At 62.1% G+C, this 57,671-nt stretch carries 30 protein-coding genes (2 of these 30 cut by a window edge); 27 read left to right on the forward strand and 3 right to left on the reverse strand.

Annotation, left to right across the window (positions count from 1 at the left end):
* The 3 genes in view from C4J84_RS00725 to C4J84_RS00735 are tightly spaced (at most 12 nt apart) and all read left to right on the forward strand, a layout consistent with a single transcriptional unit that may run on beyond the window.
* On the forward strand, positions 1-1,104 hold the 3' portion of the coding sequence (locus C4J84_RS00725) for an efflux RND transporter periplasmic adaptor subunit (protein ID WP_124369125.1). It extends 216 nt beyond the left edge of the window; only the last 1,104 of its 1,320 coding nucleotides appear in the window; its start codon lies beyond the left edge, outside the window; its stop codon occupies positions 1,102-1,104.
* Positions 1,104-3,200 carry an HlyD family efflux transporter periplasmic adaptor subunit gene (locus C4J84_RS00730; protein ID WP_124369126.1) on the forward strand — a complete coding sequence of 699 codons (2,097 nt, stop codon included), beginning with the start codon at positions 1,104-1,106 and terminating at the stop codon, positions 3,198-3,200. Before C4J84_RS00725 ends, C4J84_RS00730 begins: the two co-directional genes overlap by 1 nt.
* A gap of 12 nt (positions 3,201-3,212) precedes the next feature.
* A complete protein-coding gene (locus C4J84_RS00735; RefSeq protein WP_124369127.1) occupies positions 3,213-3,728 on the forward strand; it encodes a GNAT family N-acetyltransferase in 516 nt (171 codons plus the stop codon).
* On the opposite strand, the gene C4J84_RS00740 is transcribed toward C4J84_RS00735, so the two are convergent.
* Both C4J84_RS00740 and C4J84_RS00745 read right to left on the reverse strand, forming a co-directional pair.
* Complete coding sequence (locus tag C4J84_RS00740) at positions 3,704-4,012, reverse strand: hypothetical protein (RefSeq protein WP_124360698.1); 309 nt, start codon at positions 4,010-4,012, stop codon at positions 3,704-3,706. The two genes, C4J84_RS00735 and C4J84_RS00740, sit on opposite strands and share 25 nt — an antisense overlap.
* A 49-nt stretch (positions 4,013-4,061) precedes the next feature.
* Complete coding sequence (locus C4J84_RS00745; protein ID WP_124360699.1) at positions 4,062-4,652, reverse strand: phage tail protein; 591 nt, start codon at positions 4,650-4,652, stop codon at positions 4,062-4,064.
* Between the two features lie 201 nt (positions 4,653-4,853).
* On the opposite strand from C4J84_RS00745, the gene C4J84_RS00750 reads away from it, so the two are divergent.
* The 21 genes from C4J84_RS00750 to C4J84_RS00850 all read left to right on the forward strand — a co-directional run bounded on the left by C4J84_RS00750 (position 4,854) and on the right by C4J84_RS00850 (position 46,355).
* Positions 4,854-6,467, forward strand: a complete 1,614-nt coding sequence (locus C4J84_RS00750; protein ID WP_124369128.1) for a glycosyltransferase family 39 protein — start codon at positions 4,854-4,856, stop codon at positions 6,465-6,467.
* Between the two features lie 110 nt (positions 6,468-6,577).
* A complete protein-coding gene (locus tag C4J84_RS00755) occupies positions 6,578-7,420 on the forward strand; it encodes a sulfotransferase (RefSeq protein WP_124372365.1) in 843 nt (280 codons plus the stop codon).
* Between the two features lie 49 nt (positions 7,421-7,469).
* On the forward strand, positions 7,470-15,347 hold the full coding sequence (locus C4J84_RS00760; protein WP_124434783.1) for an Ig-like domain-containing protein: 7,878 nt from the start codon (positions 7,470-7,472) through the stop codon (positions 15,345-15,347).
* A gap of 41 nt (positions 15,348-15,388) precedes the next feature.
* Positions 15,389-16,903, forward strand: a complete 1,515-nt coding sequence (locus C4J84_RS00765) for a TolC family protein (RefSeq protein ID WP_124360702.1) — start codon at positions 15,389-15,391, stop codon at positions 16,901-16,903.
* On the forward strand, positions 16,887-17,498 hold the full coding sequence (cysC, locus tag C4J84_RS00770) for an adenylyl-sulfate kinase (RefSeq protein ID WP_124369130.1): 612 nt from the start codon (positions 16,887-16,889) through the stop codon (positions 17,496-17,498). The genes C4J84_RS00765 and cysC overlap by 17 nt, the downstream gene beginning before the upstream one ends.
* Before the next feature lie 9 nt (positions 17,499-17,507).
* Entirely contained in the window at positions 17,508-17,765 is a 258-nt protein-coding gene (locus C4J84_RS00775) for a DUF2789 domain-containing protein (protein ID WP_124360704.1), read from the forward strand.
* Positions 17,766-18,109: 344 nt separating this feature from the next.
* Entirely contained in the window at positions 18,110-18,529 is a 420-nt protein-coding gene (locus C4J84_RS00780; RefSeq protein WP_124372366.1) for a MarR family winged helix-turn-helix transcriptional regulator, read from the forward strand.
* Positions 18,526-20,604 carry an FUSC family protein gene (locus C4J84_RS00785; protein ID WP_124369132.1) on the forward strand — a complete coding sequence of 693 codons (2,079 nt, stop codon included), beginning with the start codon at positions 18,526-18,528 and terminating at the stop codon, positions 20,602-20,604. Before C4J84_RS00780 ends, C4J84_RS00785 begins: the two co-directional genes overlap by 4 nt.
* Positions 20,601-20,810: a DUF1656 domain-containing protein gene (locus tag C4J84_RS00790; RefSeq protein WP_003187469.1), complete on the forward strand. Its 210-nt coding sequence runs from the start codon at positions 20,601-20,603 to the stop codon at positions 20,808-20,810. Before C4J84_RS00785 ends, C4J84_RS00790 begins: the two co-directional genes overlap by 4 nt.
* The gene (locus tag C4J84_RS00795) at positions 20,807-21,697 is read left to right on the forward strand and encodes an HlyD family secretion protein (protein ID WP_124360707.1); all 891 of its coding nucleotides are present in this window, start codon (positions 20,807-20,809) and stop codon (positions 21,695-21,697) included. The genes C4J84_RS00790 and C4J84_RS00795 overlap by 4 nt, the downstream gene beginning before the upstream one ends.
* Complete coding sequence (locus tag C4J84_RS00800; RefSeq protein WP_124369133.1) at positions 21,694-23,136, forward strand: efflux transporter outer membrane subunit; 1,443 nt, start codon at positions 21,694-21,696, stop codon at positions 23,134-23,136. The genes C4J84_RS00795 and C4J84_RS00800 overlap by 4 nt, the downstream gene beginning before the upstream one ends.
* Before the next feature lie 77 nt (positions 23,137-23,213).
* Positions 23,214-23,846 (forward strand): NADH:ubiquinone oxidoreductase subunit N, encoded by a 633-nt coding sequence (locus tag C4J84_RS00805; RefSeq protein WP_124365346.1) that lies wholly within the window; start codon positions 23,214-23,216, stop codon positions 23,844-23,846.
* 238 nt (positions 23,847-24,084) lie between these two features.
* Positions 24,085-25,581 carry a YdgA family protein gene (locus C4J84_RS00810; protein WP_124369134.1) on the forward strand — a complete coding sequence of 499 codons (1,497 nt, stop codon included), beginning with the start codon at positions 24,085-24,087 and terminating at the stop codon, positions 25,579-25,581.
* A 300-nt stretch (positions 25,582-25,881) separates the two neighbouring features.
* Entirely contained in the window at positions 25,882-28,362 is a 2,481-nt protein-coding gene (gene pgaA, locus C4J84_RS00815; RefSeq protein WP_124369135.1) for a poly-beta-1,6 N-acetyl-D-glucosamine export porin PgaA, read from the forward strand.
* A gap of 12 nt (positions 28,363-28,374) precedes the next feature.
* Positions 28,375-30,372 carry a poly-beta-1,6-N-acetyl-D-glucosamine N-deacetylase PgaB gene (pgaB, locus tag C4J84_RS00820; protein WP_124369136.1) on the forward strand — a complete coding sequence of 666 codons (1,998 nt, stop codon included), beginning with the start codon at positions 28,375-28,377 and terminating at the stop codon, positions 30,370-30,372.
* 2 nt (positions 30,373-30,374) lie between these two features.
* The gene (gene pgaC, locus C4J84_RS00825; protein ID WP_124360713.1) at positions 30,375-31,715 is read left to right on the forward strand and encodes a poly-beta-1,6-N-acetyl-D-glucosamine synthase; all 1,341 of its coding nucleotides are present in this window, start codon (positions 30,375-30,377) and stop codon (positions 31,713-31,715) included.
* Positions 31,716-31,717: 2 nt separating this feature from the next.
* Entirely contained in the window at positions 31,718-32,200 is a 483-nt protein-coding gene (gene pgaD / locus C4J84_RS00830; RefSeq protein WP_124360714.1) for a poly-beta-1,6-N-acetyl-D-glucosamine biosynthesis protein PgaD, read from the forward strand.
* A 527-nt stretch (positions 32,201-32,727) separates the two neighbouring features.
* Positions 32,728-34,449, forward strand: coding sequence for a ShlB/FhaC/HecB family hemolysin secretion/activation protein (locus C4J84_RS00835; protein ID WP_124369137.1), 1,722 nt, complete (start codon positions 32,728-32,730; stop codon positions 34,447-34,449).
* A 31-nt stretch (positions 34,450-34,480) separates the two neighbouring features.
* Positions 34,481-45,373, forward strand: coding sequence for a hemagglutinin repeat-containing protein (locus tag C4J84_RS00840; RefSeq protein ID WP_124369138.1), 10,893 nt, complete (start codon positions 34,481-34,483; stop codon positions 45,371-45,373).
* A gap of 2 nt (positions 45,374-45,375) precedes the next feature.
* Positions 45,376-45,774: a hypothetical protein gene (locus C4J84_RS00845; RefSeq protein WP_124369139.1), complete on the forward strand. Its 399-nt coding sequence runs from the start codon at positions 45,376-45,378 to the stop codon at positions 45,772-45,774.
* A gap of 266 nt (positions 45,775-46,040) precedes the next feature.
* The gene (locus C4J84_RS00850) at positions 46,041-46,355 is read left to right on the forward strand and encodes a hypothetical protein (RefSeq protein WP_124369140.1); all 315 of its coding nucleotides are present in this window, start codon (positions 46,041-46,043) and stop codon (positions 46,353-46,355) included.
* 155 nt (positions 46,356-46,510) lie between these two features.
* Here C4J84_RS00850 and C4J84_RS00855 read toward each other — a convergent pair whose 3' ends face one another.
* Complete coding sequence (locus C4J84_RS00855) at positions 46,511-47,704, reverse strand: IS4 family transposase (RefSeq protein ID WP_124369141.1); 1,194 nt, start codon at positions 47,702-47,704, stop codon at positions 46,511-46,513.
* A gap of 318 nt (positions 47,705-48,022) precedes the next feature.
* On the opposite strand from C4J84_RS00855, the gene C4J84_RS00860 reads away from it, so the two are divergent.
* From C4J84_RS00860 to C4J84_RS00870, 3 genes are all read left to right on the forward strand, one after another.
* Positions 48,023-48,481, forward strand: a complete 459-nt coding sequence (locus C4J84_RS00860; protein WP_124369142.1) for an SMI1/KNR4 family protein — start codon at positions 48,023-48,025, stop codon at positions 48,479-48,481.
* 8 nt (positions 48,482-48,489) lie between these two features.
* Positions 48,490-48,792 (forward strand): hypothetical protein, encoded by a 303-nt coding sequence (locus C4J84_RS00865; RefSeq protein WP_124369143.1) that lies wholly within the window; start codon positions 48,490-48,492, stop codon positions 48,790-48,792.
* An 888-nt stretch (positions 48,793-49,680) separates the two neighbouring features.
* Positions 49,681-57,671, forward strand: partial view of a DUF637 domain-containing protein gene (locus C4J84_RS00870; protein ID WP_256681372.1) — the 5' portion only. The gene runs 1,273 nt beyond the window's last position; 7,991 of the gene's 9,264 nt are visible here — the first part of the coding sequence; it begins with the start codon at positions 49,681-49,683; the stop codon falls past the right edge of the window.

Here is a 57,671-nt window from a genome sequence, read left to right on the forward strand (position 1 = left end):
GTGGCCTTTGTCGAGCAGGCGGTGGCGCAGTTGCACAAGCAGGCGCTGGCCCAGACCGCACGCGTAGTGCCGGCGGAGCAGTTGAGCGAGGCGGTGCGGGCGGATTGGCAAAGTCTGTCTGCCGGCCAGGTGTTCTGGTTGCCGTTGATCGACCCCCAGGGCCGAGTGTTCGGTGGCCTGTGGCTGGCGCGAGATACCCCGTGGAATCCGGCCGAGCAAGTGTTGCTGGCGCAATTGGGCGACACCTGCAGCCATGCCTGGCATGCGCTGCAGCCGCAGCGGCCGTGGCGGTTGCGCCTGACCCGCAAACGCCGGCTGATGGTGGTGGTCGCCTTGTTGCTGTTGCTGCTGATTCCGGTGCGCCAATCCGTGCTGGCGCCCGCCGAGGTGGTGCCGCTGGCCGGGCAGGTGGTGGCGGCGCCGCTGGATGGGGTGATTGCACAGTTTTTGGTCAAGCCCAACCAGGCGGTAAAAACCGGTGACCTGTTGCTGCGTTTCGAAAGCACCACTCTCACGGCCCAGGCCGACGTGTCGGCGCGTGCCCTGGGCGTGGCCGAGGCCGAGTTGAAGGCCAGCGCGCAGCGAGCTTTTGCCGATGCCGAATCGAATTCGCGTATCGACCTGCTGGCGGCCCGGGTCGAGCAAAAACGCGCCGAACGCGATTACGCCCGCGAACTGCTCAAGCGCAGCGAAGTGCGCGCCGAGCGCGACGGTATCGCCGTCTTCGCCGACGCTGAGCGCTGGACCGGCAAGCCCGTGCAAACTGGCGAGCGCCTGTTGCAGATTGCCGACCCCGACCAGGCCGAGTTGCGCATTGAGCTGGCGGTAGGCGATGCGATCGCCCTGGAACCGAACGCCCAGGTAGCGCTGTTCCTCGACAGCGACCCTTTGCATCGCCACCTGGCGACCTTGCAACGGGCAGCCTATGAAGCGCAGCCCACACCGGGTGGCCAACTGGCCTATCGCCTGGATGCGCAATTCGACGAAGCACCGCCGCGTATCGGCCTGCGCGGCACGGCGAAGCTGTTTGGCGAGCGCGCGCCGCTGGCGCTGTACCTGTTGCGGCGGCCGCTGGCAGGCCTGCGCCAGAGCGTGGGCCTCTGATGGACTTGCCCAAACTGCGTGAAGACCTGCAACTGTCCAGCGCCGGCGCGGCCCTGGACGGCTCGCCGCGCTGGACCCTGGCCGACCCGGTGCGCGGGCGCTATTTCAAACTGGGCGCCACCGCCATTCGCTTGCTGCGCCACTGGTCCCTGGGGGACCCGGAAAAAGTCCTGCAGGCCGCCAACCGCGAGCCGGGCCTGGCGTTGGGCGGCAGTGAAGTGGATGAGCTGCTGGGTTTTCTGCGCGCCCACGACCTGATCGCCGCCCTCGACCCGCAGCAGCGCGCCAGTTACCTCTACAAATCTGCCGCGCGTAAACAAAGCCTGTGGCAGGTGCTGCTGCATCAATACCTGTTTTTCCGGATTCCGCTGTGGCGACCGGATGCGTTTCTCAACCGTGCCTGGCCGCTGCTGGCGCGCTTTGGCCCTGGGCTGTTGCGCTACGGCTTGCCGATCATTTTGGCGCTTGGGGTGTTTCTGGTCGCGCGCGACTGGCAGCGCTTTGTGGCGACGTTTCCGCATCTGTTCAGCCTGGGCGGCGCCCTGGCGTTTGGCGTGGCGCTGTTCTTTGCCAAGCTGTGCCATGAATTCGGCCATGCCTTTATGGCCAAGCGCGCCGGGTGCAGGGTGCAGAGCATGGGCGTGGCATTCATGGTGTTGCTGCCGATGTTCTACACCGACGTAAGCGACGCCTGGCGGGTCAATGATCGTCGTGCGCGCTTGATGATCGGGGCAGGTGGGGTCATGGCCGAGTTGTTGCTGGCGTGCATCGCCCTGCTGGCCTGGTCGCTGCTGCCGGACGGCCCGGCGCGCACGGCAGCGTTCATGCTGGCAAGCGCCACCTGGCTGACCACCCTGGCGATCAACCTCAACCCGTTCATGCGCTTCGATGGTTACTTTCTGATCAGCGATTGGTGGGAGGTGGATAACCTGCAAGGTCGCGCCTTTGCGCTGTGTCGCTGGCGCTTGCGCGAGCTGCTGTTCGGGTATGGCGAACCGGCACCGGAGCCGTGGTCGCCGAATTTGCAACGCCGGCTATTGTGGTGGGGCTACCTGGCGTGGCTGTGGCGCGCGGCGCTGTTTTTAGGGATCGCCCTGGCGGTGTATCACCTGTTTTTCAAGCTGCTGGGGATCGTCCTGATGGGCGTGGAACTGGTGTGGTTTATCGGCCTGCCGATCTTCAAGGAGTGGCGCCAATGGTGGAGCCGACGCAGCCAGGCCCATGCGCCGCGAGTCATGCTCAGCAGCCTGGGCCTGGTGCTGTTGGTGCTCGCGCTGGTGGTGCCCTGGCGCAGCGCGGTGGAGCTGCCGACCATGCTCGAAGCCGGGCGCGCCAGTGCGCTGCATGCGCCGGTGGCGGCGCGGGTCAAGCACTTGCGGGTGGTGGACGGGCAAGTGGTGACCCAGGGCCAGGTGCTGATGGAGCTGGAATCACCGGACCTGGACGCCCGGCAAAGCATCGTGCGCCGCGAAGTGGAGATTTTGCAGTTGCAGATGCGCCGCCAGGCCGGGCGCAGTGAAACGGCAGTGGACGCCGGCATCAATGATCAGCGCCTGTCCCAGGCCCTCGCCGAATACCGTGGCCTGGCCGCCCAGCGCGAACGCCTGCTGCTGCGCGCGCCTCACGCCGGCACGGTGCGCGATGTGCTGCCGCAATTGAGCGTGGGGCGCTGGCTGTCGCCCAGGGATTCGCTGGCGCGGGTGGTGGAAGAAGGCGCCCGCCTGCGCGGTTACATCGCCGAGGCCGAGCTGTGGCGGGTGGCGCCGGGGGCAACCGGACGGTTTATCGCCGATGACCCGATGCACGCGGCCATCCCGGTGGAATTGACCGATATCGACGCCAACGGTGTGGCCTACCTGGACCAGGAGGCGCTGACCTCAGACCACCACGGGCCGATTGCCGTGCGCCGCGATGAAAACCAGCGCCCGGAGCCGGTGCAGGCGCAATACGGCGCACGCTTGAAAAGTCTGCAAGCGATTGCAACGCCCCGTCAGCCGTTGCGCGGCGTGGTGGTGCTGCAGGGGCGCAGTGAGTCGGTGCTGGGCGTGGCCTGGCGACGGGCGGCGGCGTTGGGTGTACGGGAAAGCGGGTTCTAGGAGTTGAACGCAATGTCGAACAAGCAAGACGCCCTGGCGCAGGGCCTGGCGATGCGCCCCTCACGCAGTACCGACGGGCCGTTTTTGCAGCGCCTTTACCGCTCGGCACGCGCGGATCTGCAGTGGATTGATGGCGAGCAGGCGCTGGTCGAGGAGGTGATCGCCCAGCAATTCCAGGTCCAGGAAAAGGGCCTGGACGAGCATTTCCCCGGTGCGCTGCACTATGTCATCGAAAAGCTCGACACGCCCATCGGCGCCTTGAGTGCCGACTTCGGGCCCCATGAAATCCGTGTGTTGTACCTGGCATTCATCCCCGCCGCGCGTGGCCAGGGTTTTGGCCGCGCGGTATTGCAGGGGGTGCAGCAGGCGGCCACGCAGGTGATGTGCCCGGTGAGCACGGTGGTCTGGGCGAGCAACCCCCATGCGTGCCGGCATTACCTGGCGCTGGGGTTTCGGGTGGAAGAACAGACGCCCGCCGCGCAGCGGTTGGTGTGGTACCCGTCTCAGTTGAACACAATGCAGAAATAACCCCGCTCGCTGTCGCGGCCCATGGCGGGCTCTCGAGACACAAACACCTGTTCGAGGCAGGCGTCCGCCAGCGGTAAACGGCATAAGCCGTCGACGAAATCCGTGGGTACAAGGCTTTCGAGCAGCACCCTGAAGGCCCCGCGCGGGCTGCCTGGCAAGGTGGCTTTGGGGGTTTCGGTGAGGCTTTGGACTTGGATCGGCAGCGCCGAACCGTCGGGCAGGTAAAGCACGGCGGTGCCATCAAGCAACGGTCGAAAGTGTTCCGGGGTGACCAGGTTCAACATGTGAGGCTCCATTTCAGAGATGCCGGGGCCTGCGAGCCCCGGCCAGGGGTTAATCGCGCGACGGAAAAAGCCCGTTCAAGGCAATGCTGAAATTGATCGCAAGGTAAGGGTTCATGGTGGCTAAGGCCTGGCCCTGGCCGGCGACACTGATCGTGCCTCCGGCCACGGCGGTGCTCACGCCCTGCAGAGGGACCGGCGTGGCGCCCTGCTGGTCTGAATAGATTGCGGCGCTGCCTGGCCCACCGCCGGAAGCGCCGATAAACGCGTTGGTAGCGCTGGGTACTGTCAGCGGGTTGCTGGAGGTGTTCGCCAGTTGCACCGAGGTGGTGGCGGTGAGTGGTGTCATGGCGTGGGTGTGGGCAGGCAGGTTGAGCAGGGTGGCGGTGACGGATTCCGTGCCGGAGATTTCGCCAATGACGCGCGCCGACAACCCCGCGCCGCTGCCTTGACCAATGGGCATTCGACCTTGCAGGTTAGGCAGCATGAAGCTGACGCTGCCATTTCCGCCGTAAACGACACCGAGCAGGGCGTACAGCGCCTGGTACTGGTTGACGGCAAGGGTTTGCCCGGCGCACAGGGCCCAGTCTCTGGGGGCGAAATCAAACGCAAAGGGTTGGATGGTGCCGATGAAAACTTCCATGGATCGTTCATCCTTGTGATGGCTAGACAGGGGGGAGGACGCCAATCGGTCCGGCGCCATCGCAGAGCGTAGTCGCCGTTGTTGCTTGCTGCCTGGCGGTTGCGAAACAGCGAGCGAAACCGGGGCTTTTGTCCTAGAGTGGCGCGTGTTTGCGCATGTGCGGAGTTTGCTCGGTAAACGGGCTGTGTCTGGGGAGTTGAGGTGCGACGGTCTGTGGTAGAACAAGACGACAAAGTGGCGGCATTTTCCTTAGTCAATCGCCTTGCGAGCGCCTGGGAAGGCGCCGGTTGGCTCAGCCGTTTGTGGTGGATGCCGATCCTGGCGCTTGCCATGGCCGTGCGGTTTTATGGCCTGACGGCTGCGGCGATCTGGGGCGATGAGGGCTCAAGCCTGCTGCTCAGCGAATACGCCCTGGACGACCTGTGGTTTCACGCCGCCCATGATGTGCACCCGCCGCTGTACTTTTTCATGCTGCGCGGCTGGATCGAACTGTTCGGCGACGGCATCTGGTCGATTCGCGGCATGAGTGCGATCCCCGGCGTGCTGGCGGTGGGCCTGGGCGTCTGGCTCACACGGCAACTGTCTACCCGTCGCGCTGCGGTGCTGGCGGGGGTGCTGCTGGCGCTGTTCCCCTCCGCCGTGCGCTACAGCCAGGAAGTGCGCATGTACTCGCTGCTGGCCGTGTGGTTACTGGGGGCCACGCTGGCGCTGGTGTACTGGGTGCGCCAACCCGCGCGCACGCGTTACCTGGTCGTTTATGCGCTGTTGATGGCCGCCGGTTTTTATACCCATTACTTCACTGCACTGTGCGTGCTGGTGCACTGGGCTTATCTGGGGCTGCTGTGCCCGTCCCAGGCGCCCGGCCAGCGCCTGATCCTGCGTCCGTCGTGGTGGTGCGCCAATGCGCTGGTTGTGGCGTTGTACCTGCCCTGGCTGCCGAATCTGCTTGACCTCGTGCAACACGTCGAACAGCTCAAGGTCGGCGGTGACATTGGCTGGGAAGACCCGGTCACGTTGACCTCCGTGCCGTCGATGATCTGGCAGTTCACGCTTCAGGATGAAGGCGTGGACTTCTGGCGACCGCTGTTCTGGCTGTTCCCGCTGTTGTTGATCGCCGTTGTGATAGCCACCGCCTGGCAGGATCGCGAGCGCCATCACCCGGCCCGCCTGCTGGCGCTGTTCTTCCTGTTGCCGCTACTGCTGGTGTATGCGGTGTCGTTCATCTCGCCGGTGTTTATCGAGCGCTACCTCACGGTATACGCCCTGGGCTTGCCGATCCTTGTGGCCCTGGCCATCGACCGCCTGCCCACGCGCCTGGCATGGCTGGGCGCGGCGTTGTGCGTGGTGTTTGTCGGAGTGGAGCTGCTGGGGCTGAAAAACAATGCCACGGTGGATGTGCATGATCAGTTCAACGTGCCGGTGGAGTTCGTCAACCGCAACTACCAGGAAGGCGACCGCATCGTTCTCAGCGACATGATGTGGTACCTCAGCTACGTGTATTACGACCAGACCGACGCCCAACTGCAGCTTTACACCCCGCCCAGGCCCGACGGCACGCCGACTCGGCCGAATGCCTATGGCTTCGGCACCCTGGTGGATCAGGACGGCGGGCGCATCTACCTTGACCGTCTGTCTGCCTTAGCGCCCGACACCCGCCGTGTCTGGCTGATCAGCAGCAACGAACTGCCGGATGAATTCGCGCCGATTCCGCCAGGCTGGCAAGAACTTTTGCAGCAGGACGGCGGCGGCGCGCGGGCGCGGCTATTCGTGCTGTGTGGCGGGCCAGAGCCTTCGCGGCCCGCCGGTTGCCGCTAATCACGAATTGGTATTAGGTGCATGCCAAAATAGTGGCAAATGATCGCTAGTCGGCACTGTGTTTCTCAACTACGCTCCGGCCCACAAACGGATTTTTGTCCTACAAAGTGGTGAACGGATTGCAGTATCACTTTATCTCGGGCTTGCCGCGCTCCGGCTCGACCCTGCTCTCTGCGATTTTATTGCAGAACCCGCGTTTTCACGCCGGCATGAGCAGCCCTTTAGGCACTTTGTTCAATGGTGTGCTGGCGCAGTGCAGCGCCGGCAGCGAGTTTGGCTCGGTCATCGATGCCAACACCCGTCGTCGCCTGTTGCGCGGCCTGTTTGATTCCTACTACGCCGACAAAGCCTCCATCCCGGTGGTATTCGACACCAACCGCCAGTGGTGTGCGCGCATGCCTGCGCTGCACGACCTGTTTCCCCAGGCCAAGGTCGTCGCCTGTGTGCGCAACGTCGCCTGGATCATGGACAGCCTGGAACGCCTGTATCGCGCCAATCCCTTCGAAAACACCAAGCTGTTTGGCGATGACGTCGAGCGCAACACGGTCTACAGCCGCTGTGAAACCCTGGCCCAGCGCAACCGTCTGGTCGGGTTTGCCTGGGCTGCGCTCAAGGAAGCCTATTACGGTGAGCATGCCGATTCTTTGCTGATCGTCGATTACGACTTGCTCAGCCAAGCCCCGGAGCGGGTCATGCGGCTGGTCTACGATTTTATCGGCGAGCCGTGGTTTGAGCATGACTTCGACAACCTCGCCTACGACGCGCCGGCATTCGACGAGGCGCTGGGCGTTGCCGGCTTGCACAAGGTCCAGCCCAAGGTGCGCTTGCAGTCGCGGCGCACCATCCTGCCGCCGGACTTGTTCCAGCAGTACACCGAGTTGTCGTTTTGGCAGGACGGCTCAGCCAGCGCCGCCAATGTGATTCGTATGAAGGCCAACGCCGCGATCAGTTGATCGCGGCGTTTTCATTTTTCTCAAGAACGTTTGACGCCGGGTGAGCAGCATGTGGTGGAGCAATCGCAAGTCGCGGGAAACCGAAGCAGTACGGGCACGGGTCTCGCCGATGATCATGCACCTGGAGCCGCGTATGCTGTTCGACGGCGCAGTCGCCGCCACCGTGGCTGAAGCGGCGCAACCCGACAGCCATCCCACCGCTGACGCCGCCAAGCCGCCGACGGCTGACCACCCGAGCGTGAGCAAAGACACCCACGGCCAGGCCGACGCGCCAGCCGTTTCCCCCGTAGCCGTGCCCGGTCAAACCGTGGTGTTCGTGGATGCCCGGGTCAGGGACTCCGCCAGCTTATTGCAAGGCGTGGCCCCGGGCGCCCAGGTCATCCAGCTGGATGCGAGCAAGGACGGCCTGCAGCAGATTGCCGACTACCTCGACACCCACCAGGGCGTCAGCTCGGTGCAGATCATTGCCCACGGCAACGCGGGCGATCTGTGGCTCGGTACTACCTACCTGTCGGCCGACAATGTCGCGGCCCGCAGCGCGGTGCTGGGGCAAATCGGCAAGGACATGAACGTTGGCGGCGACATCCTGATTTACGGCTGCTACACCGCCGAGGGCGAACGCGGCCTGAATTTTGTCGATTCCCTGGCGCAGTTGACCGGCCGCGACGTTGCGGCGTCGATCAACCGCACGGGCGTGGGCGGCGACTGGGACCTGGAGATCGCCACCGGCTCCATCGAAAGCGCCAACGTGCTGTCGACCAAAGCCATGAGCGATTACCAGTGGGGCCTGGCGACCTGGACCGCTACCAACAACCTCAACACCGGGGTCGGCTCGCTGCGCGCGGCCATCGCCTCGGCGCAGAACGGCGATATCGTCACGTTCAACGCCGGCCTCTCCGGCTCGACCGTGGCGCTCACGTCCGAGTTGCTGATCAACAAGAACATCACCGTCGATGGTGACCTGGACAACAACGGCACCGCGGATATCACCCTCGATGGCCAGTACCGGTCCCGCGTCGTGGAAATCGCCTCCGGCAGCACGGTAACCCTCGATGGCCTGGTCATCACCAAAGGGCTGGTGGCGGGCAACGGCGGCAACGGCGGCGCGGCAGCGGCGGGCGCGATGGGCGGCGGGATTTTCAACGCTGGCACCCTCACGCTCAACAACGTGACGGTCACCGCCAACGCCGCGTCCGGTGGTGGTGGCGGTGGTGGCGTGACGCCCGCCTATTCCGGCGGCGGTGGTGGCGGCGGCGGGGGTATCGGTGGGGGAAGCGGCGGTCATGGCGGTTCGACCGGCCCAGGCAACCTCACGTATGCCGGGGGCGCCGGCAGCGCCGGCGCTGGCGGCTACGGGGGGGGCTACTCAGTCAACGATATGGGCGGACGCGGCGGCACCAGCACTGGCGGCCTGGGTGGCAATGGCGCGTCCGGCTACAGCCACGGCGGTGACGGCGGATCGGCGACCAACGGCACGCTTTCGATTGGCGGTGGCGGTGGCGGTTCCGGCTGGGACAAGGTCGGCGGCGTCGGCGGCAATGCGTCGGGCGGTATCTACAACGCTTCAAGCGGCACCCTGAAAGTGATCGGTGCTTCGGTGATCAGCAACAACATCGCGGCCGGCGGCGGCGGTGGGGGCGGCGGCAGCGGCGGCAAGATCTTCGACGGCGGCGCCGGTGGTCGCGGTGTGGGGGCCATCTGGAACAACGGCGGGACCGTGTTGATCACCGCCGCCAACTTTGCCGCACTGAGTGGTAACGCCGCGGCCAGCGGGGCAGGCGGCCCTACGAGCGGGGGCACTGCGGGTACCTCGCCGAGCGCGCAGCCCTCGATTTACAGCAGTGGCGGCGTCCTCAATACCGCCTATGTCGAGCCCCCGACCGCGACCATCGTGCTGGCTGATAGCGCCCTGAAAATCGGCGATACCTCCCTGGTAACCATCACCTTCAGCCGGGCCGTGAGCGGTTTCACCAATGCCGACCTGGCCATCGCCAATGGCACGTTGACGGCCGTTTCCAGCGCCGACGGCGGCATTACCTGGACGGCGACGTTTACGCCCACCAATGCCATCTCGGACACCACCAACGTTATCTCCCTGGACAACACCGGCGTGGCGGCCATCTCCGACGGCGCAGTCGGCGTCGGCACCACCAATTCCGCCAACTACGTGGTCGACACGCTTCGCCCGACGGCCACGATCGCTATCACCGACACGGCACTCAAAGCCGGCGAAACCACGGCAGTGACCTTTACGTTCAGTGAAGCCGTAAGCGGTTTCACCAACGCTGACCTGACCATCGCCAACGGTACGCTGACGGCTGTCAGCAGCGGCGATGGCGGTATCACCTGGACGGCGACCTTTACCCCGACCACCGCTATCACCGACGCCACCAACCTGATCACCCTGGACAACACCGGCATTGCCGACCAGGCCGGCAACGCCGGCAGCGGCACCACCGATTCGGCCAACTACGCCATTGATACGGCTCGGCCGACCGCGACCATCGTGGTCGCCGACAATAACCTGAGCATCGGTGAAACCTCGCTGGTGACCATCACCTTCAGTGAAGCCGTGAGCGGTTTCACCAACGCCGACCTGACCCTCGCCAACGGGACGCTGTCGGCCGTCACCAGCGGCGACGGCGGCATCACCTGGACGGCCACGTTCACGCCCACCAACAGCGTCACTGATACCACCAACGTGATTACCCTGAATAACGCCGGGGTCGCAGACGCTGCCGGGAACACCGGGCAGGGCACCACCGATTCGAACAACTTCGTGGTCGACACCACGCGTCCGACCGCCACCCTCGTCGTGGCCGACACCGCGCTGGCCATCGGTGAAACCTCAACGGTCACCATCACGTTCAACAAGGCCGTCAGCGGCTTTACCAACGCGGATCTGGCTGTCGCCAACGGTACGTTGTCGGCCGTCAGCAGCAGCGACGGCGGCATCACCTGGACCGCGACGCTCACCCCGACGGCCAGCATTACCGACACCACCAACCTCATCACCCTGGATAACACCGGGGTCAGTGATGCGAATGGCAACCAGGGCCTCGGCACCACCAGCTCCAACAACTACACCATCGACACCCAGCGTCCGGCTGCATCCATCGTGATGGCCGACACGGCCCTGAAAATCGGCGACACCTCGTTGGTGACCATCACCTTCAGTGAAGCCGTGACGGGTTTCACCAATGCCGACCTGACGATTGCCAACGGCACATTGACGTCCGTCAGCAGCAGCGACGGGGGGATTACCTGGACAGCGACGTTTACCCCTGCCGCCAGCACCAGCGACACCACCAACCTGATCACCCTGAACAATACCGGCATTGCCGACCAGGCCGGCAACGCCGGCAGCGGCACCACCGATTCGGCCAATTACGCCGTCGATACCGCCCGGCCGACCGCGACCATCGTGGTCGCCGACCCGGTGTTGAGCGCCGGTGAGACCTCGTTGGTCACCGTAACCTTCAGTGAGGCCGTCAGCGGTTTCACCAATGCCGACCTGTCGATTGCCAACGGCACGTTGACGGCCGTCAGCAGCAGCGATGGCGGGATCACCTGGACCGCCACCTTCACGCCGACGCTTGGCGTCAACGACGCCACCAACCTGATTACCCTGGCCAATACCGGCGTCGCCGACCTCGCCGGCAACGCCGGGTCCGGCACCACCAACTCGGCCAACTACACGATCGACACCGTACAGCCGACAGCGACCATCGTGGTCGCGGACACCGCGTTAAGCGTCGGCGAAACGTCACTGGTCACCATCACCTTCAGCGAAGCGGTCAGCGGGTTCAGCAACGCCGACCTGGCCATCGCCAACGGTACGCTGAGCGCGGTGAGCAGCAGCGACGGCGGTATCACCTGGACGGCGACGTTCACGCCCGCCAGCGCCATTACCGATGCCAGCAACCTGATCACCCTCGACAACAGCGGTGTACAGAACGGCTCGGGCAACGTCGGCACCGGTACCACCGACTCCAACAACTACGCCATCGACACCCAGCGCCCGACCGCCAGCATTGTGCTTGCCGATACCGCCCTCGGCGTCGGCCAGACGTCGCTGGTAACGGTCACTTTCTCCGAGGCGGTCACAGGCTTTACCCTCGCTGACCTGACGGTTGCCAACGGCACCTTGAGCGCCTTGAGCAGCAGCGATGGCGGCATTACCTGGACCGCAACCTTCACGCCGACGGCCGGAATAACCGACACCAGCAACCTGATCACGCTGAACAATACCGGCATCGCCGACTCGGCCGGCAACGTCGGCAGCGGCACCACCGATTCGAACAACTACACCATCGACAGCCAGCGCCCAACAGCCACGATCGTGGTCGCCGACCCAGTGTTGAGCGCCGGTGAGACCTCGCTGGTGACCATCACCTTCAACGAGGCGGTTTCAGGTTTCGACAACAGCGACCTGAGCGTGCCCAACGGCACGCTCTCGGCGGTGAGCAGCACCGACGGCGGCATCACCTGGACGGCAACCTTCACCCCGAACTCCAGCCTGCGCGACACCACCAATCTGGTCACCCTGAACAACGCCGGGGTCGCCGACCTGGCCGGTAATGCCGGTACCGGCATCACCAACTCGGGCAACTTCACCATTGATACGGTGCAACCGACGGCAACCATCGTTATTGCTGACACCGCGTTAAGCGTCGGCGAAACCTCACTGGTTACCATCACGTTCAGCGAAGCGGTCAGCGGGTTCAGCAACGCCGACCTGGCCATCGCCAACGGTACGCTGAGCGCGGTGAGCAGCAGTGACGGCGGCATCACCTGGACGGCGACGTTCACGCCCACCAGCGCCATTACCGATGCCAGCAACCTGATCACCCTGGATAACAGCGGTGTACAGAACGGCTCGGGCAACGTCGGCAGCGGCACCACCAGCTCCAACAACTACGCCATCGACACACAGGCCCCGACTGCGAGCATTGTGCTTGCCAACACCGCCCTCGGCGTCGGCCAGACGTCGTTGGTAACGGTCACCTTCTCCGAGGCAGTCACCGGCTTTACCCTCGCTGACCTGACGGTTGCCAACGGTACCTTGAGCGCCTTGAGCAGCAGCGACGGCGGCATTACCTGGACCGCAACCTTCACGCCGACGGCCGGAATCACCGACACCAGCAACCTGATCACGCTGAACAACACCGGCATCGCCGACCAGGCCGGCAACGCTGGCAGTGGCACCACCGATTCGAACAACTACACCATCGACAGCCAGCGCCCAACGGCCACGATCGTCGTCGCCGACCCAGTGTTGAGCGCCGGTGAGACCTCGCTGGTGACCATCACCTTCAGCGAGGCGGTTTCAGGTTTCGACAACAGCGACCTGAGCGTGCCCAACGGCACGCTCTCGGCGGTGAGCAGCGCCGACGGCGGCATCACCTGGACGGCAACCTTCACCCCGAACGCCAGCGTGCGCGATACCACCAATCTGGTCACCCTGAACAACGCCGGGGTCGCCGACCTGGCCGGTAATGCCGGCACCGGCATCACCAACTCGGGCAACTTCACCATCGATACGGTGCAACCGACGGCAACCATCGTCATTGCTGATACCGCGTTAAGCGTCGGTGAAACCTCACTGGTCACCATCACCTTCAGCGAAGCGGTCAGCGGGTTCAGCAACGCCGACCTGGCCATCGCCAACGGTACGCTGAGCGCGGTGAGCAGCAGTGACGGCGGCATCACCTGGACGGCGACGTTCACGCCCACCAGCGCCATTACCGATGCCAGTAACCTGATCACCCTGGATAACAGCGGTGTACAGAACAGCTCGGGCAACGTCGGCAGCGGTACCACTGACTCCAATAACTACGCCATCGACACCCAGCGCCCAACCGCCAGCATTGTGCTTGCCGATACCGCCCTCGGCGTCGGCCAGACGTCGCTGGTAACGGTCACCTTCTCCGAGGCGGTCACCGGCTTTACCAACGCCGACCTCGCGGTTGCCAACGGTACCCTGAGCGCCTTGAGCAGCAGCGATGGCGGCATTACCTGGACCGCAACCTTCACGCCGACGGCCGGAATCACCGACACCAGCAACCTGATCACGCTGAACAACACCGGCATCGCCGACCAGGCCGGCAACGCTGGCAGTGGTACCACCGATTCGAACAACTACACCATCGACAGCCAGCGCCCAACGGCCACGATCGTGTTCGCCGACCCGACCCTGGCCGCCGGGGAAACTTCGCTGGTGACCATCACCTTCAGCGAGGCGGTTGCAGGTTTCGACAACAGCGACCTGAGCGTGCCCAACGGCACGCTCTCGGCGGTGAGCAGCACGGACGGCGGTATCACCTGGACGGCGACGTTTACGCCGACCAGCGACATTCACGACACCACCAACCTGATCACGCTGGATAACGCCGGTGTCAGCGACCTGGCAGGCAATGTCGGCAGTGGCGTGACGGGCTCCGGCAACTTCAGCATCGACACGCTGCGGCCGACCGCGACGTTTGTGGTCGACCACGGCGCATTGAAGGTGGGTGAGACCGCCCAAGTCACCATTACCTTCTCCGAGGCGGTCAGTGGCTTGAGCGCCGGCGACCTGAGCGTGGCCAATGGCACTCTGGGCAACCTGGCCTCCAGCGATGGCGGCGTGACCTGGACCGCGACCCTGACGCCGATAGCCAACATCACCGACACCAGCAATCTGGTCACGCTGAACAACAGCGGCGTGCAGGACGCGGCCGGCAACGCAGGCAGCGGCACCACCGATTCCAACAACTATGCCGTCGACACCCAACGCCCCACCGCGAGTATTTCCGTGGCCAACGGCACCTTGGGCATCGGGCAGACCACCACCGTTACCATCGCCTTCAGCGAAGCAGTGAGCGGCTTTGACCTGTCGGACCTGAGTGTGGCCAATGGGGTGCTGTCCAACCTGGCAAGCCAGGATGGCGGTAAAACCTGGACCGCCCTCCTGACCCCGACTGCGGTGATCAGCGATGCGACCAACCTGATCGTGCTGGATGGGGGGCAGGTCAATGACGCGGCAGGTAATGCCGGCGGCGGCATTGCGATCTCCAACAATTATGCGATCGATGGCGAACGCCCCACCGCGACGATCAGCATCGCCAACCCGAACCTGACGGTGGGCCAGACCACCACCGTGACCTTCACCTTCAGCGAGAAAGTCAGTGGCTTCGACCTCGATGACCTGAGCGTGGCCAACGGCAGCTTGTCCAACCTGGCAACCAGCGATGGCGGCCAGACCTGGACGGCCACTTTGACCCCGGCAGCCAACCTTAACGACCCGAGCAACTTCATCACCCTTGATACCGGGCTGGTGAATGACCTGTCGGGCAATACGGGCAGCGGTTTTGCCAACTCCAACAACTTCTCGATCAATACCGTTACGTTGACTGGCGACCCGCTGTTTCGCGTCACCGAGCCGGCACCGTCGCAGGTGGCGACGAACGTGCCATTGCAGCCCGTTATCTTCGGCCAGCCGACCGGCAACCTCGGCTCACTCATCGGCTTCTCGCCGTTGTTTGCACCGCGCGAAATAGGCGCGGGTTTGCCGCCCCTGGGCAGTATCTTCATTCAAAACGGTGCGTCGGCGCCGAGCTTTATCGCCCAGGTGTTCAGCAACAACGACGCCGGTGATGGCAGCGGCAAGGGCTTTCTCGGCTTTGGCGGCGGCGATGGCGGAGTGTTTGGTTCAAGCTCCTTGTCGAGCCTGTTCAACCGTGAAAGCGGCGGCGACGACAGCGGCCTCAAGGCGTTCGACAGCAAGTCGATCAAGGGCCAGTCCGACCCGGCCCACGGGTTGCGTGGCGTATTTGGCGCGCCGACCCTCGGCCAGCAATTGCAGCAACTCAAGGACACCGAACAACGCCAGGTGATTGACCTGGCGCGTGCACTGCAACAGGTCGGCATCAGCGAAATGCAGGCTTGAACATACTTAACTCAAGACGCAGGAACAGGGGCGCTCCAAGGATGAAAACAGGTCATAAGTTGTTCGGCGCCAGCTTGCTGGCGCTGGCGATCGGCGGTTGTGCGGTCACCAGCGAGCCGATTGAACGCAGTGTCAGTGAGCAGCGAGCCCGCAGCGATCTGCAAGGCATGTACAAGGACCAGGAGCCGCTGAGCGGCCCGCTCACGTTGCACCAGGCCATGGCCCGTGCGGTGAAGTACAACCTTGAAGGCCGCTTGAAGATCATGGAAGAAGCCCTGGCCATGCGTCAGTCCGACCTTTCCAGCTTCGACATGCTGCCGCGCATGGCCCTGTCTGCGGGCTACGCCGGGCGCAATAACACCAACGCCTCCAGCAGCCAGAGCGTGCTCAGTGGCAACCAGTCGCTGGAACCGTCCACCTCCCAGGACCGCGACCGCCGCGTGGCGGACCTGACCATGGTGTGGAACGTTCTCGACTTCGGTGTGAGCTACATCAGCGCCAAGCAGCAGGGCGACCAGCGTCTGATCATCCAGGAACGTCGGCGCAAGGTGATCAACACCATCGTGCAGGACGTGCGCTCGGCCTATTGGCGCGCCGTGGCGGCTGAACGCTTGCTGACCCAGATCGACAGCCTGATGGCGCGGGTCAACCAGGCCCAGACCAACAGCCAGAGCATGAGCGAGCAGCGCATCGGCGACCCGGTGCAGGCCCTCGGTTACCAGCGCTCGCTGATCGAAGCCACGCGCCAGTTGCAGGAACAGCGCCGCGCGCTGTCCCTGGCCAAGACCGAACTGGCTACCCTGATCAACCTGCCCATGGGCACCGACCTCAAGCTGGTAACGCCCGATGACTACAGCGTGCCGCAACTGAAGGTCAAGCTGGCCAGCCTGGAGCAGGAAGCCCTGGCCAACCGCCCTGAACTGCGCGAGCAGGACTACCAGACCCGCATCAGCGCCGCCGAAACCCGCAAAGCCATGCTGCGCCTGCTGCCAGGCCTGGAGTTTTCGGCCGGAGGCCATTACGACAGCAACTCGTTTCTGGTCGACAACCGCTGGGCCGACTACGGCGCCAAGATCACCTGGAACCTGTTCAACGTGATCTCCGCGCCGGCCGCCATCGACGTCGCCAAGGCCGGTGAAAACGTCGCGACAGCCCGACGCCAGGCGATGTCCATCGCGGTGCTGGCCCAGGTCTACGTGGCCAACGCCAATTACCAGGAAGCCGTGCGCCAGTTCAAGACCAGCGAACAACTGGCCAGCATCGACGGGCAAATCCTCACCCAGTTGCGCAACCGCCATGAGGCCGCCGGGTTAGGTGAGCTCGACCTGATCCAGGGCGAACTCAACACCCTGCAAGCCGACCTGCGCCGCGACCTGGCCTACGCCGACCTGCGCAACGCCTATGGCCAGATTTTCGCCAGCGCTGGGCTCGACCCGTTGCCCGAAGAGCTGGACTCGGACCGCGTGCAGTCCATCGCCACGGCGTTGGCTGGCCGCGAATCAGCGTGGGCTGCCGGCAATATCACTACGCCGGTGCCACGTGCCGTCGCCAAATAACCTGGTGGCGCCGACGGCGAGCGTCACTCGCCGTCAACGCGAAGCGCGCAATGGGCATCGCGGCGTGGCGATCCTGCTCACCGGTTTGCCTGCCTCGGGCAAATCCACCCTGGCCCAGGGGCTGCACGCGGCGCTGTTCGAACAGGGCCGACAGAGCCTGGTACTCGACGGCGACGCCTTGCGCGGTGGCCTCAACAAAGACCTGGGGTTTGCCGACAACGATCGCCTGGAGAACATCCGCCGCGCCAGCGAACTCGCGGCATTGCTGGTGGAAAACGGGCACATCGTGATCCTGGCGTTGATCGCGCCGCTGGTTGAGCTGCGCGCGGTGTTTGCCGAGCGCCTGGGCGCCGATTATCGCGAAGTGTGGTGCAGCGCCTCACTGGCAGTGTGCGAAGGCCGCGACCCCAAGGGTCACTACGCCCGGGCGCGAAGGGGAGAACTGCCGGGGTTCACCGGCATCGGCTCGCCCTACGAGCCACCGTCCCATGCGTCGCTGGTGCTGGATACCGGCGTGCTATCGGCACAGCAGTGCGTCGAGCGGTTGCTGGCGTGGCTGGCGCCTGGGCTAGACTCTGGGAAATCGTCTTCTTAGGAGCCCGCCATGGAATCGCCTGTGCATAGCTTGTCGTCACTGTTCAAACAGCTTGGATTGGCGGATGACCCGGTGAGCATTGAGCAATTTGTGGCGGTTCATTCACCGCTCAAGCCGGAGTTGAAACTGGCGGATGCGTTTTTCTGGACCGATAGCCAAAGAGCGTTTTTGCGTGAGGAGATTCTGGAAGATGCGGATTGGGCGGTGGTGGTGGATGAGTTGAATGTGATGTTGCGGGGCGGGCGAGATGTGCAAAAAAATGTGTGAAAAGGCCAAAACTTGAAAAAAAATGGTGAGGGTTGAAAAAAACCGAGCTTTAGTTGGCTAGGTGAATTTTTTTTGAGGTTGCATGATGTCTTTACGCCTCTCTAAATGTGGGAGGGGGCTTGCTCCCGATAGCGGAGTGTCAGTCGACAGTTTATTGCCTGTTTCACCGCTATCGGGAGCAAGCCCCCTCCCACATTCGTCCAGCGGTGTCAGCGCTATACCGCTCCACTCATCCGCGAAATTGTTTCCAAACTTGACGGGCGCGCATCGATCCACCATATTGATAGTTAGCAAACTAACTGTATGCGAACGATCCCGTGCCTCAATCCCTCGAACAACTCCAGATGAACCTCAGCAGCAGCATGGTGGTGGGCGCCCGTAATTGGCGCAAAATCTGCCAGACCACGCTGGTGAGCTATGGCATCTCCGAAGCCTGCGCCGTGCCGCTGCTGATGATCGGCCGCCTGGGTGACGGCGTGCACCAGGTCAAGGTGGCCCAGGCTTCCGGTATGGAGAGCCCCTCGTTGGTGCGCCTGCTCGACCGCCTGTGCAGCGACGGCTACGTGTGCCGCACCGAGGACATCCACGACCGCCGCGCCAAGGCTTTGAGCCTCACCGAGCGCGGCCGCGAACTGGTGCAGGCGGTGGAGGCGCAGCTGGTGCGCCTGCGCAGGGACGTCCTGGCGGATCTGCCCCCCGACGACTTGCAAGCCGCATTGCGCGTTCTGCGCGCCTTCGAGGCGGCCGAGGCTGTGGCGCCTTGAACGGATTCTTTGCCGGCTTTCCGCCCGCTCGCGACTGGTTCTACGGGGTGCGTACCTTCGCCGCGTCGATGATCGCGCTGTACATCGCCATGCTCATGCAAATGCCGCGTCCCTATTGGGCGATGGCCACGGTGTATATCGTCTCCAGCCCCTTTGTCGGTCCCACCAGTTCCAAGGCGTTGTACCGCGCTATCGGCACCTTGATGGGCGCGGCGGCGGCGGTGTTTTTTGTGCCGATGTTCGTGCAGTCGCCCTACATCCTGGTGGTGGTGATCGCGTTGTGGACCGGGACCTTGCTGTTCCTCTCCCTGCACCTGCGCACCGCCAACAACTACGCGCTGATGCTGGCCGGCTACACCTTGCCGCTGATTGCCCTGCCGGTGGTGGATAACCCGTTGGCGGTGTGGGATGTGGCCGAGGCGCGCACTGAGGAAATCTTCCTTGGCATCGCCGTGGCGGCGGTGGTGGGCGCAATGTTCTGGCCGCGTCGCCTGATGCCTGTGTTCGATGGCTCCGTGGCCAAGTGGTTTACCGACGCCCAGGTCTACAGCCAGCGTTTTCTCACCCGCGATGTAGACCCGGAAGCCGTCAGCAGCCTGCGCGGTGGCATGGTCGCGACCTTCAACACCCTCGAATTGATGATCGGCCAGTTGCCCCACGAAGGCGCGCGGCCGCAGACGGTGCGCAACACCAAGGAACTGCGCGGGCGAATGATTCACCTGTTGCCGGTGATCGACGCCCTGGACGATGCGGTGTACGCCATCGAACATCGCGCCCCCGAGTTTCTCGCTCAGCTCACGCCGTTGCTCCAGGAGGCCAATGCCTGGCTGCAAAGCACCACTCAAACAGCTCCCCTTGAACGTTGGCGCGTGCTGCGCGACCAGATCGACGCCGCGCAACCCCAAGGCGAAGCGCTGGACGACCGCCACACGCTGCTGTTCTCCAACGCCCTGTACCGCCTCGGCGAATGGGTCGACCTGTGGCAAGACTGCCGCAGCCTGCAAGCCGCCATCCAGTGCGAAAGCCAGGACACCTGGCGCGCCGTGTACCGTCACTGGCGCCTGGGCCGGCTCACGCCGTTCCTTGACCGAGGTCTGATGTTCTACTCGGCGTTTTCCACCGTCAGCGCGATCATCGTCGCCTCGGTGCTGTGGATCCTGCTGGGTTGGACCGATGGCGGCAGCGCAGTGATCCTGGCCGCTGTCGCCTGCAGCTTTTTCGCCTCGATGGACGACCCCGCACCGCAGATCTACCGGTTCTTTTTCTGGACCGCCATGTCGGTGCTGCTCGCCAGCCTGTACCTGTTCCTGGTGCTGCCCAACCTGCACGATTTCCCGATGCTGGTGCTGGCGTTCGCCGTGCCGTTCATCTGCATCGGCACCCTCACCGTGCAGCCGCGCTTTTACCTGGGCATGCTGCTGACGCTGGTCAACACCTCATCGTTCATCAGCATCCAGGGCGCCTATGACGCGGACTTTCTCAACTTCGCCAACGTCAACCTGGCCGGTCCCGTAGGCCTGCTGTTTGCCTTTATCTGGACCCTGATCGCGCGGCCCTTCGGCGCGGAACTGGCGGCCAAGCGCCTGACCCGTTTCAGCTGGCGCGACATCGTCAGCCTCACCGAACCTGCGACCCTGGCCGAACACCGGCACATGGCCGCGCAAATGCTCGACCGCCTGATGCAGCACCTGCCGCGCCTGGCCCTTACCGGCCAGGACACCGGCACCGCGCTGCGCGACCTGCGCGTGGCGCTGAACCTGCTCGATCTGCTCGCCTACTCGCCGCGCATCCTCGGCGTGCCACGCGTGCTGCTCAATCAGGTGGTGGAAGGCGTGGGCGGTTATTTCAAGGCGTGCCTCAAGGCCGGTGAACGCTTGCCCGCGCCCAGCGGTCTGCTGATGACCCTGGACCGCACACGCCGCGCCCTCAACGGCCAGGGCCTGCAAGACGACGGTGACACGCGCCTGCACCTGCTGCATGCCCTGGCCGGCCTGCGCCTGGCGCTGTTGCCTGGCGTGGAGTTCATTGGCGGCACGGAAATGGAAGCGCCGCTACCCGATGGAGCGCCTTTATGATCGGTGACCTGGATATCAGCGGCGTATTCCTGCCCACGCTGCTGGTGCTGATGGGCATTACCTATGTGTTGTTTCTGGTGGTGCACGGGCTGTTGACGCGCATGCACTTCTATCGCCTGGTCTGGCACCGGGCATTGTTCAATGTGGGGCTCTACGCGCTGTTGCTGGGCGCGGTGGACTCACTCAGTCGATATTTGATGACATGAAAAAACCTTTTTTGACCATCGGCCGTGTAGTCCTGACGCTGTTGATCGTGAGTTTCGCGGTCGTCGTGGTGTGGCGCATGGTCATGTACTACATGTTTGCGCCCTGGACCCGCGACGGGCACATCCGCGCCGACATCGTGCAGATCGCCCCGGACGTGTCCGGGCTGATCCAGCGGGTGGACGTGCGCGACAACCAACTGGTGACCAAGGGCCAGGTGCTGTTTGCCGTCGACCAGGACCGCTTCAAGCTGGCCCTGCGCCAGGCCCAGGCCGCCGTGGCCGATCGCCAGGAAACCCTGGCCCAGGCCCAGCGCGAGTACAAGCGTAACCGTGGCCTGGGCAACCTGGTGCCCAGCGAGCAACTGGAAGAAAGCCAGTCCCGCGTGGCCCGTGCCCAATCGGCGCTGGCCGAGGCGCAAGTGACGGTGGATTCCGCCCAGCTCAACCTCGACCGTTCGGTGATCCGAAGCCCCGTGGACGGCTATGTCAACGACCGCGCGCCGCGCACCCAGGAGTTCGTCACCGCCGGGCGGCCGGTGCTGTCGGTGGTGGACAGCAATTCCTTCCATATCGACGGCTACTTCGAAGAGACCAAGCTCGACGGCATCCACGTCGGCATGGGCGTGGATATCCGCGTGATCGGTGACAACGCCCGCCTGCATGGGCATGTGCAGAGCATCGTCGCCGGTATCGAAGACCGCGACCGCAGCAGCGGCTCCAACCTGCTGCCCAACGTCAACCCGGCGTTCAGCTGGGTGCGCCTGGCCCAGCGTATTCCCGTGCGTATTGCCTTTGATGATGTGCCGCCGGACTTTCGCATGATCGCCGGGCGTACGGCGACGGTGTCGATCATCGATGACAAGGCCAAAGCCGGAGACCAGCCATGAAGCAACTGCTGGCCACCGCTGCGCTGGGGGTGTTGCTGTCGGCCTGCCAGGCGGTCGGCCCGGATTACAAACTGCCGGACACCACTGCCGTCAACCGTGGCGACCTGCAAGGCGCTATCGCGGGGGAGGGCAATAACGTGGTGTCCGCGCCCGTGCCGACGGACTGGTGGAAACTCTACAAAGACCCGCGCCTGGATGAGCTGGTGCGCCAGGCCATGGCCTCCAATACCGACTTGCGTGTGGCCGCCGCCAATTTGCAACGCGCGCGCTATCAGACCCAGCAGGCCGAATCCGCAGGCGGCTGGAGCGCCGGTGCCAAGGCCGAAGCCCAGCGGTTGCAGGAGTCTGGCGAAGCCTTCTTGCTGGAAGACAAAGTCCCGGTGGGCAACATCGGCAGTGTCGGCATCACCACCTCGTATCAATTCGACCTGTTCGGCACCCTGCAGCGTGGCATCGAAAGCGCCCAGGCCAGCGCCGATGCGGCCCAGGCGGCCGCCGATATCGCGCGCATTACCCTGGTGGCCGATGTGGTGCGTTCCTACACCCAGGTCTGCGCCGCCAACGAAGAGCTGGCGATTGCCAACGAATCCCTCGACCTGCAAGCGCAAAGCACCCAGCTCACCCAGCGCCTGCGCGACGCCGGGCGTGGCGATGAAACCCAGGTCACGCGCTCGCAAACCCAATACAAATCCCTGCGTGCCGATATGCCGCGCTACGAAGCCGCGCGCCAGGCGGGGCTGTTCCGGCTGTCGATGCTGCTGGCCAAACCGCTCGATCAATTGCCGGCCGGCACCGCCAGTTGCGCCGAGCTGCCGCACATCGCGCAGTTGTTGCCGGTGGGCGACGGCGCGGCCCTGCTCAAGCGCCGCCCGGATGTACGCCAGGCCGAACGTCAACTGGCCGCTGCCACCGCGCGCATCGGCGTGGCCACCGGCGCCTTGTACCCGGACATCGCCATCGGCGCCACGGTGGGCACAGTGGGCCTGCTCGACAACCTCGGCCAGCCGGCGACCAATCGCTGGGGCTTTGGCCCGATGATCAGCTGGACAGTGCCGACCAACGGCGCCCGAGCCCGTATCCACGAAGCCGAAGCCGCGACCCAGGGCGCCCTGGCGCACTTCGACGGGGTGGTGCTCAACGCGATCCGCGAAACCCAGACCGGCCTGGCGCAGTACACCGCCATGTTGCAGCGCCGTGAGGCGCTGGCCGACGCCGAACGCTCGGCACGTGAAGCGGCAGACCAGACCCACCGCTTCTTCCAGGCCGGGCGCGAGTCGTTCCTCGCCGATCTGCAAGCGACCCGTACCTACACCACCATGCGCGCGCAATTGGCGGCGGCCAACACCCAGGTTGCGATGAGCCAGATCGACCTGTTCCTGGCCCTGGGCGGCGGCTGGGAAAGCGGACGAACGCAAGGGGTAAAACCCGGCAATCCGTGAGGTGATGGCTATGCTGTGTCTAAGGGGCGTAAAGCCTCGCCTGACACTGCTCGCGTTTGCTCATGGGGATTCCAATAATGAAAAACCCTTATGCTCCCGCTTTCTGGTGCGTGCTCTTCGCACTGGTGCTGTTATCGGCCGCGTATTTCTACGGGGTCATGCTCGCCCACCAACTCGACAAGGCCATGGTGTTTCTCGACAGCGCCTGTCTGGTTATCGGCACCTTGTCCATCGGCGTGGTGGCCTGGGCGTCCTATCAAAACCAGCGGGTGAAGCGAAAGCTGCTCGAGCAAGGCAAGACCCGCGTAACGATCTGGGACACCAAGGTTGCCCTGCGCCGTGTCGAAACCGTGTTCGACCGCTATTTCTGGGGCAGCTACTGGCAACCCGGGCGCACCTTCCAGGAAGTCATGGGCGACCTCACCGGCACGCCCCTGGAAAAAAGCCTCGAAGTCCTGAAGAAGCAGTGCGTGGTACTCGACCGGCAGGTCGCGGACGGCAGGCACTGGCTCAATAATGCGCGGGAATTGTCCGATGTCGCCACGCAGATGGCCCGTGAACGCTACCAGCTGGACTTCTGTGACCCCAAGACCGACACCCCCGGCAATGCCGTGATACACCGCGAGTTTGAGGTGCTGGTCTACACCTGGACGGCGCGCTTGAAGAGTTTCGATCACCAACTGGACGAAATTGAGCTGGAGTACTCCTGAACTCCTGCTGAACTGATCCCTCTGAAAGGCTGGGCCGTTTGCGCCCGCCAGTGCTAATCTTCCCCAGCCTTTCGGCCATACGGGCCAGTACTGTAGGAGCGAGCTTGCTCGCGAAAACGTCAACGATAACGCGTGCATTCTGAATGAACGCGGTGCCTATACGTTCTTCGCGAGCAAGCTCGCTCCTACAGTTCAAGGAAGACAGCCCACTTCTCACAGGATTTGATCAGGTCACTTCATGAATAAGCCAGCAGTCGTTCTTTTGGGTTTCGTTGTCGCCGTTGGCGTCGTCAGTGCAGGCGGCGCCTGGTACACCGGTAAACAACTGGAGCCGGTCCTGCAAACCGCGATCCAGAACGCCAACAAGGAACTGCAGACCTCCATGGCCGGCGTGGACGGCAGCGTGTCCCTGGAACTGGTGTCCCTGGACCGCGGCGTGTTCAGCAGCACCGCCCATTACCGCCTCAAGGGCCAGGGCAGTGTGTTCGGCGAGCAAAACCCGAACCCCGAGCTGCTGTTCGTCGACCATATCGAACACGGCCCGTTGCCGTTCTCGCGCCTGGTCAGCCTGAAGTGGCTGCCAGTGATGGCCACCAGTCACTATGCACTGGAAAAGAACGCCACCACCGAACAATGGTTCGCCGCCAGCAAAGACGTGTCGCCGCTCAAAGGCGTGGCCAATATCGGTTACAGCCGTTCGGTCAGCGGCAATGTCGAACTGCTGCCCCTGGAATTCAAGGACGACAAGTCCTCGGTGAGCTTCTCCGGCGCCAACCTCGACTTCGACAGCAGCGCCGAAGGCCAGAAGGTCAAGGCCGACGGCTACATGAACAGCCTCAAGGTCGCGGCGGTCGATGCCAACGGCGACGCGTTCGAAGCCGAACTGGCCGGCCTGACCGTCGCCAGCAACCTGGCCAAATCCACCTTCGGGTTCTACACCGGCCAGAACACCATCGAACTGACCGACACCAAGGTTACCTTCGGCCCGCAGAAAGCCGTGCTGACCCTCAAGGGCTTCGAGCAGAAAGACTCCAGCGAAACCAAGGACAATAACCTGGCCGGCCGCGTCGACTACAAGATCGACGAGATCGGTTACCAGGGTAAGCCGGTGGGCTCGGCTGCCATGGCCGTCAGCATGAAGAACGTCGATATCCCGGCGATGCTGGTGTTGACCAAGCTCTACCAGGACAAGATGCAGCCGGTGCAAGCCGCTGCCGCTGCCGGCCAACCCGCGCCGGAGCTGCAACTGACCGAAGCCGAGCAGACCCTGGCCGAAGCCAACGTCAACCAGGTGCTGGCCGCCAAGCCGCAACTGGCCGTGGAAAACCTGTCGCTGAAAACCACCCACGGCGAAAGCAAGTTCAGTCTGGTGCTGGACCTGGCCAAGCCGGCCTCCATGGAACTGCCGCCGGTTGAACTGGGCAAGCAGATGATCTCGCTGCTGGACGCCAACCTGACCCTGTCCAAGCCGATGATCGGCGACGTGGCCGCGCTGCAGGCGCAGGTCGGCGGCGTGACCGACCCGAAAGCCATCGAACAGCAATCGCAGATGGCGGCCGATATGGTCAGCGGCATGGCCGTGGGTACTCAGCTGGCAACCCTGGAAGGTACCGATGTGGTGTCCAAGCTGCACTATGCCAATAACGAAGTGACCTTCAACGGCCAGAAGATGACGGTCGAGCAGTTCATCAGCTTCGTGATGTCCAAGGCCGGCGCAATGAGCGGCGCGCAATAACCCTGAAATGCAATTGAAAATGTGGGAGGGGGCTTGCTCCCGATAGCGGTGGGTCAGTTAAAAATTTACTGACTGACATTCCGCCATCGGGAGCAAGCCCCCTCCCACATTTTGTTTGTGCTTGGCAAAAAAACGCGTTCAGCCAATTCTGAACAATTGTTCTGAATTGCCCTTGGCCTCGCCTGGCTGAGGGATAGTTCCCATAGGAAAGCTAGGTCGGGTCCCGAGACGCCGACACCCTGAAGCACATCGCTCAGGATCACCCATCGTTGCAGCTTTCCTTGTAAGGAAGCTGACGCCATGTTGCCAATCCATTCACTCAGTGCATCAGGCCGGTTGCGGTTGCTCATCGGAGCAGCCCTGTGCAGCCAATTGCTGATGCCCGCCTATGCCGTGGCCGACCCTGCCTATGACGCGTTGATCATCCAGGCCCGCAACGGCCACTTCACGCCGGCCCTGACTCAACTGCGCCAACTGTCCGCCGAACGTCAAACCCCAGGGCAGGTCAGCGATCACCTAGTGATTGCCGGTTGGGCCGGGCAGGACGCCGAAGTGCTGAAGGTGTATGAAGCCCAGGGCAAAAATCGCAACCTGACCAGCCAGGCGCTGGCCACGGTGGCGCGCACCTATCGCAATCAAAAACAGTGGGCCCAGGCCGAGGCGGTCTATCGCCAGGCGCTGGTGCGTGAACCGAACAATATCGACCTGCAACTGGGCCTGGCGCTCACCCAGGCCGATGGCGGCAAAGCCACCGAGGCGGTGCAACGTTTGCGCGCGCTGGTGGCCGCGCAGCCGAATGACCCCAACCGTCGCATGGCCCTGGGCTACGCGCTGAGCCGTGCCGGCTTGAACTACGACGCACTGTTTGAATTCGACCAGGCATTTATCCGCGCCGGCGACAAACCCGATGTAGCCCGTGAATACATCGTCGCCCTGCAAAAGGCCCGGCTGCCGGAAGCCGCGCTGCGCCTGTCGGCCAAGCGCCCAGGGCTGGTGGACGCGGTGACCCAGCGCCGCCTGGAAGGCGACCTCGCCGCCGAGCGCGTGCGCATCGCCGAGTTCGCCACGCGCACCGAAAAAGAACGCTACGTGGTGGCCGACCGCGCGCTCAATGACTACGACCGGCTGATCGCCCGCTGGGCCCCGGACGCCAGCGCCCATGACGACGTGGTGCGCTGGCGCATCGACCGCCTGGGCGCGCTGAAGGCCAGGGCGCGCACCGCGGAAGTGATCCGCGAATACCAGACCCTCACCGGCGAAGGCGTGCAGTTGCCCACTTACGCGTTGCGTTGGGTTGCCGCGTCGTATCTCGACCAGCGCCAGCCGGAACAAGCCGAACCGCTGTACCGCCAGGTGTTGACCGCACCGGATGCCGACGCCAGTTACCGCGTCGACGACAGCACCGCGTTGTTCTACGCGTTGCTGGAAAGCGACAAGGTCGAGGACGCCCGCCAGGTCGCTAACACCCTGGCCAAGGAACAGAACCCCCGCGTCGAACTCAAGGGCCTGCCGATTGGCAACCCCAACGACAATTGGATGGACGCGCAACAACTGGCCGCCCAGGCCGGCACCTTCGGCGGCGACCTGCCGGGCAGCGAAGCCAGCCTGGAAGCCCTGGTGGCCAAGGCGCCAGGCAACGTCGGCCTGCGCATCGCCCAGGCCGACATGTACCGCGCCCGTGACTGGCCGCGCCGCGCCGAAGGCACCCTCAAGGAAACCGAAGCCCAGGCCCCGCGCGACATCGGCCTGGAAATTTCCCAGGCCTATACCGCCATGGACCTGCAGGAGTGGCGCCAGATGGACGCCCTCACCGACGATGTGGTTGCGCGCAACCCGGACAACCGCCAAGTACAACGTCTGCGCCGCCTGCGCGATGTGCACGACATGGCCGAGCTGCGCGTCGAGGCCTACACCGGCAAAAGCTATGGCGGTGGCAATAACAACGACGCGGGTGCCGTGACCGGTAGCCGTGACTGGGGCATTGAAAGCGTGATCTACACGCCGCCCATCGACGAAGACTGGCGCCTGTTCGCCGGTGCCGGCTACGCCACCGCCGACTTCAGCGAAGGCACCGGCCAGCACCGTTGGCAGCGCGTGGGCGTGGAGCGGCGTACCCGCGACATGACCATTGAGGCCGAAGTGTCCAACCATTCCTACGGCGATGGCTCCAAGCAAGGCGCGGCAGTGTCGATTGCCCGCGACATCAACGACCACTGGCAGTACGGCGGCAGCGTCGGCTACCTGCTCACCACCACGCCATTGCGCGCCTTGAACGACGGCGTCACCGCCAACGGCGGCAGTGGGTTTATCCGCTGGCGCGCCAATGAAAGCCGCGAGTGGAAACTGACCCTCAGCCCGTCGCACTTCAGTGACGGCAACGACCGCTTCGAAGCGCTGCTCAGCGGCCGCGAAGGCCTCTACAGCTCGCCCCATGTGCAAGTCGACCTGGGCCTGGAAGTGGGCGCCAGCCGCAACAGCAAGGAAGACACCGCGTACTTCAACCCGAAGTCGGACTTCACGGTGTTACCGATGATCAACGTCAATCACGTGCTCTATCACCGCTACGAGACCCAGTGGAGCCAGCAGTTCCAGATCGGTGCGGGCACCTACAGCCAGCGCGACTACTCCACCGGCGGCATCGGCCTTATCGGTTACGGCCAACGCTTTCGCTGGAACGACGTATTGGAAATGGGCGCCAACCTCAGCCTGATCAGCCGACCTTATGACGGTGATCGCGAACGCGATCTGCGCCTGCTCGTCGACCTCACTTACCGTTTCTAGAAGAGCCTGACCATGACCGTCCTCAGCCGTTGCTTGTTGGTCCTGGGTGTAATGCTGGCCGCCGCCTGCGCCCAGCAACCCGCGCCCTATACCCCACCCGCGCAGCGGCCAACAGCGCCGAACGAAGCGCCTTGGCCGAAAAACCATTTCCTGGGCATTGCCTACCACGACGTCAATGACCGCGACCCCGACCAGACGGTGGTGGCGGTGCGCACCGAACGCTTGATCGAGCAACTGTCGTGGCTGCGGGAGAACGGCTACCAGGCGGTCAGCGTCGACCAGATTCTGGCGGCGCGCAACGGTGGCCCTGAACTGCCGCCCAAGGCCGTGATGCTCAGCTTCGACGACGGTTACACGAGCTTCTACACCCGCGTGATGCCGATTCTGCGCGCCTATCACTGGCCGGCCGTGCTGGCGCCGGTGGGCTACTGGATCGATACGCCACTGAACAAGCCGGTGGACTTCGCCGGCTCACCGCGCCCGCGTGGCGAATTCCTCACCTGGCAGCAGATTCGCGAAGTGTCCCAGTCGGGCCTGGTGGAAATCGCCGCGCACACCGATGCCAGCCACACCGGGATTCTGGCCAACCCCCAGGGCAACCTGGAGCCGGCGGCGACCTCACTGCGCTACGACCCGGCGACCCAGCGCTATGAAACCCAAGCGCAGTTCCAGGCGCGGATGCGTGCCGATGTGGCGGCCATCACGCAGAAAATCCGCAGCGTGACCGGCAAGGCGCCACGGGTTTGGGTGTGGCCGTACGGTGCGGCCAAAGGCACGTCCCTGGCGGTGGTCAGCGAGCAGGGCTACCAGATGGCCCTGACCCTGGAAGACGGCCTCGACAGCCTCGGCAACCTGATGAACAGCCCACGCTTCCTGGTGGCCTCCGACCCGGACGGCGAGCACTTCGCCAACAGCATCGTCGCGGCGCAGACCCCGGCGCCGCTGCGCGTATTGCACGTGGACTTGGACAATGTCTACGACCCCGACCCGGCCCAACAGGCGCGCAATCTCGACGTACTGGTCCAGCGGGTAGTGGACATGGGCGTCGGCACGGTATTCCTGCAAGCCTTCGCCGACCCCAAGGGCGACGGCCTGGTGCATTCGCTGTATTTCCCCAACCGTCATCTGCCGGTGCGCGCCGACTTGTTCAACCGCGTTGCCTGGCAATTGCACACCCGTGCCCATGCTGCGGTGTATGCGTGGATGCCGGTGCTCAGTTTCGCCCTCGACCCCAAGCTGCCCCGCGTGACCCGCTGGGACCCGCAAAGCGGCACGCTGGGCGCCGATCCTGATCAGTACAAACGCCTGTCGCCGTTCGACCCGCAGGTGCGCACAATCATCGGCGAGATCTACGAAGACCTCGCCCGCAACAGCGCCATCGACGGGGTGCTGTACCACGACGACGCCGTGCTCTCGGACTTCGAAGACGCCAGCCCCGCCGCGCTCAAGGCTTATGCGGCCAATGGCCTGCCGGGCAGCATCGCCGCCTTGCGCGCAGACCCGGCAACGCTGCAACGCTGGACCCGCTTCAAAAGCCGCTACCTGATCGATTTCACCCAGGAGCTGACCACCAAGGTGCGCGCCATCGCCGGGCCGCAGGTGCAGACCGCGCGCAATATCTTCGCCGAACCGATGCTCAACCCGGCCAGCGAAGCCTGGTTCGCCCAGAACCTCGATGACTTCCTGCAGGCCTATGACTGGACCGCGCCGATGGCCATGCCGTTGATGGAAGGCCAGTCGCTGGAGAACTCCAACGCCTGGCTGGAAAAACTGGTCGCCACCGTCAAGGCCCGCCCCGGTGCGCTGGAGCGAACCGTATTCGAACTGCAAGCCAAGGATTGGCGTACCCAGCAAGCCCCCGATATCAACGCTGTGCAAATGGCTGAATGGATGGGGGTGCTCAAACGCCAGGGGGTCAAGAGCTTTGGCTACTACCCGGACAACTTCCTGGAAAACTCGCCGGACCTGAAGACCGTACGCCCGGCCCTTTCCAACCAGTGGAACCCTTGATCATGTTCGACAGAATCCTGGCTTTATTCGTGTTGGCGTTGGTACTGGGCGTGCCCCTGGGCCTGATCTTCCTGGTCACCGGGCAGTTCCTGATGGACTTCGTGTTTTTCTACCCGTTGTTCATGTCTGCGCTGTGGATCGCCGGCGGCCTGTACTTCTGGCTGCACTGGGAGCGCCACTGGCCGTGGAAGGAAGACACCCCGGCGCCGACCCTGGCCGGCAACCCGCTGATCTCGATCATCATCCCTTGCTACAACGAAGGCGATAACGTCGCCGACACCATGGCCGCTGCATTGGCCCAGGTGTATCCGAACATCGAGGTGATCGCGGTCAACGACGGTTCCAGCGACAACACCGCCGCCGTACTCGACGCGCTGGCGCTGCAACACCCACGCCTGCGCGTGCTGCACCTGGCGCAGAACCAGGGCAAGGCCGTGGCCCTGCGCATGGGGGCGGTGGCCGCGCGCAGCGAATACCTGGTGTGCATCGATGGCGATGCGTTGCTCGACAAAAACGCGGCGGCCTATATGGTTGCGCCGATGCTCGACAACCCGCGCCTGGGCGCCGTGACCGGCAACCCGCGTGTACGCACACGCTCAACCCTGATTGGCCGGGTACAGGTGGGCGAGTTCTCCTCGATCATCGGCCTGATCAAGCGTACCCAGCGCGTGTTCGGGCGGATCTTCACTGTGTCGGGGGTGGTGGTGGCGTTCCGTAAGAAGGCGCTGAACCGCATCGATTACTGGAGCACCGACATGATCACCGAGGACATCGACGTGAGTTGGAAGCTGCAGCTCGATCACTGGGCGATCTTCTACGAGCCGCGCGCGCTGTGCTGGATCCTCATGCCCGAAACCGTCGGCGGCCTGTGGAAACAGCGCCTGCGCTGGGCCCAGGGCGGTGCTGAAGTGCTGTTCAAAAATATCCGCGGCATCTGGCAATGGCGCCATCGCTACCTGTGGCCGCTGCTGTTCGAGTACTGCCTGTCCACCGGCTGGGCGTTCACCTTCCTGCTCTCGGTGTTTTTCTGGGGGCTGGGTAAATTCATGGTGTTGCCGCAGGCGATTACCGTCGTCTCCCTGGTGCCCCCGGCGTTTACCGGACTGGTCCTGGCAATGGTGTGCCTGCTGCAGTTCGCGGTGAGCATCCTGATCGACCGGCGCTACGAAAAAGACCTGTGGAAAACCCTGTTCTGGACCGTGTGGTACCCGATGGTGTTCTGGCTGGTGAGCCTGTTCACCACGCTGGTCAGCTTTCCCAAGGTGTTGTTCAACCAGCACCAGAAACGCGCCCGCTGGGTCAGCCCGGACCGTGGTATCAAACCTGCCCAAGAGGAGGCGTGACGATGAAACTGGTCAGAACCCGCCAGCACCTGGTGATGTGGATCATCGATGTATTGCTCACCCTGCTGGCCTGGGGCGGCCTGGTCTGGCTGCTGGCCCGGGGCATGAGCGCCATGCTCGAAACCCACGGCGGCCCGCGCCTGGAAGCGCCGATTTTCGCCGCGCTCAATACCTTGCAGATCTATCTGTGGATCGCCCTGTTCAACGCCGTGATCCTGATCGCCTGGGCGCGCTACCAGCAGCGCAAAGGGCGCAAATTCGCCCAGCGTCGCGCCGAAGCGAATGCGCTCAGCGACCAGCACTTGAGTGAAAGTTTCAACCTCGGCGCGGGCGACCTAGAGCAACTGCGCCGGCCTGGCGTGCTGGTGATCCACAACGATGAAGAGGGTGGGGTGGGAGAAGTGAAGTCCCACGTGTCCCGCGACGTCGAACGCCCCGGCCTGGCCCTGGTGCCCGGCTCGGAAAAAGACAAGGGTATTGGCTAGGCTCTTCCAATGCTGCGAATACCCAATGTGGGAGGGGGCTTGCCCCCGATAGCGGTCTAAAGATCATTCCCACGCTCCCGCGTGGGAATGCCTCCTCGGACGCTCCGCGTCCCGCCAACCGCTCACACAGGTGACGCGGAGCGTCACGGGCTGCATTCCCACGCGGAGCATGGGAACGATCCCCTAGGCGCAGCGGTTCAATCCCTGTTCTCGAAATTCCGATAAGTGGGATCCAATTCACAAAACCCCCGCGAACTTTCCTCCAATCCCCGGTACTAACCTAGCGACGACACCTGATGGCTAAATAATGGCGATCAATGGCTGCTCAGTCGAATCCTCATCGAAACAGCTGCCGCCGGTCGGATTAAACGTTTCCGCGATCAGCCTGAAAGCCGTTAGATGATTAAATTTTGTTACTAATCAATACATTAACGGCCAGGCCCGCTCAAACACCCAACAGCCCAGCTTCTTGGACTGCTGGAAGTTCGATGTTAGTTTGCCGGCCCTTAATTTTCGACGGATCGAACATGCCTCTGTTAATGCCACGGACTCGGTTTCTTCTATGCACTGTCTTGCTCACTTGCCTGGGCCTGAACACTGCATTCGCCGCCCCCACCCCCGGCGACCAGGACCTGATCCGCGACCGTCAAAACCGCCTGCTCGAAGAGCAGCAACGGCGTCTGCAGGAACTCCAGGACCTGCCCGGCAAGGCAACCAAGCCCGAAGCCCCGGCCACCTCCGCCGACACGCGCTGCTTTCCGATCCAGGACATCGAACTCAAAGGCGCCGAAAGCCTGCCGGCCGCCGACCGCGAGCGTCTGCTCAAGCCGTATATCGGCCAGTGCCTGGGCGTGTCCCAGCTCAACGAACTGCTCAAGGCCATCACCGACTACTACCTCGGCAAAGGCCGCGTCACCAGCCGTGCCTACCTGCCACAGCAGGACCTTTCCAGCGGTCACCTGCAAGTGCTGGTGGTAGAAGGCAAGCTCGAAGCCCTGAAAAGCGCCGAAGGCAGCACGGTGACCGAGCGCGAATTGGCCATGGCCTTTCCCGGCAAGGTCGGCGAGGCGCTGAACCTGCGCGAAATCGAGCAGTTGGTGGACCAGCTCAACCGCCTGCCGTCCAAACAGGCGCAGATGGAGCTGACCCCCGGCAGCCAGGTCGGCGGCAGCGACGTGGTGGTCAAGAACACCGCACAAAAGCCCTGGCGCGCCAGCCTGTCGCGCAATAACGACGGCCAGAAAAGCACCGGCGAACAGCAATGGGGCGCCGGCCTTGAGTGGGACAGCCCGCTGGGCCTGGGCGACCAGTTGATGCTGCGCGGCGGCCACGACGCCATCAGCGACCATCAGAAAACCTCGAAAAACACCCTGCTTTACTACAACGTACCGTGGGGCTGGTGGAACTTCAGCTACAGCTACAACGAGAGCGACTACCGCACCTACATCGTGGCCGATAACGCCAAGTACAAGCAGGACGGCGACAACCAGAACCACCAGCTGCGCGCCGAGCGGGTGATCCATCGCGATGACGTGAGCAAGACCTCGGTCAACGTCGGCCTGGCGCACCTGCGCACCAACAACTACCTCCTCGACGTGCGCACCGCGCCCAGCAGCAACCGCCTCAGCGAACTGCAACTGGGCATCAACCACGGCCGCCGTATTGGCAGCGCCTTCGTCAACCTCGACCTGGGCATGCAAAACGGCATCGGCCTGTTCGACGCCCAATCGCAGGAAGAGCGCGGCGAGTTCGGCCGGCGCCAGCCGAATTCGCGCTACCGCAAATACACCGCCACCGTCAGCTACCTGCAACCGTTCAGCCTGTGGGGCGAGTCCTTCAGTTTTTCCAGCCTGGCCACCGGCCAACGCAGCGAAGACATCCTGTTCAGCCCGCAACGCATGAGCCTCGGCGGTTCGGCCTCGGTGCGCGGCTTCAAGGACCAATTATTGACCGGCGACAGCGGCGGCTACTGGCGCAACGAAGTGCGCTGGGCGCGCCCGGTGACCCTCGACTGGATGCGCCCGGCCTTCTTCGAATACGGCGTCAGCGTCGGCTACGACCAGGGCGTGATCAGCAACGACCGCTACAACGACAACCTGCATGGGCGGGTCTCCAGTAACTCCCTGGAACTGTTCGCCCGCGGCAAAAACGTCAGCACCAGCGTGACCTTTGCCCACTCGTTAGAAAGACCTGGCGTGATCACCGAGCGCGAAGCGCCGATCTACTTCCGCATGGATTTCTTCCTGTAATTCAACGCCCCGCTGCAATGAGAACCTGACAATGGACGTCCGCCAATTCGCCTTCCTGGCCCGCCAACCTTCTGCCGCCCTGAAGCCGCGCAACGCGTTCTTCGGCCTGCCCAAGCGCGGGCTGGCGTTGATCCTCGCCAACGCGCTGTTCTGGCAACCGCTGCTGGCCCAGGCCGAGGGCATTGTGGTCAGCGCGCCGGGTACTTCGGTTGGTCAGGCGGGCAATGGCGTGCCGGTGGTGAACATCGCCACGCCCAACGGCGCGGGTTTGTCCCATAACCAGTTCCAGCAGTACAACGTCGGCCCCAACGGCGTGATCCTCAACAACGCCACCGGCACCCTGGTCAACACCCAGCTGGGCGGCTACATCGTCGGCAACCCCAACCTCAAGGGCGGCGCAGCCAGCGTCATCCTCAACGAAGTCAACGGCGGCAGCGCCAGCCAGTTGCGCGGCTACACCGAAGTGGCGGGGCAGTCGGCCAAGGTCATCGTCGCCAACCCCTACGGGATTACCTGCAGCGGTTGCGGCTTTATCAACACGCCGAACGTCACCCTCACCACCGGCAAACCGGTGCTCGACCCGACCGGCCAACTGAAAAGCTACCAGGTCGACGGCGGCGCCGTGACCATCGACGGCGAAGGCCTGAACGCCAGCAACGTCGACCGCTTCGACATCATCACCCGCTCGGCCAAGATCAACGCGCAGATCAACGCCCGCGAACTCAACGTGATCGCCGGGCGTAACGACGTCGATGCAAAAACGCTCAATGCCACGCCACGCGCCGACGACGGCAGCGCCAAACCGGAGCTGGCGATCGACTCATCGGCCCTGGGCGGCATGTATGCCGGTGCGATCAAACTGGTGGGCACCGAGGCCGGGGTGGGGGTGAAGCTCGACGGTACGCTGGCGGCCAGTGGTGGGGATATCCAGCTCGATGCCAATGGGCGCTTGAGCATGGCGCAGGCGGCTGCCACCGGCAACGTTAAGGTCACGGCGCATAATGTCGATCTAACCGACAAGGTCTACGCCGGTAAAGCGCTGGACGTGCAAGCCCAAGGCGATCTCATCAACCGCAAAAGCCTCGCCGCACGTGACCGCATCGCGCTGTCCAGCGGCGGCACGCTGACCAACAGCGACGTCATCGAAGCCGGCGTCAACGCCGATAACACCCGTAACACGGCGGGTGATGTGAGCCTGCGCGCCACGACCCTCAACAACACCGGCACCAGCGTCATCGCCAGTCGTGCGTTGACCGTTGATGCCCAAGCCTTGAACAACCAGGGCGGCACCCTCAGCGCCCGGCAACACACCAGCGTCACGGCGGCTGCGCTCGATAACCGCAACAAGGGACGAGTCCTCAGCAACGCCGCGCTGGAGGTCAGCGCCAGCGAACTGCAGAACGGCCAGGGCGGATTGGTCACCAGCAATGGGCCACTGACCGCCAACGTGGGCACTGTGCAAAATACCGGCGGCGAAATCTCCAGCCTGGACACGGCCACCCTGACGGTGACCACCCTGGACAACGTCGCGGGCCTGGTCACCGCAGGCAAGGCGTTGAGCCTCAGCGCCGGCACGCTCGACAACCAGAACGGGCTGGTCACCAGCCAGGGCGCCCTTCACCTCAACGGCAATCGCCTGGACAACCGCCAGAAAGGCCTGGTCGCCAGCACCGGCGGCGTGCAGATCGACGTCGCCAGCATTGACAACCGCAACGGCGAGCTGTCCAGCCGTGCGGGCGTGGCGGTAAACGGCACGCAGTTGGATAACAGCGATGGCGGCCTGGTAATAGCCGGCAGCGGCCTGAACCTGAACGTCGATCAACTGCTCAACCGCAACCAGGGCCTGATCAGCAGTGAAGGGCTGCTCACCGTGACCGCGGGCACCTTGGTCAACCGTGGTGGCGCGCTCTCAAGCGCTGGCCCGCTGACCATCGGCGCCCGTGACGCGGTGGACAACCAGGGCGGGCGCCTGGTGACCGATGGCACTCTGACCCTGACCAGCGCAAGCGTCGACAACAGCCAGCAAGGCACCCTCAGCGCACGTGATGCGCTGCGTATCGACACCCGCGACCTGAACAACCAGCAAGGCGGCCAGGTGACCAGCGCCACCGGCCTGACCCTTGAACTCAATCGGGGCCAATTCAACAACCAGGGCGGGCTGATCAACGGGCCGCTGTTGGTGCTCAACAACCTCAAGGATGTGAATAACCAGGGCGGCGAGATTTCCAGCAGCCAGGCATTCACGCTCACTGCCGACAACCTCGACAACAGCGGCGGTAAAGTGCTCGGCAATACTGCCCTGACCCTGCGCATCGGCCTGGCCCTGGCGAACGTCAAGGGCATGATTGCCGCCGCTGCGGTGGATGCACGCGCCGCCAGCCTGGACAACAGCGGCGGTACCCTCACCAGCCGTGGCGACACCGTGCTCAACGTGAGTGGCCCATTGACCAACCGGGCCCAGGGCCTGATCAACGCGGCCAACCTTCTGAGCATCAATACCGCGAGCCTGGATAACCAGGGCGGCTCGTTGCTGGGCAGCGCGATTGCCGTGGATTTCGGCAGTGCCACCGGCGATCTGAATAACTCTGGTGGCCTGATCACCACCGCCGGCAACCTGAGCATCGATCACCTGCGCGACTTGAATAACCAGGGCGGTGAACTCTCCAGCGCGCAAACCCTGAACCTCGGTGGACGCACCCTCGACAACAGCGCGGGCAAGCTGATCAGCAATAACCTGCTGGTGCTCAACGCCGACACGCTGATCAACCAAAACGGGTTGATGTCCGGCTGGCAAGGCCTGAACGCCACTGCCGCAAGCCTGGACAACCGCAACAGCGGCACCCTGTCGAGCCGTTACGGCGCCCTCAATGCCACACTCACCGGCAGCCTGCTCAACAGCGGCGCGGGTGCGTTGGTCAGCCAGAAGGCGCTCACCGTCAGCGCCGCCGAGTTGGATAACAGCGACAAGGGCGTGCTTTCCAGCGCCACCGAACAAAACCTCAAGGTCACCGGCCTGCTGAACAACGCCAACGGTGGCACCATCGACAGCGGCACGGCCCTGGACCTGACCGCGCGGAACCTGGACAACAGCGCCGGCAGCATCAGCGGCGGCACCGACACCAGCCTGGACCTGCTGGCGACCCTGACCAATACCAACGGCAAATTGGCCAGCGGCGGCTCGCTGTTGATCAACCGAGCGGCGCAGATCAACAACCAGGGCGGGCAGCTCGCCAGCCAAGGCCTGTTGACGCTGCTGACCGGCGGCCTGGATAACCGTAATCGCGGCACACTGGCCGCCAATGATCGCCTGAGCATCACCGCCAGCGGCCTGGTGCAGAACGGCAGCGATGGCCTGATCTACAGCCAGAACGCTGACCTCAAGCTCAGCGCCAACCGGCTGGACAACGACAAAGGCGCCGTGCAGAGCCAGAACGGTCTGACCCTCGACGTGGTCGACGCTGTCGACAACCAGAGCGGCAAATTGATCGCCCAGACCGGCGACCTGACTATCAAAGCCGCCAGCCTCGACAACCGTGGCGGCACCCTCGCCAGCCTTAAGGCCCTGCTCCAGACCCGAGTCGTCGGCGTGCTGCGCAACGGCTACGACCTCAACAACAATCGCCAGGGTGGCGTGATGCAGGGCCAAACCCTGGACCTGCAAGCCGGCGCCGTGGACAACTATGGCGGACGCATTTCTGCGCAGGGTGGCAACGGCCTGGTCACCACCGGCAATTTCGATAACCGCAACGGCGGGCTTTATGCCAAAGGCCTGATGCGCGTGGTTGGGCACGATTTCGATAACAGCGGTGACAACGATGGCCAGATAGCCGCCCAACAGATCGACCTCGACCTGAGCGGCGCACTGAACAACCGCCTGGGCATCATCGAAAGTGAGTCCACCCTCAAGGTGCACGCCGCCAGCCTCGACAACCAGACCGGACGCCTGCGTGCCCTGGGGCCCGACGGCACGACTGAGTTCGCCATCGGTGGCGTGTTCGACAACCGCAACGGCGTGCTGGAAACCGCCAACACCAACCTGACACTGGACGCCGGCAGCCTGCAAAACCTTGGCGGTAGTGTGCTGCACGTGGGCACCGGCAACTTCGGCATTGCCCCCGCCAACCTCAATGACGTCGGCGGCAGCCTGGTGACGCGGGGCGACCTGACCATCACCCGGGACAACTGGACCAACAGCAGCGTGATCCAGGCCGGGCAACTGACGGTCAACGTCAACACGCTCGACCAGACAACAACCGGCCAATTGCTCGGCGCCCGGCGGTTTATCGGCAGCGGCGGCAACTGGTCCACCAACGGCCTGATCGCCAGCGACGGTGACCTCGACCTTACGTTAAGCGGCGCGTTGAACAGCAGCGGGCGCATCAGCAGCCTGGGCAAATTGAACCTCACTGCCGCCCAGGCGAACCTGAGCGACACCGCCAGCATCGCCGGCGGCGGCGTGACCCGCGCAACCATCAGCGGCACCCTGAACAACCGTGGCCGCCTGACCTCGGCCACTGACCTGCTGATCGACGCGGGCGCGCTCAACAACTACGCCACGCTTGGCAGCGGGCAAGCGCTCACGGTCACCACTGGCGCGTTGCTCAACGACCACGGCCTGATCTTCAGCGGTGCCGACATGAGCCTGCGCGTCGCGTCGTTGAACAACAGCTACGGCGACATCTACAGCATGGGCAACCTGAGCGTCGATCGCGACGGCAAGGGCGGGTTGGCCGACAGCATTATCAACAGCTCGTCGAGCATGCAGAGTGATGGTGACCTGAGCCTGACCGCCGCCACGATCAAAAATGAACGTGCGGTACTGACCGTCAATGATGCGGGCGTATACACCGCCTCCGCCACTGAAGGCACATGCATCGAGTATGTCAACGCCGGTGACTGCCATGCTGGTGGCACGGGGCGTAACTACGTGTGGGAAGTGGTGACCCGCGACAAACTGGAGGTGACCGCGGCCAGTGCCGGTTCGAGCATCACTTCGGGCGGTAACATGACCCTGGCCGGGGGCGACCTGCTCAACAGCAGCAGTTCGATTGCAGCCGGCGGCAACTTCACGGCGCGCCTGAACAACCTGGTCAACACGGGGATTGAAACCGGCGAGACCGAGACCTATCGGCTCTTTACCTCCGCGCGCACCGAACATCCGCGTGCCTGGTTCAATGCCGCCAGCGCACTGACCAACAAATACTGGTACAAAAGCGCCGGTTACAACCCCAATGACCTCGGCGGCCTTGAGGCCACCGTGGCCAACTTCGTCGGCATGATGGAGAGCGAGCGTACCCAGTTCGGCAAGGTCACCAAAATCGCCAGCGATGATCAGCGTTACGCCGCCGTGATCCAGGCTGGCGGCGCGGTGGACGTCAAGGCGCAAGCCGGTATCGACAACAGCGTGGTGCGCCTGGGTTACCACTACATCGGTGCGGGCGCAAAAAACCCAACCGACGCCACGGGCGCCAGCGGCGCCGCCGGTTACTCGACCCGCATCACCCTTAACCAGCAATTACCTCCTGACTTGGCCCAGCAGCAGATCAACCCGCTGAGCTTGCCCGGCTTTACCTTGCCCAGCGGGCAGGGCGGCCTGTTCCGCCTCAGCGGCGCAAGCGCCAGCGCGCCGGCCAGTACCGGCCCGCAAGGCTGGACCCTGGGCGGCGGCAACGTAGACCGGGCCCCGGTTTCCGGGCCGGTCGTACCCGGCACCGGCACCTCGGCCGATGGTGTAACTATCAATCGCGTGCAAGGCCTGCCGGACAGCCAGTTCGTCTCCAACCCACAGAAATACCTGATCGAAACCAACCCGCAGCTGACCAACCTCAGCCAGTTCCTCAGTTCCGATTACCTGCTGTCCAAGCTCGGCTACGACCCCGACCAGGCGCAAAAACGCCTGGGTGACGGCCTCTATGAACAACGCCTGATCCAACAGGCGGTCATTGCCCGCACCGGCCAGCGCTTCATCGACGGCCAAACCAGTGACACGGCGATGTTCAAGTACCTGATGGACAACGCCATCGGCAGCCGTCAGGCGCTCAATTTGTCTGTAGGTGTAAGCCTCACCGCCGAACAAGTTGCGGCCCTGACCCACGACATCGTGTGGATGGAAAACGCCACCGTCGCCGGCCAGCAAGTGCTGGTGCCCGTGCTCTACCTGGCCCAGGCCAACAACCGCCTGGCCCCCAATGGCGCGTTGATCACCGGCAGCGATCTGAGTCTGGTAAGCGGCGCAGATCTCAACAACGTCGGCACCCTGCGCGCCACCAACAACCTCGCCGCCAGCGCCGGACGCAACATGGTCAACGGCGGCCTGACCCAGGCCGGCAACCGTCTCGACCTGCTCGCCGGCAACAGCCTGACCAACCGCGCCGGCGGCATCATTGCCGGACGCGATGTCAGCTTGGGCGCGATCAGCGGCGATGTCCTCAATGAGCGCAGCGTCACCAGCCACCAGAGCAGTAGCGGCTACCGCACCGAACGCACCGACTTCGTCGACAACGCCGCGCGCATCGAAGCCGCCAACAGCCTGACCCTGCAAGCCGGTCGCGACGTCAACAGCACCGGCGGTGTACTCAAGAGTGGCGCCGACACGCGCCTGCAAGCCGGGCGTGACGTGAACCTGGCCACCGCCGAACAGCGTAACGCCAATATTGTCAGCACCTACTCACGTAACAGCAGCGCGACCCAGTACGGCACTGTGGTAGAAGCCGGACGGGACTTCCAGATTGTGGCGGCACGGGACATCAGCGCCATCGGCAGCCAGTTGAATGCAACGCGTGATCTGGCGATGGTGGCCAAGGGCAATTTGAACCTGGCTTCGGCGGCGAATGAACAGCATTCGGCGTTTAATTCCAAGAAGGTCACCAGTCAAGAGGATCATGTTCAGCAGGTGTCCACCGTACTCAAGGCGGGTGGTGACGCCACCCTGAGCGCCGGGCAGAACCTGCAACTAGTGGCCAGCCAGGTGGATGCGGGCAAAGAAGCGTATCTGGTTGCGGGTAACGACCTTGCCCTAAAGGCGGCTGAAAATCAGGACTACAGCTTCTACAGCAAAACCAAGAAGAGCTCGTCCGGGAAAAAATTCCGCCTGGATGAGACTTCTGCCATCAACAATGTCGGCAGCTTGGTCAGCGCGGGTACCAACAGCACCGCCGTGGCGGGTGAAAACCTGTTGCTGGCTGGGAGTGCCGTCACCGCCGAAAAAGGCGCGGCGCAACTGGTCGCAGGCCAGGACGTCAGCATTCTTGCGGTCACTAACTCCGACCACGCCCGTCACGAACGCAAAGAAAGCAAAAGCAGTTGGGGTGGGTTCAAGTCGAGCAAGGTTGAAGACAAAGTCGACGAGAAGCGCACGACTGCGGTGGGGAGTATGGTTTCGGGTGACACCGTCACTGTTTCCAGTGGGCAGGACGTCAGAGTCACCGGCTCATCGTTGGTGAGCACCGCAGAACTGGCTGTACAGGCCGGGCGTGATCTGACAATCGATGCCACGCAGAACACGTTCTCGCGCACCGACATGCACAAGGAAAAAAATCGCGACCTCACCGGTGTACTGACTGGCAACAAGCTGGGGCTGGATGACATCACCGGCAATCAGCATTTGTTCATCAATAGCCAGAAACACAACGGCACAGCCAACGAAACGACCTTGACGGGCAGCACGGTCGGGTCCAGTGCTGGCAATGTGAGTCTGGCCGCCGGGCGCGAGCTGAAGGTGGTCGCCAGTGATTTGGTGAGCACCAAGGATATGTCGCTCAACGGCTCTAACGTCACCATTGCTTCCGGGACAGAAACAGCTAATCAAACCAGTAAAGACAGCTCCAAAAGCCTGGCAGTCGGGCGGGTGATTGGTGGTGTAGCGGTCGATACCTACAAGAGTATTCGCAACGATGTACAGGCCGTTCAAAAAGCCGACGACAGCCGCCTGAAGGCCGTCAAGGGCGCTCAGGCGGCGCTCTCGGTCTACGATGCTTTGGGTGGTAGCAATGAAGCAGCCAACGATTCAGACGGCAAGCCCGCCAACAGCAAAGGGTCGGTGTTTAAGATTGGTACTGAACTCGCGAATACCCGCAAGAAAAGCACCAGCGAGTACAACGCCGAGACGGTGAAGCAATCGACCCTCAACAGTGGCGGTGGTCTGGCGATCGTGGCAACCGGCAATGCTCCGGGCACCGCAGGTGACCTGCATGTGATCGGCAGCAGCATCAAAGCCAAAGACACGCTGTTGCAGGCCAAGAGCGACGTCATCCTGGAAAGCGCTCAGGACCGTAAGAACTGGGACAACCAGAATAAAAATAACAAGACCAGCATCGGTGTGAGCCTCAGTTTTGGTGAACAGAGCGGCTTCGTGCTGGACCTGGGTGCACAGATGGCCAAGGGTATGGGAACCGGCCATGAAGTCACCCAAGTCAATAGTACGGTTGAGACGGGTCTTCTCGTCCTCAAGAGTGGCCAGGACACAACATTGGCAGGCGCGCAGGTGCATGCCGATGCTATTAAGGCGCAGGTTGGCGGCAACTTGAACATCGCCTCTCGCCAGGACGAAGCGAGCCAGAAGAACAAGCAAACCAGCGGCGGTGTTGGCGTGAGCATTTGCGTGCCACCTTTCTGCCTGGGCTCCATGGTTTCAGGCTCCGCGAATATCGCCGGCAACAAAATGAACAGCGATTACAACGCGGTGACCCAGCAAACCGGCCTTTATGCTGGCAAGGGTGGCTATGACATCAATGTGGGTAAAAACACTACGCTTCAGGGCGCGATAATCGCCAGCGAAGCCAGCAACGACAAGAACTACCTGAGTACTGATCGTCTGCTGGTCAGCGATATCAAAAACAACAGCGACATCAAAAGCCAGGCCGCGAGCTTGAGCTATTCCGGCGCGACAGCAGGGTTCACTGATGCGCGCTCGGGCGTGGGCGGCACGATTCCGTTGCTGCTCAAGGAGTCCGACAGCAACAAAACCCGTAGCGCCGTCAGCCCGGGAACAATTGAGGTAAGGAACGCGGCCGGGGTCAATGACCTGGTCGGCTTGAACCGTGACACTGCCAACGCCAACAAGCCGCTCGACCGGCCCGACGAAAAGGCCATGCAAGAGCGGATCGACTTGATCCAAAGCTCGGCGCAACTGTCGAGTAGCGTGATCAACAAAGTTGCCGAAGCCAAGGCGAATAAAGCCGCAGCCTTGAGCAAGCAGGCAGATGATCAGGCCAAGGCGGGCTCACCCGATGCTGAGCAAACCGCACTGGCGGCAAACGCGGCATATCTGGATGCCAAGGGCTGGCAGGTGGGTGGTGACAAGCGTGTGATGGCCGATATCGCCACCGGTTTAATCGCAGCGGGGTTAGGCGGAGCGACAGGAAGTACAGCCGTCGGCATTGTTGCCAATACGTCCTCCAGTGACATCTTTAAAAAGATAGGCGACTACGCTCAGGCCAGATCCATAGATCCGAAATCCGATGCGGCCACCCGCGCAGCCTGGGCAGAGGGTGGTGCGGCACGTGTGATGTTGCATGCGCTGGCTGGGGCGGCGATTGGGTTGTCCAGCGGTAGCCCTCAAAGCGGTGCACTAGGTGCAGGTGCATCAGCCGCGTTGATACCGGCGATCACAGATGCTTTGGAAAAAAACCAAATCAAGGGTACGGATCAAGATGCGCTGGCGTCGTTGATTGCGGCGGGTGTGGGCACTGTTGTAGGTGCTGGTAATGGCGTAAACGGTTCGATAGTGGCTGGTGGAACGGCCAATAGTGTTGAAGTATTCAACCGCCGCCTGCACAAGACCCAGGAAGTGCCAATTCTGGAGAAGAAGGCCGAAGAGCTGGAAAAGCGGGGCAAAGCTGAGTCCAGTACACGTTGGATTGATTTGCTGATGATTGCCGCAGGCGGTGCGGTCGATAAAGCTGACGAAGCACGCTTGAATGCACTGGTGCAGCAATCCAAGGGCAAGGACACCGAGTCCGAGCGATTCATGGAAGATTTGAACACGGCCAAGGGAATCGTTGCCCAGTTAGCCGCACAGGAAATTCCGCTGACCTGGAAAGATGGCACGCCCATTATGGTCAAGGGCGAGAAGGTCTACGCCTTCGGTGCCACAGAGAGTCAGAAAAACGACCCCACCCTTTTTAATGCGGCAAATGTCTACGGCCCCGGAGCTGTCTATGATCAATGGCGGCAGTACGGTCAAGAGCAGACGGCTCAGCATCAAAACGAGCTATCGGGGCTGTCTACGTATGAGTCGAGCGTTGCGGATGCGTCGCAGCGTTTGGCGGACATCGCGATCAAGGGGACTAAAGACGTCACGCCTGAGCTGGATATTCTGGCGGCTGTGGTACCGGCGGCACGGGGTGCCAAGACTGTTTTCGAACTTGTTTTGGAGAGTATTGCGATTAAGAGGCTTGCATCAGCTGCCGAGTTAAACAGCGCAGCTAAGTCCGGTGAGCTGATTGCGGGAAAAAATTGGGCTGGGGCAGCTGATAACGAAGCTGGGTTAGCCGGGAGACCTCTTACGGTTGTTCCAGGAAGATTTGATAATGAAATTGACTTGGCACTTAAATCAGATGTCACGGGAGAGGTTTTAGAGGGGCAAGTCGGAAGAGCATTGAGCGAAAAAGGGATGCTTTTGGATTATCAAAGCAAATTCAGATCTGGTTTTGTTGACGGAAAACCTGTGGGAATTGGCGAGATAGACGCTGAAACACCTCGTTTTATCATTGAGGTTGCCAGCAGTCCGAAGCCTGGAAAAATCGAACAGTTACAGAAGTTACAAAATAACACTATGCTTAACCCTGATCGTAAAGAAGTCATACTTTTTGCTCCGAACGTGGTTAAGCCGCAGCAGATCAAAGCTTATGAAAAGGTAGGGGTTAAAGTAATTAACAGCGTCGAAGAGTTATTCGAGTATGGAGCCAAAAAAGGGGGGTTATAGTTGTGAGCGACTCAGCATCAATTATATCGGATGTGGAAATTGATGAAGACACGTTCGCTGATTTTCTTCACTCTATAGGTGGAATCGTCAGCGGCGGTAAACGTAGTCGCGGAGTATTGAGCTGGGGCGAGGCGACTTTGTATGTGTCATTACTCACCTCCGAAAAATTCATAGGTTTTTATGATGCGCAAGATATTTTAGAATGGGAGAATTTATTGGGTGCCACACCGAGGACAATGATTGAAATGCAGTTGGGACACTCAAAAGGGTCGATGGAGATGTATTTATGGTTGGCGTACGAGTTCGGTAAAAAATGGAATTGTGTTGTTGATGACGTTAATTCTGTGACCATTAATTACTCTGAAATCAGTGATAGGTATACAAGGTCGAGTGCGAAATAGAGGGAATATGGATCAGACCAAGTCTTTGCGTTTTAGAGTTCAGCAGGGGTGAATAGGAGTCAGACCACGTTTTTGCGCTGACTTTTTCCATTTTATTGTGGTTGATGGGGCTATAACTAGAAAGGGAACTCCGTTGTAGCTATTCGCGATCCGCATGGGTCCCAATATTTTAGTCTCGTCAGTAACATGCGATTTTGGTCTGGCTTCTATGTACTTGGGGGAGCCACTGCTATAGCTTTTTTGGGCGCTTAAATAGGAGGTCGGTAATGGCAAGCAAATCAGATTCTGAGCTTACACAACACAGCTATCGTATTCGGTGTAATGGAGAAAAAAATAGGAAATTGTTAGCTTCAGTATTGAGTTTTATAGCAATGCTATCGCTTTTCGTCCCAGTGACCTACGCGGCAGAGCCCACTGCTGTCAATCCTGATCCTTTCGGTGGACCCGATAAGCGCCCTGAGAAGAGTGAAAATGTAATGACGGTTTGGAACGAAGACGGTACATTTACCACGTCAGTAGTCATGACCTATGGGGATGGTCACAAAGAACACTGCATTATTAAGACGGTACAATCCACATAGGAGCATCCGGTGCCAAGTCCTATAAGTAAGACCTGCACCCGTATACGTTTTGTTCTCTCTGACTAGTTTGAAATTAAAAGGGCAGTGTTTTATTGTCTAATGTGAAAAATTGGGTCTGGAAAAATGGGGTCAGGCCCTGAGGGATCCCCACAAATTTACTCCAAGCTCTGCGCCTGATGGTGCACCTCATCACGCAGAGCTTTCTCCAATATCTCCAGGTGTTTTTGACCACCGAACTCGGTGCAACTGCGCCAGTATTCCAAACCCAATCGCCACAATGAAAGCACTCGTTTCTTTTTGAGGCTATTGCTTTGATAGCACCGTTCCAAACCATCTTCTCGCGCCTGCAGCCCTGTTAAAAATATGAGGTAGTTGGCCAATGCCGCAATCAACAACAGCACCTCAATGCGCTTTGGGCAGTGGCTTCGATGCAAATTCAGACCGAATCCCAGGTGCTCACTTTTGACATCTCGGAAACCTTCCTCGATCTGCATACGCCGCTTATAAATCGCCACAATCTGTGCCGGGTTCCACTCACTTTGCGCAAGGTTGCTGGCAAGCAACCACGGCTCACGCTCACGTTTGGCGGACTGTCGGCTGAGCTTGCTTCTGGCGATTGAACCCGTGACTCGTTGGTGTTTTCGGCCCTTGGCTGAATGGCGAACGCAGTACAAATCGACGAAGTGAGGGGCGCTACGCGTCATCTCAACGCGCCCCAGCGATTTAGGTGATGAAGTGGCCAGAGCGTACAAATTCTTCACGGGTTGCCAGTCGTTTGCTTCTCGACGATAAAGTTCACGGTTGCGTATGCGAGCCACGTAATACCAGCCCTTCGCTACCACAGCCTTCATCCACGGACGCCGAAAACCCGCATCCGTGACCAAGACTGGAACGCATCCGTCAGGCAGTAACTCAGCTAACATTTTGAGCAGGCGGCTTTGATATTTGGGACAGCTCTCACGCTCATGAACGCTTTCATAAATAGGAAACGAGCGTCCCGCAAACGGGACCGCGGCTCTCAACAAAAACGCATCGCCAGGAGCATCAATTCGAGACCAGTCCACCAAGATTAAAGGGTGCTTCAGGGAGCCTAACAACGCCCGCAGCATCACCCAGTAGAACAGCGGGCGCTCTGCTCTGAGGTGTTGATTACCCAGTAATCGGTCCACTCGTTTGATCGCATGCTTGGGGTACGCCTGACGTGGCATAAAACGTCCCAGCGCTGTTAGCGTCAGGCGACGGCCTTGCAGTAACGAACTGACACAACTCATCAGCGTCGTTAGGCGGCGAGAATGGATCGAGGGCAGTGCTTGAGCGAGCGCTCTGTGTAAAAATCGGATGGCCTGCATGGGTTCGGGTTCTTAGTTTTGTGTGGTGCAAACCAAGTTGCCGGCTCATGCAGGCCTCTTCAATATTCCAACTTCTTGATTTTAAGTAAGAAAATTCGGGGATCCCTCAGGGTCTGACCCCTATTTTGCAGCATTTAAGGTAGATTCGAAGCAGCTAGGTAAAAAGCTCGGTAAGCACGTTGAAGATTTCGGCGGCAACGCGGCTAGCCCAGCAGATCGTAAAATGGTACTTGATAAAATTCATGACGTTGGGAGTAACCCTGAAAAAGTAATCCCTGGGACTTTTGCTGGGCAAGGCCCAAAAAATTAGGTGGAAGAATGAATATTGCTGAGTTGAACATCAATGTCGGGGGACGCCCCAGCGTGGGTTTCAGTGGTAATGACTCAAGCGTGCGCGCCCTTGAGGCTCGGCTGGGCCGTAGGTTTCCAGAAACCTACCTTCAATTCATCCGAAGTGCCAACGGTGGGCATCCTGAAGCCGGAAGTTTCTTTTTGAACGCATCACCAGATGCTAGCGTCAGCGTTGATTGGTTTTATTCACTAGGAGACGCAGGTATCGACAGCCTGGATAAGGCTCTTGATGACTGGGCTCAAGTGTTGGGGCCATTCATGTTGCCCATTGGGCGCGACGGAGGTGGCAGCCAGTTTTATATTTCGCTGGATTCGCCATCCGGTTTTGTTTGGTATTATTCACATGAAGGCTCAGAACGCACCCAACTTGCCGATAGCTTCGATAAGTTTCTGCAGCAGTTGCAAGTTCACCCGGATTTTATTTAAGAGCCGTTATGAATCGATATGAAGGAAAGCCTTTTCTCCGGCTACTGGAATGCTACGTGCTTTCGGCTATTGATGAGCTGACAGACGAGCAGTGTGCGGCGTTAAGTGCGCTGGAGCCCAAGTTGCACGAGCTGTACGGGGTGCAAGGCAGTTGGGGTGATGTCGTCGCGTCTCAGATGGATTTTCCGGAATCCCTGGTGGAGAAAATAAAAGAAGTGTGGCGCGTGAATTCGGAAAAATTCGCGCGAGCTGGTGTAAAAATAAACGCAGAAGATTTTGCTAGAGACTTTGTGGATACCAATTTTCCTTGATGATGATAAAAGGGACAGATTTGAAGGGCATTTAATTAGCAGCTAACTAGTCACGAACAGCCTATACAAGAGCAGCCCTACGATCACACAACCTCCGCAAGAATCCGTCTTTTCGGAAACAACGGTTTGCCCGTCGCAATCAATCCCGGGCAAGACTGCGCTTCGAGCAAAGAACCTCTTTATGCCTACGGCGATACCCTTGCAGATAAGCTCAATTCCACTCTGGGCAAACACACCAGACGAAGCATCGGAATGCCTGCGTCATGGAGGAGTGATCATCTGAGCTATGGCGAGTCGTACTCAGAGTTTATTATCCCCGCAGGCGCCCCTTCTGTGGTCGTGATGAAAATGGTCACCGACCAATTCATCTGTGCGCCAGCTCCTCAAGTATTTACTCCTGAGGCAGGTAAGGATTATGAGGCGTATCTGGACCGGCATGACTGGAGATGCGGCGCAGTGATTCGACTGCTCTCCGGTGTAGAGACGCCTGGCCCTATCGCAGAAATCCCATCGAGTACTTGCGCAAAACAATAGATATTCTGCCTGAGTTTCGGCCGCTTCTCCCAAGCTCAGGTAGGCGCCCGCTGATGCGGCAGCAACTGATCGATCTCACTCGCCGGCTGCGTCGACGCTATTCAAACCAGCCCTGCACATGAATTCCGATAAGTGGGATCCAATTCACACAACCCTCGCGAACTTTTGCCCCTTTCCTTGTACTAACCTATTCGGCGATCTGATGGCTAAGTAGTGGCTCTTTCTCGATATGGATATAAGAGCTGACGTTCTATTTCCCGCCAGCCTGACGATCGCGTGTCGACAGTAATGAGCGAGCTACAGCGCCGGTTACTACCGCATGTCCTTAATGCCCGCTGCAACGAGACTACGAAAATGGATGTTCGCCAATTCGCCTTCCTGGCCCGCCAACCTTCTGCCGCCCTGAAGCCGCGCAATTCGTTCTTCGGCCTGCCCAAGCGCGGGCTGGCGTTGATCCTCGCCAACGCGCTGTTCTGGCAGCCGCTGTTGGCCCAGGCCGACGGCATCGTGGTCAGCGCGCCAGGCACCACAGGCACCACGGTGGGTGCGGCGGGCAATGGCGTACCGGTGGTGAACATCGCCACGCCCAATGGCGCAGGCTTGTCCCATAACCAGTTCCAGCAGTACAACGTCGGCCCCAACGGCGTGATCCTCAACAACGCCACCGGCACCCTGGTGAATACTCAGCTGGGCGGCTACATCGTCGGCAACCCCAACCTCAAGGGCGGCGCGGCCAGCGTCATCCTCAACGAAGTCAACGGCGGCAGCGCCAGCCAGTTGCGCGGTTATACCGAAGTGGCGGGGCAGTCGGCCAAGGTCATCGTCGCCAACCCCTACGGGATCACCTGCAGCGGCTGCGGCTTTATCAACACCCCTAACGTGACCCTGACCACCGGCAAACCCATCATCGACCCGACCGGCCAGTTGAAAAGCTACCAGGTCGACGGCGGCGCCGTAACCATCGACGGCGAAGGCCTGAACGCCAGCAACGTCGACCGCTTCGACATCATCACCCGCTCGGCCAAGATCAACGCGCAGATCAACGCGCGCGAACTCAACGTGATCGCCGGGCGCAACGACGTCGATGCGCAAAGCCTGAACGCCACCCCACGCGCGGATGACGGCAGTGCCAAGCCGGAGCTGGCGATTGACTCGTCGGCCCTGGGCGGCATGTATGCCGGCGCGATCAAGCTGGTGGGCACCGAGGCTGGCGTGGGCGTGAAGCTCGACGGTACGCTGGCGGCCAGTGGTGGGGATATTCAGCTCGATGCCAATGGGCGGTTGAGCATGGCGCAGGCGGCTGCCACCGGCAACGTCAAGGTCACGGCGCAGAATGTCGACCTGACCGACAAGGTCTACGCCAACGGCAACGTGCAGGTCACCAGCGCTCAGAACCTGGTCAACCAGAAAAGCATCGCTGCCGGCCAGCGCATCGAACTCAACGCGGCCAACGTGAACAACCCCGGCATCATCGAGGCCGGCGTCGCCGCCGATAACACCCGCAACACCACCGGCGATCTAGTGGTCAACGCGCAAACCGTCACCACCTCCGGCAACCTGCTGGCCAGCCGCGCCCTGGCGATCACCGCCGCGCAGGCGCTGACCAACCAGGGCGCGATCATCCAGGCCAAGACCGTCGACCTCAGCAGCGCCAAGCTGACTAACCAGGGTGTCAGCGCGCGCCTGTTCGGCGAGCAGAGCCTGGTGATCAGCTCACCGGCCATCGTCAACCTCGGCGGGCTGATTCGCTTCGGCGAAGGCCAGGCCGCCACGCTCAACAGCGCCTCCCTGGACAACCGCCAGGGCCGTATCGAAATGGCCGGTGGCAGCCTGGTCGTGACCAGCGCCAGCCTCAACAACAGCAGCGGGCAAATCATCGCCAACGGCCTCAGCGTCAACGCCGGCAACCTGAACAACCAGAACGGCGTGCTGGTGGGCAAAGCCGCCACCGTCAATGCCAGTAACCTCGACAACAGCCTCAAGGGCCTGATCCAGGCCGACGGCGGCGCGCTCAACCTCACCGTCGCCAACACCTTCAACAACAACCAGGGTTTCGCCCAGGCCAGCACCGACCTCAACGTCACTGCCGGCACCCTCAGCAGTAATGCCAACGGCGTGCTGAGCGCCGACACCGGCAAGCTGACCCTCACCGCCGCGCAACAGCTCAACAACGCCCAGGGCCGCCTGCAGGCCGGGCAGGGCGATATCGCACTGCGCGCCGCGAACCTGAATAACCAGAACGGCGTGATCGTCGGCAAGCAACTGCTGCTCGACGTTGCCGGTGGTGACATCGACAACCGTGCCGGGCGCGTACTGGGCGACCAGCTCGACGTGCGCGCTTCCGGCCTCGACAACCGCAGCGCCGGCCTGCTGGCCGGTGGTGCCCAGGGCGTTAGCCTGCTGCTCAAAGGTCCGGGCCAGTTGCTTAACGCCCAGGGCCGCATCCAGAGCGAAGGCCTGCTGCAATTGCAGGGCGAGCGTTTCGACAACAGCGCCGGCATCCTGCTGGGCCAGACCGTCGACGTGACCGCGCAGACCTTCAACAACAGCAACAAAGGCGCGCTGGTCAGCGATGGCGGTGACGTGGTGCTCAAGGTCAGCGACCTGCTCACCAACGTCGGCGGCCAGATCGATGCGGGCGAGCGCAGCGTATTGGTCAAGCAGCTCACCACCCTCAACAACGACGGCGGCACCCTGCGCGGCAAGCGTCTGGACATCGCCGCCCAGCACCTGAACAACGACAACGGCCAGCTGCTGGCCGGCGCCGGGGGTTTGAGCTACAGCGGCCACGACCTGAGCAACCGCAAGGGCCTGATCCTCAGCGGCGGCGCCCTCACCGAATTGACCACCGCCAGCCTGGATAACCAGGACGGCACCGTGCAAGGCGATAGCCTGAGCGTCACCGCCGACAGCGTCGATAACGGCAGCGGCGGCCTGATGGCAAGCCTGGTGGGCAATCTGCAACTGACCGTGCAAGCCCTGGCCAACCGTGGCGGCAAACTGTTCGGCAAAGAACAAGTGACCGTCAGCGGCGCCACCCTCGACAACAGCGCAGGCGGCCAGATCAGCGGCAACCAGCTCAACCTCACCTCCCGCGACACCCTCACCAACCAGGGCGGCCTGATCGAAGCCAACCAGGGCCTGACCCTCACCGGCGGCAACCTGGATAACAGCGCCAACGGCCAACTGCGCGGCCTGGGCGGCGCCAGCAGCAGCCTCAATCTCAGCGGGGCGGTGAACAACCAGAACGGCACCCTGGAATTCGGCAGTCAGGCCTTCAGCCTCGACGCCGCCAGCCTCAACAACCAGAACGGCATGCTGCAACACGCCGGCACCGGCCTGTTCCACCTCAACACCGCCAACCTCTCCGGCAGCCAGGGCAATATCCAGGGCATGGGCAGCGCCGACTGGGCGTTCGGCAAAGTCGACGGCCTGGGTCGCGTGCAACTCAACGACGTGCTCACCTACAAGAGCGCCCAAGGGCTGACTCTCAAGGCCGGCGACCGCATGGCCAGCGCCAAGGGTTTGGTCCTCAATGTGGCCAGCCTGGACAACGGCGGCGAACTGCTCAGCGACGGTGACATCAGCATCACCACTGGCGATATGAGCAACAGCGGCCGCGTATCGGCCCTGCAAACCCTCACCGTCAAGGCCAACAACCTCAGCCAGAACGGCGGCCGCCTGGCTGGCGTACGCACTCAGCTCAACCTGAGCGGCACCCTGGACAACCTCGGTTTCCTCACCGCCCGCCAGCAACTGGATATCGCCGCTGCGCAAATCGACAACCGTGGCACCCTCGGTGCCCAGGGCGCGGTGAACCTGACCGCCGTCAACGGCATCACCAATGCGGCCGATTCGCTGTTGTTCAGCGGCGGCGACATGACGTTGCGCGCCAATGGCTTCAGCAACCTTTACGGTGACGTCTACAGCAAGGGCAACCTGAGCTTTGCGGCGGTAGATGGCGGGCGTGCGGCAGGTTTCAGCAACCTTTCCGGCACTGTGGAAAGCGAAGGCAATATCGGCATCAATGCCGCGTTCGTAGAAAACGCCAAAGCAGAGTTCGAACTGGGCCAAACTCTGACCAGTGGCCGTATAGAGTGGGTTTGTGGCCAGCATTGCGCCGGCCACGACTGGTTCAAGCGCGGGCAGATCAACATTTACCAGACCTACCTCGAGTCGGCGGTCAAGGACTCGGCACCTGCTCGCCTGGTCGCTGGCAAAGACGTGGTCATCCAGGGCGACAACGTTCAGAACCGCTACAGCCTGCTGGCCGCCAATGGCAACCTGAGCATCAGCGCCAATGACCTGCTCAATCAGGGCGCGGGCACCCGCACCGGCCAAAACAGCATCGTCGTGGGTACACCTAAAAAGATCGACACCGATTATTGGGACCAGATGGAGTTTCACGACGTCCCAGCGTTCAATGCCGCTGTCGCAGCCGGCAACTTCGATCTGGCACGGTTTGAAGCACTCAAAGCGCGGTCTTCCGATGACCGTTTTGCCGAGGTCAGTAATGTCACTACCTGGACCGACAACGGCGGCCCTGGCTACGCGGCGACGCTACAAGCCGGCGGCACGGTCAACCTCAACGTTGCTCGCACCCTGCAAAACGGCACGCTGCACAACAACACCCTGGCCCAGTTGACCGGCACCCTCGGCGACGACCAGACCGGCATCCCCGTCGGCGGCATCAACATCAACCTGAGCAAACACGCCAACGACCCGAGTGCCCAGGCGCCCGGCAGCCTATTGCCTGTAGTGGGCGTGGCCCCCGGCGGCGGCTTCGTGCCCGTGGACTACACCGGCACCGCCTTCGCCCCGGTCGACCCCACCACCTCGCCCACCTTCCAACTGCCCAAGGGCGAGTACGGCCTGTTCGTCAAGAACGCCGACCCTACCAGCCATTACCTGATCGAGACCAACCCCGAGTTCACCTCGGTGTCGGGCTTCTTCAGCTCCGACTACATGCTCGGCAAACTCGGCTTCAATTCCGATAACGCCTGGCGCCGCCTCGGTGATGGCCAGTACGAAACCCGCCTGATCCGCGACGCCGTGCTCGCGCAAACCGGCCAACGCTTCCTCGCCGGCGGCCTGTACAGCGATGCCGACCAGTTCCGCTACCTGATGGACAACGCACTGGCCAGCAAAGACGCCCTGCGCCTTAGCCTCGGCGTGTCCCTCACCGGCCAGCAAGTCGGCGCCCTGACCCACGATATCGTGTGGATGGAAAACCGCGTCATCGATGGCCAGACCGTCCTCGTGCCCGTGCTGTACCTGGCCCAGGCCGAGTCGCGCAACGTGCGCGGCAACAGCCTGATCCAGGGCCGCGACCTCAACCTGGTCACCGGCGGCGACCTGATCAACGTCGGCACCCTGCGCGCCAGCAACAACCTCTCCGCCATCAGCAGCGGCAGTATCTACACCGGCGGCCTGGTCGAAGCCGGCAACAACCTGAACCTGCTGGCCCAGGACAGCATCCGCAACGCCATGGCCGGCGAAATCCGCGGCAAGCAAGTCAGCCTCACCGCGCTCAAGGGCGATGTCACCAACGACAACACCGCCATCCAGGTACGTGACGGCGCCGGCATGCGCACCCTCACCGACACCAGCGCCGGCACCATCGTCGCCCGCGAAAACCTCGCCATCGACGCCGGCCGCGACCTCACCAACCGCGGCGCCCTCACCGCTGGCAACGACGCTAACTTAACCGCCGGCCGCGACCTCAACCTCATCGCCGCCAGCGATACCCGCGTGAAACACGAGTTCAGCGACGGCGGGCACAAATCCAGCATCACCACCGACGTCAAAAACCTCGCCGCCAGCGTCACGGCGGGCGGCAGCATCAATATGCAAGCCGGACAAGACGTCAACATCATCGGCAGCACCGCCACCGCTGGCAAAGACCTCACCATCGCCGCCGGCCGCGACCTCAACGTCGCCTCGGTCAGCGACATGCACAACGTCGAAGGCAAGGAAAAACACGGCAAGAAACGCATCAAAACCTCGGACGACCAGACCACCCAAGTGGCCAGCGTACTGACGGCGGGTGGGGATTTTGTCAGCCAGGCCGGGCGTGATACCACGATCGTGGCGAGCAGGATCAGTGCGGGGAATGAGGCTTATCTGTATAGCGGGGATAAGTTGAGTTTGCTGGCGGCGCAGAACAGCACGCATACCCTGTATGACATGAAGGAAAACGGCGGCTGGGGCGCGAAAAAAGCCAAGCGTGATGAAGTTACCCAGACCACCAACGTCGGCACTGAGATCAAAACCGCAGGCAACCTGACTTTGGTTAGCAACGGCGACCAGCTGTACCAGGTCGCCAAGCTCAACAGCGGCAACGACCTCATCCTGAAAAGCGGCGGCGCCGTGACGTTTGAAGGCGTAAAGGACTATCACGACGAGAGCCATACCAAGAGCAAGAGCAACATGGCTTGGTTCTCGATGAAGGGCAAAGGCAAGACCGATGAAACCTTGCGTCAGAGTGAGCTGGTTGCCAAGGGGCAGACCGTCATCGAAGCCGTTAACGGCCTGAAGATCGACGTCAAACAAGTCGACCAGCAAACCGTCAGCCAGACCATCGACACCATGGTCAAGGCCGACCCACAATTGGCCTGGATCAAGGACGCCGAGAAGCGCGGCGACGTGGATTGGCGGCAAGTCAAAGAGCTGCACGACTCCTTCAAGTACAGCAACTCCGGCATGGGCCAGGGCGCCATGTTGGCGGTCATCATTATCGTCACCATTGTGACGGCGGGTGGCGCGAGTGCACTGGTGGGCGCAGGTGCATCGGCTGGTTCAACCATGGCCGCCGGTACAGCTGCGGTTGCGGCGACCAGTACGTCGGCGGCGGTTGCAGCCACAAGTGCGGGGCTAGGTAACATGATGGCCACCGCCGCGCTGACCTCGCTGGCCAGTACCGGTGCTGTGAGCACGATCAACAACAAAGGCAACATCGGCATTGCGCTCAAGGACACTTTCAGCAGCAGCAGCCTGAAAAACGCCGCTATCGCTGGTCTGGCAACCGGGGCGTTGAACTACGCCGATAGTAATTGGTTCAAGGGTGCGAGCCCGGCCGACGGCGCGGGCGCGAAAGTCACTACGGCGGGGCCGGTGCAGAGCCCGGGTTATTCCAGTGATTGGCTCAGCTGGCCAAAAGCTCAGGATGCAGTCCTGCGAGGTGGCACCCATGCCGTCATCGAAAGTGGCATTTCTACAGCCATCAACGGCGGCAGCTTGAAAGACAATCTGAGCTCCGCCTTGGTGTCGCAAGGTTTCGACCTTGCCGCTGCGGCCGGCAACAAGGGGCTTGGCAATCTGGCGAGCGACCTTGATCTGAGCCCCGGCTCGGCGGAGAAGGTCCTGATGCATGCCATCCTGGGTGGCGCACTTTCAGCTGCTCGAGGCGGTGACTTCAAGACCGGCGCCATTGCCGCCGGCGCGGCTGAAGGGCTGACAGCAATTGCGACCGAGAACTTGGGTAAATACCTGGATGATCGTTTCGCAACGGATAATCAATTCAAAGTCGCAACCGCGCAAATCATCGGTATTGCGGCTGGTTCTCTAGTGAACGGAAATCCGAACGACGCCGCTTGGGTGGCGGGCAATGTTGAACGTTACAACGAGCAACTGCACCCGCGAGCCGCCGAACTGATTAAAGAGCAAGCGCCAAAAATGGCGGCGGATTTAAAGATCAGTCAGGAAGAGGCCTCGCGGCGCATGGGGGTTGCGCTGGCCTATTACACCGATGATGGCTGGAGAAAATCAATCTCGGCAGATGATGTAAGCAATATCGATACAGCAACCTTGCAGCACTTAGGTGTGGCTCTGGCACCCATTGCGGATAACTACGCGCGAACCGATGCGTCCGCGGACGGAAGCCAGCGCGGATACAGTGGTAATGAGACGGCGGCCTTGATTCTTGATTTCAAGGACACGCGCCCGTCTGCCTACAAAGACGGCACTAGAAATATCGACTACTTGGGCGACCCTGAAGGGCACAACAGCCAAGGAACAGTGGATTTCTATCAGTCCAATTTGAACTACAGCGATAAGCCGACGGACTACCTGGAGAGCTTTAAAGGCGGAGTGGCAGGCGTAGGTCGTAGTGCGTGGGGCCTAGTTACATCCACTGCTAAGCTCGGTAGTGAGCTTTTGGGTGGAAATGCACTGGGCGTTGCCAACGACTTTCTGGGGCCTGTTGCCGACCCGTCTCTGAACCCGGTTGGTCAAATGACCACCCGGCAAACGGGTCGGGCATTCGTTTCAGACCTGCAAGGCAACAGCTATGAGTCAGCCGCGCAAGTTTCAGAGTTAGTCACTGACGCTGCGACCATGGCCGCTCC

The organism is Pseudomonas sp. R11-23-07 (genome assembly GCF_003852295.1).
Classification (GTDB): domain Bacteria; phylum Pseudomonadota; class Gammaproteobacteria; order Pseudomonadales; family Pseudomonadaceae; genus Aquipseudomonas.

What these genes read in the sequence shown, in the direction of transcription:
- C4J84_RS00730 (WP_124369126.1), top strand. Translation starts at nt 1,104, where the DNA reads ATGGACTTGCCCAAACTGCGTGAAGACCTGCAACTGTCCAGCGCCGGC.
- C4J84_RS00735 (WP_124369127.1), top strand. Translation starts at nt 3,213, where the DNA reads ATGTCGAACAAGCAAGACGCCCTGGCGCAGGGCCTGGCGATGCGCCCC.
- C4J84_RS00740 (WP_124360698.1), bottom strand. Translation starts at nt 4,012, where the DNA reads ATGTTGAACCTGGTCACCCCGGAACACTTTCGACCGTTGCTTGATGGC.
- C4J84_RS00745 (WP_124360699.1), bottom strand. Translation starts at nt 4,652, where the DNA reads ATGGAAGTTTTCATCGGCACCATCCAACCCTTTGCGTTTGATTTCGCC.
- C4J84_RS00760 (WP_124434783.1), top strand. Translation starts at nt 7,470, where the DNA reads ATGTGGTGGAGCAATCGCAAGTCGCGGGAAACCGAAGCAGTACGGGCA.
- C4J84_RS00765 (WP_124360702.1), top strand. Translation starts at nt 15,389, where the DNA reads ATGAAAACAGGTCATAAGTTGTTCGGCGCCAGCTTGCTGGCGCTGGCG.
- C4J84_RS00775 (WP_124360704.1), top strand. Translation starts at nt 17,508, where the DNA reads ATGGAATCGCCTGTGCATAGCTTGTCGTCACTGTTCAAACAGCTTGGA.
- C4J84_RS00780 (WP_124372366.1), top strand. Translation starts at nt 18,110, where the DNA reads ATGAACCTCAGCAGCAGCATGGTGGTGGGCGCCCGTAATTGGCGCAAA.
- C4J84_RS00790 (WP_003187469.1), top strand. Translation starts at nt 20,601, where the DNA reads ATGATCGGTGACCTGGATATCAGCGGCGTATTCCTGCCCACGCTGCTG.
- C4J84_RS00795 (WP_124360707.1), top strand. Translation starts at nt 20,807, where the DNA reads ATGAAAAAACCTTTTTTGACCATCGGCCGTGTAGTCCTGACGCTGTTG.
- C4J84_RS00800 (WP_124369133.1), top strand. Translation starts at nt 21,694, where the DNA reads ATGAAGCAACTGCTGGCCACCGCTGCGCTGGGGGTGTTGCTGTCGGCC.
- C4J84_RS00805 (WP_124365346.1), top strand. Translation starts at nt 23,214, where the DNA reads ATGAAAAACCCTTATGCTCCCGCTTTCTGGTGCGTGCTCTTCGCACTG.
- C4J84_RS00810 (WP_124369134.1), top strand. Translation starts at nt 24,085, where the DNA reads ATGAATAAGCCAGCAGTCGTTCTTTTGGGTTTCGTTGTCGCCGTTGGC.
- pgaA (WP_124369135.1), top strand. Translation starts at nt 25,882, where the DNA reads ATGTTGCCAATCCATTCACTCAGTGCATCAGGCCGGTTGCGGTTGCTC.
- pgaB (WP_124369136.1), top strand. Translation starts at nt 28,375, where the DNA reads ATGACCGTCCTCAGCCGTTGCTTGTTGGTCCTGGGTGTAATGCTGGCC.
- pgaC (WP_124360713.1), top strand. Translation starts at nt 30,375, where the DNA reads ATGTTCGACAGAATCCTGGCTTTATTCGTGTTGGCGTTGGTACTGGGC.
- pgaD (WP_124360714.1), top strand. Translation starts at nt 31,718, where the DNA reads ATGAAACTGGTCAGAACCCGCCAGCACCTGGTGATGTGGATCATCGAT.
- C4J84_RS00835 (WP_124369137.1), top strand. Translation starts at nt 32,728, where the DNA reads ATGCCTCTGTTAATGCCACGGACTCGGTTTCTTCTATGCACTGTCTTG.
- C4J84_RS00840 (WP_124369138.1), top strand. Translation starts at nt 34,481, where the DNA reads ATGGACGTCCGCCAATTCGCCTTCCTGGCCCGCCAACCTTCTGCCGCC.
- C4J84_RS00850 (WP_124369140.1), top strand. Translation starts at nt 46,041, where the DNA reads ATGGCAAGCAAATCAGATTCTGAGCTTACACAACACAGCTATCGTATT.
- C4J84_RS00855 (WP_124369141.1), bottom strand. Translation starts at nt 47,704, where the DNA reads ATGCAGGCCATCCGATTTTTACACAGAGCGCTCGCTCAAGCACTGCCC.
- C4J84_RS00860 (WP_124369142.1), top strand. Translation starts at nt 48,023, where the DNA reads ATGAATATTGCTGAGTTGAACATCAATGTCGGGGGACGCCCCAGCGTG.
- C4J84_RS00865 (WP_124369143.1), top strand. Translation starts at nt 48,490, where the DNA reads ATGAATCGATATGAAGGAAAGCCTTTTCTCCGGCTACTGGAATGCTAC.